57 protein-coding genes, 1 tRNA gene and 1 other RNA gene (1 of these 59 running past the window's edge) are annotated in these 55,850 nt (G+C 63.1%); 30 read left to right on the top strand and 29 right to left on the bottom strand.

From position 1 onward, the window contains the following. The 3 genes from AAC077_RS17560 to AAC077_RS17550 all read right to left on the bottom strand — a co-directional run. A protein-coding gene (locus tag AAC077_RS17560; protein ID WP_231033134.1) for a DMT family transporter crosses the window boundary here: on the bottom strand, window positions 1-493 show its 5' portion. Its footprint begins 413 nt before the window's first position; 493 of the gene's 906 nt are visible here — the first part of the coding sequence; it begins with the start codon at window positions 491-493; the stop codon falls past the left edge of the window. Between the two features lie 113 nt (window positions 494-606). Then, on the bottom strand, window positions 607-1,158 hold the full coding sequence (locus AAC077_RS17555; protein WP_339772309.1) for an adenylate kinase: 552 nt from the start codon (window positions 1,156-1,158) through the stop codon (window positions 607-609). 68 nt (window positions 1,159-1,226) lie between these two features. Beyond that, a complete protein-coding gene (locus AAC077_RS17550; protein ID WP_339772307.1) occupies window positions 1,227-1,823 on the bottom strand; it encodes a LysE/ArgO family amino acid transporter in 597 nt (198 codons plus the stop codon). Window positions 1,824-2,009: 186 nt separating this feature from the next. Here AAC077_RS17550 and AAC077_RS17545 point away from each other — a divergent pair, with 186 nt between their 5' ends. Next, window positions 2,010-2,297, top strand: a complete 288-nt coding sequence (locus AAC077_RS17545) for a hypothetical protein (protein WP_339772304.1) — start codon at window positions 2,010-2,012, stop codon at window positions 2,295-2,297. Here the strand turns inward: AAC077_RS17545 and AAC077_RS17540 are convergent. Beyond that, the gene (locus AAC077_RS17540) at window positions 2,294-3,043 is read right to left on the bottom strand and encodes a YebC/PmpR family DNA-binding transcriptional regulator (protein ID WP_339772302.1); all 750 of its coding nucleotides are present in this window, start codon (window positions 3,041-3,043) and stop codon (window positions 2,294-2,296) included. The genes AAC077_RS17545 and AAC077_RS17540 overlap by 4 nt on opposite strands. Before the next feature lie 239 nt (window positions 3,044-3,282). Between AAC077_RS17540 and AAC077_RS17535 the strand changes: the two genes are divergently transcribed. Then, window positions 3,283-5,055, top strand: coding sequence for an SLC13 family permease (locus AAC077_RS17535; protein ID WP_339772300.1), 1,773 nt, complete (start codon window positions 3,283-3,285; stop codon window positions 5,053-5,055). 67 nt (window positions 5,056-5,122) lie between these two features. Further along, complete coding sequence (locus tag AAC077_RS17530; protein WP_339772297.1) at window positions 5,123-6,778, top strand: FAD-binding dehydrogenase; 1,656 nt, start codon at window positions 5,123-5,125, stop codon at window positions 6,776-6,778. Window positions 6,779-6,973: 195 nt separating this feature from the next. Here AAC077_RS17530 and AAC077_RS17525 read toward each other — a convergent pair whose 3' ends face one another. Further along, window positions 6,974-7,846, bottom strand: a complete 873-nt coding sequence (locus tag AAC077_RS17525) for an AraC family transcriptional regulator (protein WP_339772294.1) — start codon at window positions 7,844-7,846, stop codon at window positions 6,974-6,976. A 159-nt stretch (window positions 7,847-8,005) separates the two neighbouring features. On the opposite strand from AAC077_RS17525, the gene AAC077_RS17520 reads away from it, so the two are divergent. Together AAC077_RS17520 and AAC077_RS17515 are read left to right on the top strand one after the other, a co-directional pair. After that, window positions 8,006-8,914 carry an aldo/keto reductase gene (locus tag AAC077_RS17520; RefSeq protein WP_339772291.1) on the top strand — a complete coding sequence of 303 codons (909 nt, stop codon included), beginning with the start codon at window positions 8,006-8,008 and terminating at the stop codon, window positions 8,912-8,914. A gap of 55 nt (window positions 8,915-8,969) precedes the next feature. Beyond that, entirely contained in the window at window positions 8,970-9,545 is a 576-nt protein-coding gene (locus AAC077_RS17515) for an SRPBCC family protein (protein ID WP_339772289.1), read from the top strand. Between the two features lie 209 nt (window positions 9,546-9,754). Here the strand turns inward: AAC077_RS17515 and AAC077_RS17510 are convergent, their stop codons facing one another. The 5 genes from AAC077_RS17510 to mgtE form a co-directional block, all read right to left on the bottom strand. Then, window positions 9,755-10,786, bottom strand: a complete 1,032-nt coding sequence (locus AAC077_RS17510; RefSeq protein WP_339772286.1) for an AI-2E family transporter — start codon at window positions 10,784-10,786, stop codon at window positions 9,755-9,757. A 53-nt stretch (window positions 10,787-10,839) separates the two neighbouring features. Next, window positions 10,840-12,618 (bottom strand): SLC13 family permease, encoded by a 1,779-nt coding sequence (locus AAC077_RS17505; RefSeq protein ID WP_339772361.1) that lies wholly within the window; start codon window positions 12,616-12,618, stop codon window positions 10,840-10,842. Between the two features lie 123 nt (window positions 12,619-12,741). Continuing rightward, window positions 12,742-13,566, bottom strand: coding sequence for a TIGR00282 family metallophosphoesterase (locus AAC077_RS17500; RefSeq protein ID WP_339772283.1), 825 nt, complete (start codon window positions 13,564-13,566; stop codon window positions 12,742-12,744). A gap of 114 nt (window positions 13,567-13,680) precedes the next feature. Next, window positions 13,681-14,235 carry a 5-formyltetrahydrofolate cyclo-ligase gene (locus AAC077_RS17495; protein WP_339772280.1) on the bottom strand — a complete coding sequence of 185 codons (555 nt, stop codon included), beginning with the start codon at window positions 14,233-14,235 and terminating at the stop codon, window positions 13,681-13,683. Further along, on the bottom strand, window positions 14,232-15,641 hold the full coding sequence (mgtE, locus tag AAC077_RS17490; protein WP_339772275.1) for a magnesium transporter: 1,410 nt from the start codon (window positions 15,639-15,641) through the stop codon (window positions 14,232-14,234). The genes AAC077_RS17495 and mgtE overlap by 4 nt, the downstream gene beginning before the upstream one ends. A 115-nt stretch (window positions 15,642-15,756) precedes the next feature. On the opposite strand from mgtE, the gene guaD reads away from it, so the two are divergent. Next, window positions 15,757-17,043, top strand: a complete 1,287-nt coding sequence (gene guaD / locus AAC077_RS17485) for a guanine deaminase (RefSeq protein ID WP_339772272.1) — start codon at window positions 15,757-15,759, stop codon at window positions 17,041-17,043. 17 nt (window positions 17,044-17,060) lie between these two features. Here guaD and AAC077_RS17480 read toward each other — a convergent pair whose 3' ends face one another. The 5 genes from AAC077_RS17480 to AAC077_RS17460 all read right to left on the bottom strand — a co-directional run bounded on the left by AAC077_RS17480 (window position 17,061) and on the right by AAC077_RS17460 (window position 21,360). Beyond that, window positions 17,061-17,477 carry a GFA family protein gene (locus AAC077_RS17480; RefSeq protein WP_339772269.1) on the bottom strand — a complete coding sequence of 139 codons (417 nt, stop codon included), beginning with the start codon at window positions 17,475-17,477 and terminating at the stop codon, window positions 17,061-17,063. 28 nt (window positions 17,478-17,505) lie between these two features. Next, complete coding sequence (locus tag AAC077_RS17475; RefSeq protein WP_339772266.1) at window positions 17,506-18,846, bottom strand: 8-oxoguanine deaminase; 1,341 nt, start codon at window positions 18,844-18,846, stop codon at window positions 17,506-17,508. Then, a complete protein-coding gene (hisN, locus tag AAC077_RS17470; protein ID WP_339772264.1) occupies window positions 18,843-19,637 on the bottom strand; it encodes a histidinol-phosphatase in 795 nt (264 codons plus the stop codon). Before hisN ends, AAC077_RS17475 begins: the two co-directional genes overlap by 4 nt. A 61-nt stretch (window positions 19,638-19,698) precedes the next feature. Further along, the gene (locus AAC077_RS17465; RefSeq protein WP_339772261.1) at window positions 19,699-20,070 is read right to left on the bottom strand and encodes a helix-turn-helix transcriptional regulator; all 372 of its coding nucleotides are present in this window, start codon (window positions 20,068-20,070) and stop codon (window positions 19,699-19,701) included. A 414-nt stretch (window positions 20,071-20,484) separates the two neighbouring features. Continuing rightward, complete coding sequence (locus tag AAC077_RS17460; RefSeq protein ID WP_339772258.1) at window positions 20,485-21,360, bottom strand: LysR family transcriptional regulator; 876 nt, start codon at window positions 21,358-21,360, stop codon at window positions 20,485-20,487. A gap of 127 nt (window positions 21,361-21,487) precedes the next feature. On the opposite strand from AAC077_RS17460, the gene AAC077_RS17455 reads away from it, so the two are divergent. The 4 genes from AAC077_RS17455 (at window position 21,488) to AAC077_RS17440 (ending at window position 23,479) form a co-directional block, all read left to right on the top strand. Next, window positions 21,488-21,703, top strand: a complete 216-nt coding sequence (locus AAC077_RS17455) for a DUF1127 domain-containing protein (protein ID WP_339772255.1) — start codon at window positions 21,488-21,490, stop codon at window positions 21,701-21,703. 159 nt (window positions 21,704-21,862) lie between these two features. Next, window positions 21,863-22,603, top strand: coding sequence for a Bax inhibitor-1/YccA family protein (locus tag AAC077_RS17450; protein WP_339772253.1), 741 nt, complete (start codon window positions 21,863-21,865; stop codon window positions 22,601-22,603). 85 nt (window positions 22,604-22,688) lie between these two features. Then, window positions 22,689-23,156, top strand: coding sequence for a GNAT family N-acetyltransferase (locus tag AAC077_RS17445; protein ID WP_339772250.1), 468 nt, complete (start codon window positions 22,689-22,691; stop codon window positions 23,154-23,156). Window positions 23,157-23,170: 14 nt separating this feature from the next. After that, window positions 23,171-23,479, top strand: a complete 309-nt coding sequence (locus AAC077_RS17440) for a DUF1272 domain-containing protein (protein ID WP_339772248.1) — start codon at window positions 23,171-23,173, stop codon at window positions 23,477-23,479. Here AAC077_RS17440 and AAC077_RS17435 read toward each other — a convergent pair. The 8 genes from AAC077_RS17435 to gatC form a co-directional block, all read right to left on the bottom strand. Continuing rightward, on the bottom strand, window positions 23,476-23,958 hold the full coding sequence (locus AAC077_RS17435; RefSeq protein ID WP_339772245.1) for a GNAT family N-acetyltransferase: 483 nt from the start codon (window positions 23,956-23,958) through the stop codon (window positions 23,476-23,478). The genes AAC077_RS17440 and AAC077_RS17435 overlap by 4 nt on opposite strands. A 133-nt stretch (window positions 23,959-24,091) precedes the next feature. Beyond that, window positions 24,092-24,259: a 50S ribosomal protein L33 gene (rpmG, locus tag AAC077_RS17430; protein ID WP_028958297.1), complete on the bottom strand. Its 168-nt coding sequence runs from the start codon at window positions 24,257-24,259 to the stop codon at window positions 24,092-24,094. A gap of 239 nt (window positions 24,260-24,498) precedes the next feature. Further along, window positions 24,499-25,761: a D-amino acid dehydrogenase gene (locus AAC077_RS17425; RefSeq protein WP_339772242.1), complete on the bottom strand. Its 1,263-nt coding sequence runs from the start codon at window positions 25,759-25,761 to the stop codon at window positions 24,499-24,501. A 167-nt stretch (window positions 25,762-25,928) separates the two neighbouring features. Continuing rightward, window positions 25,929-26,336, bottom strand: an RNA gene (gene rnpB, locus AAC077_RS17420) — RNase P RNA component class A. Window positions 26,337-26,418: 82 nt separating this feature from the next. Continuing rightward, on the bottom strand, window positions 26,419-27,075 hold the full coding sequence (locus tag AAC077_RS17415; protein ID WP_339772239.1) for an N-acetylmuramoyl-L-alanine amidase: 657 nt from the start codon (window positions 27,073-27,075) through the stop codon (window positions 26,419-26,421). Next, the gene (locus AAC077_RS17410) at window positions 27,075-27,794 is read right to left on the bottom strand and encodes a hypothetical protein (RefSeq protein ID WP_339772236.1); all 720 of its coding nucleotides are present in this window, start codon (window positions 27,792-27,794) and stop codon (window positions 27,075-27,077) included. Before AAC077_RS17410 ends, AAC077_RS17415 begins: the two co-directional genes overlap by 1 nt. Before the next feature lie 49 nt (window positions 27,795-27,843). Beyond that, window positions 27,844-29,331 (bottom strand): Asp-tRNA(Asn)/Glu-tRNA(Gln) amidotransferase subunit GatA, encoded by a 1,488-nt coding sequence (gene gatA, locus AAC077_RS17405; protein ID WP_339772233.1) that lies wholly within the window; start codon window positions 29,329-29,331, stop codon window positions 27,844-27,846. Then, window positions 29,331-29,618, bottom strand: a complete 288-nt coding sequence (gene gatC / locus AAC077_RS17400) for an Asp-tRNA(Asn)/Glu-tRNA(Gln) amidotransferase subunit GatC (protein ID WP_339772230.1) — start codon at window positions 29,616-29,618, stop codon at window positions 29,331-29,333. Before gatC ends, gatA begins: the two co-directional genes overlap by 1 nt. A 207-nt stretch (window positions 29,619-29,825) precedes the next feature. Between gatC and AAC077_RS17395 the strand changes: the two genes are divergently transcribed. Further along, complete coding sequence (locus AAC077_RS17395; protein WP_339772228.1) at window positions 29,826-30,518, top strand: metal-dependent hydrolase; 693 nt, start codon at window positions 29,826-29,828, stop codon at window positions 30,516-30,518. Here AAC077_RS17395 and AAC077_RS17390 read toward each other — a convergent pair. Beyond that, the gene (locus AAC077_RS17390; protein ID WP_339772226.1) at window positions 30,515-30,964 is read right to left on the bottom strand and encodes a nucleoside deaminase; all 450 of its coding nucleotides are present in this window, start codon (window positions 30,962-30,964) and stop codon (window positions 30,515-30,517) included. The two genes, AAC077_RS17395 and AAC077_RS17390, sit on opposite strands and share 4 nt — an antisense overlap. A 63-nt stretch (window positions 30,965-31,027) precedes the next feature. Here AAC077_RS17390 and AAC077_RS17385 point away from each other — a divergent pair, with 63 nt between their 5' ends. From AAC077_RS17385 to AAC077_RS17305, 17 genes are all read left to right on the top strand, one after another. Further along, window positions 31,028-32,146 (top strand): pseudouridine synthase, encoded by a 1,119-nt coding sequence (locus tag AAC077_RS17385; protein WP_339772223.1) that lies wholly within the window; start codon window positions 31,028-31,030, stop codon window positions 32,144-32,146. Window positions 32,147-32,317: 171 nt separating this feature from the next. Next, window positions 32,318-32,515: a hypothetical protein gene (locus tag AAC077_RS17380; protein ID WP_339772221.1), complete on the top strand. Its 198-nt coding sequence runs from the start codon at window positions 32,318-32,320 to the stop codon at window positions 32,513-32,515. Then, the gene (locus AAC077_RS17375; protein WP_339772219.1) at window positions 32,515-33,420 is read left to right on the top strand and encodes a 5-bromo-4-chloroindolyl phosphate hydrolysis family protein; all 906 of its coding nucleotides are present in this window, start codon (window positions 32,515-32,517) and stop codon (window positions 33,418-33,420) included. Before AAC077_RS17380 ends, AAC077_RS17375 begins: the two co-directional genes overlap by 1 nt. 15 nt (window positions 33,421-33,435) lie before the next feature. Further along, window positions 33,436-34,632, top strand: coding sequence for a toxic anion resistance protein (locus AAC077_RS17370; protein WP_339772216.1), 1,197 nt, complete (start codon window positions 33,436-33,438; stop codon window positions 34,630-34,632). Between the two features lie 10 nt (window positions 34,633-34,642). Further along, on the top strand, window positions 34,643-35,602 hold the full coding sequence (locus AAC077_RS17365) for a DUF2927 domain-containing protein (protein WP_339772214.1): 960 nt from the start codon (window positions 34,643-34,645) through the stop codon (window positions 35,600-35,602). A gap of 127 nt (window positions 35,603-35,729) precedes the next feature. After that, on the top strand, window positions 35,730-36,857 hold the full coding sequence (locus AAC077_RS17360) for an SPFH domain-containing protein (RefSeq protein ID WP_339772211.1): 1,128 nt from the start codon (window positions 35,730-35,732) through the stop codon (window positions 36,855-36,857). A 3-nt stretch (window positions 36,858-36,860) separates the two neighbouring features. Further along, window positions 36,861-37,175 (top strand): hypothetical protein, encoded by a 315-nt coding sequence (locus AAC077_RS17355; protein ID WP_339772208.1) that lies wholly within the window; start codon window positions 36,861-36,863, stop codon window positions 37,173-37,175. A gap of 33 nt (window positions 37,176-37,208) precedes the next feature. Continuing rightward, a complete protein-coding gene (locus tag AAC077_RS17350) occupies window positions 37,209-37,784 on the top strand; it encodes a cytochrome b/b6 domain-containing protein (protein ID WP_339772206.1) in 576 nt (191 codons plus the stop codon). A 64-nt stretch (window positions 37,785-37,848) separates the two neighbouring features. After that, window positions 37,849-38,961: a TFIIB-type zinc finger domain-containing protein gene (locus tag AAC077_RS17345; RefSeq protein WP_339772203.1), complete on the top strand. Its 1,113-nt coding sequence runs from the start codon at window positions 37,849-37,851 to the stop codon at window positions 38,959-38,961. An 8-nt stretch (window positions 38,962-38,969) separates the two neighbouring features. After that, window positions 38,970-39,641: a nitroreductase gene (locus tag AAC077_RS17340; protein WP_339772200.1), complete on the top strand. Its 672-nt coding sequence runs from the start codon at window positions 38,970-38,972 to the stop codon at window positions 39,639-39,641. Beyond that, the gene (dtd, locus tag AAC077_RS17335; RefSeq protein ID WP_339772197.1) at window positions 39,641-40,084 is read left to right on the top strand and encodes a D-aminoacyl-tRNA deacylase; all 444 of its coding nucleotides are present in this window, start codon (window positions 39,641-39,643) and stop codon (window positions 40,082-40,084) included. Before AAC077_RS17340 ends, dtd begins: the two co-directional genes overlap by 1 nt. A gap of 376 nt (window positions 40,085-40,460) precedes the next feature. Continuing rightward, complete coding sequence (locus AAC077_RS17330) at window positions 40,461-41,642, top strand: DUF4147 domain-containing protein (RefSeq protein WP_339772194.1); 1,182 nt, start codon at window positions 40,461-40,463, stop codon at window positions 41,640-41,642. A gap of 40 nt (window positions 41,643-41,682) precedes the next feature. Next, window positions 41,683-43,698 (top strand): CocE/NonD family hydrolase, encoded by a 2,016-nt coding sequence (locus AAC077_RS17325; protein WP_339772191.1) that lies wholly within the window; start codon window positions 41,683-41,685, stop codon window positions 43,696-43,698. A 148-nt stretch (window positions 43,699-43,846) separates the two neighbouring features. After that, window positions 43,847-45,451 carry an ABC transporter substrate-binding protein gene (locus AAC077_RS17320; RefSeq protein ID WP_339772358.1) on the top strand — a complete coding sequence of 535 codons (1,605 nt, stop codon included), beginning with the start codon at window positions 43,847-43,849 and terminating at the stop codon, window positions 45,449-45,451. A 13-nt stretch (window positions 45,452-45,464) separates the two neighbouring features. After that, the gene (locus tag AAC077_RS17315; RefSeq protein ID WP_339772188.1) at window positions 45,465-46,421 is read left to right on the top strand and encodes an ABC transporter permease; all 957 of its coding nucleotides are present in this window, start codon (window positions 45,465-45,467) and stop codon (window positions 46,419-46,421) included. Window positions 46,422-46,485: 64 nt separating this feature from the next. Next, on the top strand, window positions 46,486-47,301 hold the full coding sequence (locus AAC077_RS17310) for an ABC transporter permease (RefSeq protein WP_339772356.1): 816 nt from the start codon (window positions 46,486-46,488) through the stop codon (window positions 47,299-47,301). Beyond that, complete coding sequence (locus AAC077_RS17305; protein WP_339772185.1) at window positions 47,298-48,935, top strand: ABC transporter ATP-binding protein; 1,638 nt, start codon at window positions 47,298-47,300, stop codon at window positions 48,933-48,935. Before AAC077_RS17310 ends, AAC077_RS17305 begins: the two co-directional genes overlap by 4 nt. 40 nt (window positions 48,936-48,975) lie before the next feature. Here the strand turns inward: AAC077_RS17305 and AAC077_RS17300 are convergent, their stop codons facing one another. Next, complete coding sequence (locus tag AAC077_RS17300) at window positions 48,976-49,335, bottom strand: DUF1428 domain-containing protein (protein WP_339772183.1); 360 nt, start codon at window positions 49,333-49,335, stop codon at window positions 48,976-48,978. Between the two features lie 72 nt (window positions 49,336-49,407). Between AAC077_RS17300 and AAC077_RS17295 the strand changes: the two genes are divergently transcribed. Then, a complete protein-coding gene (locus AAC077_RS17295; RefSeq protein ID WP_339772180.1) occupies window positions 49,408-49,857 on the top strand; it encodes a MarR family transcriptional regulator in 450 nt (149 codons plus the stop codon). 70 nt (window positions 49,858-49,927) lie between these two features. Continuing rightward, a complete protein-coding gene (locus AAC077_RS17290; RefSeq protein ID WP_339772178.1) occupies window positions 49,928-50,764 on the top strand; it encodes an alkaline phosphatase family protein in 837 nt (278 codons plus the stop codon). A 7-nt stretch (window positions 50,765-50,771) separates the two neighbouring features. Here AAC077_RS17290 and AAC077_RS17285 read toward each other — a convergent pair whose 3' ends face one another. From AAC077_RS17285 to AAC077_RS17270, 4 genes are all read right to left on the bottom strand, one after another. After that, entirely contained in the window at window positions 50,772-51,686 is a 915-nt protein-coding gene (locus AAC077_RS17285) for an alpha/beta hydrolase (protein WP_339772354.1), read from the bottom strand. Between the two features lie 25 nt (window positions 51,687-51,711). Further along, window positions 51,712-53,610, bottom strand: coding sequence for an acyl-CoA synthetase (locus AAC077_RS17280; RefSeq protein ID WP_339772175.1), 1,899 nt, complete (start codon window positions 53,608-53,610; stop codon window positions 51,712-51,714). 204 nt (window positions 53,611-53,814) lie between these two features. Continuing rightward, a complete protein-coding gene (locus tag AAC077_RS17275) occupies window positions 53,815-55,641 on the bottom strand; it encodes an ABC transporter transmembrane domain-containing protein (RefSeq protein ID WP_339772173.1) in 1,827 nt (608 codons plus the stop codon). Window positions 55,642-55,751: 110 nt separating this feature from the next. Beyond that, window positions 55,752-55,825, bottom strand: a tRNA-Gly gene (locus tag AAC077_RS17270). Between the last annotated feature and the right edge of the window lie 25 nt (window positions 55,826-55,850).

The raw sequence follows: 55,850 nt of genomic DNA, 5'->3' as shown, positions 1-55,850 counted from the left end.
CCGAGAACACCGCCGCTGCGGCCAGCATGGCGATGTGCCCGTTGGCAACCTCGCGGAAACCGGGGCGCAGGATAATTGCCGTTCCCACCAGCGCCACGACCACCGCAAAAATACGCCGCGCCGCCAGCCGTTCGCCCAAAAAGATCGCCGCCCCGATCGAGACAAAGACCGGCGCCAGATAGTTGATCGCCGTCAGCTCGGCGATGGGAATGCGGGTCATGGCATAGAACCACAACGACACGCCCACCGAATGCAGCAGCCCGCGCAGGGTGAACAGCTTCCACTGGCGCGGTGTCAAGTTGGCCTGGCGCACGTCCTTCAGCATCGGGATCAGGAACACAATGCCCAGCACATAGCGCAGGAACGCGGCCTGCGAGGGCGGCATCCCCGGCCCCATCCACTTGACCAGCGCGGTGACGGCAACAAAACACAGCCCCGTCACAAGCATCCACAAAATGCCCGTCATCGGGCGCGGTTCTTGTCCATTTATCATGGGGCCATCAATGGGCAAGCGCGCGGAGAGGTGCAAGAGACCGCGTGCAAGGATTTGAAAGACAGCCGTGCATGGTGTTGACTGCGCTTATTATTTTCGCAACTGCGCGCAGCCTAGACCCGGGCCAGTTCGCCCCTAACCGAATCCAGCAGCGTCGCCGTGGATTGCGCCCCGTCCAGCCGCAGCACAGGCACGTCCAGCGTGCCAAGCCATTGATCATGTTGCGCCCGATTGCGCCCCGAAAACGCAGGATCGTCATAGCGTGACGCCCAGTCCCGAAAGGCCCGATGCGCCGCGTGCATGTCGCCGCCGGGCAGAATACGTGCGCCGTGGCGCTGCGCCTCGCGGGCGTCCAGCCGCTGCATCCGCAACGGCGTGGGCGTGTGCACAAATATGACCAGGTCAACGTCATCCACCAGCGCCTCGCCCCAGCCGATGAACGAGCCGGACAAGATCCAGCCATCGGTGCGCGCCTGTTCGGCCCGGATCATCTGCACACGGTCTTCGGGTGCGCGTTTGGTGGTATAGGGCGGGTCGGTCGGCAGCCAGTAAAAGCTGTCCACATCCAGTTGCGGCACCTCGAGGAGCGCCGACAACGCCCGCCCCAGCGTTGACACGCCAGCGCAGGACGCGCCAAGGATATAAAGCTTTGAGGGTCGGGTCATGTGGTCACCACGCGGTACGCCGACCGGTTACCACGGGGCGGGCAGCCTCGCAACGGCGCGGGTGAGCGTCACATCCAGATCAGCGTGACCGCAATCGCCCACATGGTCAGCGCAATCAGCACGTCCAGCACCTGCCAACTGCGCGGATTGGCGAACAGCGGGCGCAGCCGCCGCGCGCCGTAGCCCAAGCTGAAGAAAAACACGAAGCTGGCCGTCACGGCGCCCGCGCCAAAGGCCAGCTTGTCCGGGTATTGCGCCGACACCGCACCCAGCAGCATCAGCGTGTCCAGATAGACATGCGGGTTCAGCCACGTCAGCGCCAGCACCACCAGCAACGTGGCGCGCAACGATCCGCCCCGTGCATCCGCTGCATCCAGCGCCTGACCGCCCCGCCACGCGCTGACCGCGTTGCGCCAACCGTACCACAGCAGGAACGCCGCCCCGAACCAGCGCATCACGGTTTCCAGCCAGGGCACCGCCTCGGCCAGTGCGCCGAAGCCCGCCACGCCCGCGCTGATCAGCAGCGCGTCGGACAGCGCACAGGTCAGGCAGACCCAGAACACATGCGACCGCATCAAGCCCTGCCGCAACACAAAGGCATTCTGCGCGCCAATCGCCAGGATCAGCGAGAATCCCAGATAAAACCCTGGCAAAAACGATGTCATATGATGCCTGCCCCGCGCCTGATGTTCGGCTGCATAATGCAGCGCAGCCCCCTGCGCAAACTGCGAAGTGCAATCACCGATGCGTGAGAACTGTCATTTTTATGTCATAAAACGTCGAACAGGCCTTGGCGCGGCTCAATTCTTACACCATATGCCCAAGACTTGATCAACATAAGGAACGCCAAGATGTCCGCCCTGCCCCATAGCCTTGTTCTCTCAGCCTCTGAATTCGAGATGATCGAAAGTGCTTTGGAAACGCAGGAGAAAATCTTGTCCGTTCAGGTCCGCGCCGGTGGCGAAACCGCCGAAGTGCGGCTGACGGCGTTGCGGTCCGTCCTGCGCCGCCTGCGTCGGCAGCGTCCGCAGGCCGATGCGCCCCAAGGGTGGGGCAGCATCGCACGCGGCCTGTTCTGCAACAAGAACGCCGCCCCGGATGCAGGGCAGCGTTCCGAAGTGGTCAACGGCCAGGCTTAATCTTCGCCCAACTGTTCCATCACCTCGTCCGAGGCTTCAAAGTTGGCGGTGACGCGTTGCACGTCGTCATCGTCTTCCAGCGCATCAATCAGCTTCATCAGCTTTTGCATGCTTTCCAGATCCATTTCGGTGGTGACGGTGGGTTTCCAGACCAGACGCGTGGCGTCGCTTTCGCCCAGCTCGGCTTCCAGTGCGGTGGACACTTCGTTCAGATCCGTGTCGGCACACCAGATCACGTGCCCGTCCTCGGTGCTTTCCACGTCTTCGGCGCCTGCCTCGATGGCGGCCATCATGACCGTATCGGCGTCACCGATGGCGGCGGGATAGACAACCTCGCCCTTGCGGTCGAACATGAACCCGACGCTGCCCGTTTCGCCCAGGTTGCCGCCGTTCTTGGTGAACGTCGAGCGCACGACCGATGCAGTGCGGTTGCGGTTGTCGGTCATCGCCTCGACGATCACGGCCACACCGTTGGGGCCGTAGCCCTCATAGCGGATTTCTTCGTAATCCTCGCTGTCGCCGCCCTGGCTTTTCTTGATCGCGCGGTCGATCACGTCCTTGGGGACCGACACCGACTTGGCTTCCTTGATCGCCAGACGCAAACGCGGGTTCTTGTCGGGATCGGGGTCGCCCATCTTGGCGGCCACGGTGATTTCCTTGGACATCTTAGAAAACACCTTGGCGCGCAACTTGTCCTGACGCCCCTTGCGGTGCTGGATGTTCGCCCATTTTGAGTGGCCTGCCATAACGCCTCCGATATACTACTGACATGCGCCGCCACGCGGCTTTGCTGGCTGCTATAGTGCACCGGACAGGGGGGCCGCAAGCCCGTCCACATATGGCCCTTGTGTCCGGCTTCTCTGGTTCAGAAAATCCTGGGGGAGGCGCGCAAGCGCCGGGGGCAAAGCCCCCGACCCGCCGCCGCCCGCGCAAACCCACCAAATAGCACTGGCCGCGCGCGCACCTGCGTTCTAGGTTGCCGCGCATGACAACAGATCAAATCATCCTCTTCACCCTGTTCGGGGCCGTCTTCGGGCTGCTGCTGTGGGGCCGCTTCCGCTATGACCTTGTGGCATTCGCCGCCCTGATGACCGGCGTGGTGCTGGGCGTGGTGCCGGAAAAAGACGCTTTTTCCGGGTTCGGGCATCCTGCCACGCTGATCGTGGCGCTGGTGCTGGTGGTGTCGGCGGGGCTGGTGCGGTCGGGCGCAGTTATGTTGATCACCCGCACGCTGATTGATGCAAGCCGCAGCCTGGGCGCGCATATCACCATCATGGGTGCTGTGGGCGGCATTCTGTCGGCGTTCATGAACAACGTGGCGGCGCTGGCGTTGCTGATGCCGGTCGACATTCAGACCGCCCGCAAGGCGGGTCGCCAGCCGGGGCTGAGCCTGATGCCGCTGAGCTTTGCCACCATCCTGGGCGGCATGGCCACGCTGATCGGCACACCGCCCAACATCATCATCGCCTCGATCCGGCAGGAATCGCTGGGCGCGCCGTTCAGCATGTTCGACTTTGCCCCCGTCGGCGGCATTTCTGCCATTGCCGGTCTGGCCTTTGTCGCGCTGATCGGCTGGCGGCTGATCCCCAGCCGCGAAGATGCCACGCTGAACCGCGACGACATCTCGCAGTACATTGCCGAGCTGATCATTCCCGAAGACAGCAAGCTGATCGGCCAGCGCATCGCCGAGCTGCAAGAAGAAGCCGACAGCGCCGATGTGGCCGTTCTGGGCCTGATCCGCGACGGCAACCGCCGCTATGGCTCGGCGCGCAACATCGCATTGCAGGCCGGTGACGCGCTGGTGATCGAGGCGACGCCCGACGCGCTGGACGAATTCCGCTCGACCCTGAAGCTGAGCGTGGCGGATGCCGAACGTGAAGAGCGGCTGAATGCCGACGGCGAAGGCGTCGAGATCATCGAGGTCGTGATCCCCGAAGGCTCGCGTCTGGATGGCCGGTCGGCGCAGACCGTGGGGCTGGCGTGGCGCCAGCGCACCGTGCTGCTGGGCATTTCGCGTCAGGGGCGCAAGATCACCTCGCAACTGCGCAAGACGGAATTGCAGGCGGGCGACATCCTGTTGCTGCTGGTGCCGCGCGATACCGCAGGCCATGTCACCGACTGGCTGGGCGTGCTGCCGCTGGCGGACCGCGGGCTGGCGGTGACCGACAATTCCAAGGTCTGGCTGGCCATCGGCCTGTTTGGCGGTGCGGTGGCTGCGGCCAGCTTTGGCCTGATTTACCTGCCCGTTGCCCTGGGCCTTGTGGTGATCGCCTATGTTCTGGCGCGCATCGTGCCGCTGTCCGAGTTGTACACGCATATCGAATGGCCGGTTGTCGTTCTGCTGGGGTCGATGATCCCACTGGGCGCGGCCCTGGAAACGTCGGGCGGCACCGAGCTGATTTCGGGTGCGCTGGTCAGCCTGACCGACGGGATGCCGGCCTGGGTGGTGCTGAGCGTACTGATGGTGGTCACCATGACCCTGTCGGACGTGCTGAACAACACCGCCACCACCATCGTCGCGGCCCCCGTGGGCATCCAGATGGCGCAAAGCTTGAACGTATCCCCCGACCCGTTCCTGATGGCGGTCGCGGTGGCCGCGTCCTCGGCGTTCCTGACGCCCATCGGACACAAGAACAACACGCTGATCCTTGGCCCCGGCGGCTATCGCTTTGGCGATTACTGGCGCATGGGGCTGCCGCTGGAGATCATCGTGGTCTGCGTGTCGATCCCGGCGATCCTGTTTTTCTGGCCACTGTAAGGCATCCCAAAAAACCCTAGCCCCCTGCCCCCCTGCGCGTTTACGCTTCCGTTCAGGGGAGGACATCATGGAACAGGCAGACGCCATCATTGTGGGCGCAGGGCTGGCCGGACTGGCCGCTGCCGCCGAGCTGGGGGACCGTGGCAAGCGGGTGATCGTCGTCGATCAGGAACCGCGCAGCGGGTTGGGGGGTCAGGCGTTCTGGTCCCTTGGTGGGCTCTTCATGGTCGACACCCCCGAACAGCGGCGCATGGGCATCCGCGACAGCCGCGATCTGGCGCTGTCCGACTGGATGGGCAGCGCGCAGTTTGACCGCGCCGAGGACGCTTGGCCGCGCAAATGGGCCGAGGCGTATATCGACTTTGCCGCAGGCGAGATGAGACCGTGGTTGCATAGCATGGGCCTGCGCTGGTTTCCGGTGGTGGGCTGGGCCGAGCGCGGCGGCGGCTTTGCCGACGGACATGGCAATTCGGTGCCGCGCTTTCACATCACATGGGGCACCGGCCCCGGCACCATGCAACACTTTGCCCGCCGCTGTATCGAGCACGAAGGCGCCGGTTTGTTGTCCTTTCGCTTTCGCCACCAGGTTGACCGCATCGACATGACCAACGGGGCCGCCACCGGCGTGTCGGGCACGGTGCTGGCAGATGACGCGGCACCGCGCGGCGCATCGACCAACCGCGATGCGGTGGGCGAATTCACGCTGAACGCCGCGTCGGTCATCGTCACCTCGGGCGGGATCGGCGGCAATTTCGAACTGGTGCGCAAGGCGTGGCCGACCAAGCGGCTTGGCCCTGCGCCGAAACAGATGATCGCGGGGGTGCCCGCCCACGTCGACGGGCGCATGATCGCCATATCAGAACAGGCGGGCGGCCATGTGATCAACGGCGACCGCATGTGGCACTACACCGAAGGGGTGCAAAACTGGGACCCGATCTGGCCCGCCCACGGCATCCGCATCCTGCCGGGGCCATCGTCCATGTGGTTCGATGCCACTGGCAAACGCTTTGCCCCGCCTGCCCTGCCCGGTTTCGACAGCATGGGCACGCTGCGGGCGATCCTGTCCACGGGGTATGATTATAGCTGGTTCATCCTGACCCAGAAGATCATCAAAAAGGAATTTGCCCTGTCCGGGTCCGAGCAGAACCCCGATTTCACCTCGGCCAAATGGTCCGAGGTGATCCGCCAGCGCATCCTGTCAGGCAAACGCGCCACGGGTCCGGTCGAGGCGTTCAAGGACCACGGCGCAGATTTCGTGGTGGCGGATGATCTGGACACGCTGGTGGCGGGCATGAACCGGATCGGTGATGTGCCGCTAAACGCAGACGCCTTGCGCGCGCAGATCGAAGCGCGCGACAGGCAGGTGGACAACCCGTTCAGCAAGGATGCGCAGATGATGGCCATTCACGCCGCGCGCCACTATCGCGGCGACCGGCTGATCCGCACGGCCAAGCCGCATCGCTTTCTTGATCCGGCCAACGGCCCGCTGATCGCCGTCAAGCTGCACATCCTGACGCGCAAGACGCTGGGCGGGCTGCAAACCAATCTGGACAGCCAGATGATCGGCGCAGACGGCGCACCGGTGCCGGGGCTGTTCGCTGCCGGAGAGGTCGCGGGCTTTGGCGGCGGCGGATACCACGGCTACAACGCGCTGGAAGGAACGTTTCTGGGTGGCTGCATCTTTTCGGGGCGCAATGCGGGGCGGTCACAGGCGATTGGCTGAGCGGGGTGTTTTGCAAGCAAACCCGCTGGGTCACACGAAAACGCTTTGACCTGCCAGCTCGAATAGACCCAAAAGTTTCGCAAATATGCGCCGAACCGAACCTCTGCCGCAGGGTACAGAAAGATCCGCCCAGCGGACCTAGCTGCCGGTGACCTTTTTTGTCTACATGCCAGCGTTGCGCAACACAGACGTAAACTAGGATGCGCGCGCGAGGTGGTGTTTGGGAGAGCATCCAAATTTGCGAGAGTAGTCGCGACTGAAATGCGTGGAGCTTTCATAGCCGACTTCAAATCCTGCAACGGATACAGAAGGGGCACCGCGCTCTAACAGTGCGCGTGCCTCGATCATTCGAAGATCTTTCTGGTACTGCAACGGCGAGGTGCCAGTCACAGATTTGAAGTGCTCGTGAAATGACGACTGGCTCATCCCCGCCACTTCGGCCAGTTCGCCCACCGCCAACGGCTCTCGGAAGTTGATCCTGATCTGTTGGATGGATTTGGCGATACGGCTGGCATGGCTGTCGACCGACAACAGGTTCCGCAACATGCCGCCAATCGGCGACAGCAAAAGACGGTAATGGATTTCTCTCAAGATCATCGGGCCGAGGACCTTCACGTCCAGGGGCGCATCCATCAATTCCAAATAGCGCAGTATCGGATCGACCCATGCGGGATCAGCGACACTCGCCGAGAGAGATTTCGCGTCATGCGCGTCAGAAACCGTATCTCCGACCTGTTCATAAAGGCTGCGCAGAATACCAACATCCAAAGACAGAATTAGTGCGCGGTACGGAGCATCGGAACTGGCTTCGGTTATTTTGGACGTCACGGGCAAGTCGTGGCTGACCAAGAGTGCATCCCCCTCAGCCAGAGAAACCAAGCGATCGCCGAAGTGCATTTCCTTTCGCCCCTGTAGGATCAGACAGATTACAGGGTTATAAACGACAGCTTCGAACGCGGTAATTTCGTCGCGTTGAAATATATGCGCAGCGGGCAGAATTCTGACCGAACCTGCTATTTCGCGGGCTGAAAGCTCTGCTGACAGGTGTTGCAATCTCTCAAACATCATCGGCGTCTCCTCTGGCGATCCTTATCAGGAGTGTTCCGTGAGATCACGCAATTTCCCAACCATTCGGAGGAATTGGCAGAAATACCGGAGAAATTGGCAGGACGGATCGTCGCCACGCACATAGCTTCCAATCAACATGATGCATGAATGGAGCACTGCATGTCCGGACCACAAACCACCTATCCCCTCAACGCTGACACCTCGATCCCCGCAGTCGGGTTCGGTACATATCTTATCTCGAACGACGATGCCGAAACCGCAATCCGTTCGGCTATCGCCACAGGCTACAGGCACATCGACACCGCTTCGGGCTATCACAACGAGGAAACGGTTGGCGCCGGGATCAGGAAAGGGTTGCAGGCCGAAGGGTTATCGCGCGCTGATCTGTTCGTGACGGCCAAGCTTTGGCCCGGAAACCCCGCATGGGGCGACGCGCCCAAAACCGGCGCGCAAACCCTTGAGGAATGCGAAGCAAGCCTGTCACGTCTGGGATTGGATTATGTGGACCTCTATCTGATCCACGCGCCTTACGGCGGCGACATGCGGCTGGAGCAATGGCGCGCCTTGCTGGAGCTGAAAGCGATTGGCATGGCCCGTTCCATTGGCGTGAGCAACTTCAACGAAGCACATCTAGATGAGATCAGCGCCGCTGGCCTGCCGATGCCAGATGCCAACCAGATCGAATTGCATCCCTGGTCCCAGAAACCTGGCCTGCTTGCCCATATGGCCCGGCACGACATCGCACCGATTGCCTATAGCAGCCTTGTCCCGCTCTCCACCTGGCGCACAGAGCCCGGTCAGGACAGTGCCAAGACCGATGACATGAAGGGTGATGGTGCCGCCTTCAAAGATATGGCGCATAAGTACGGCGTGTCCGAAGCACAGCTTTTGCTGCGATGGGGCGTACAGAATGGCTATGCCGTTCTGCCCAAAAGCCTGAACCCCGAACGGATGGCGCAAAACCTGGATCTGTTTTCTTTCACCATCGACGACGCAGACATGGCGCAGATGGCGACGATGGATCGCGGTGATGGCGTGGCCTGGGCATCAGGCGATCCCAGCAAGTAGCCGCGCCTTTATCCAACCTTTCCGTAACCGAAACACAATCTCGATTGGAAACACCATGCACAGTTCATTTCCCTTCACATCAACCGCACTTGCCGCCCCATTGCTTGCAATCGCGTTCAGCGCACCTTTGGCGGCAGAGACGTCCTGCGATGCACGCTTGATGAGCGGCAGCATCGCGCAGCTCAGCCCGACCCATGCCACAGTCGATACATCGGTGCTTATCAACGCCGCCCCGAAGGATGTCTGGGCAACCCTGACCGACTTTGACAACATGGCGGGCTGGAGCAGCAGTACATTGCAGGGCATGACCGGAGACATCCAAGACGGCGGGAAGGTCACGATCAGCTTTATCTTCGGATCGGATGAGAAAGGTGAACCCAATTTAATGGAGATCCCTCACACGCTTATGTATGAAGATGGACAATCCTTCGGCTGGTCCGACCCGTTCTCTGACGACATTGGCGGCGGTCACGACAACCATCTCTATCGCGTCGAAGCCTGTGGTGATCAGACCCTGTTCATCCAGTCCGACGAGGTGGTCGACAACCCCTATGCGGCGAACTTTGTGGCTCAGTTGTTGCCGATGTATCAAACCTTCAACGCAGAGCTAAAAGCCTCTGTCGAGGACTAGCATCCGTATTCGTGGCGCGAAGCTGACTGATAAGTATTCGCGCCACTCCAGCCAAAGCCGACGTTCACTGCGATACAGAAGCGCGGTAAAGAGGCCCCAACCCCGACCTTTCGCCGCAGCTATCGCAAAGGGCGGCTTGCTCGCAATTCGGTCAGATCATCCCTCGTACGCCGGTTATCCCGCCCCCACCGCCGATGCGCGCTGCCCCTTCAGATCTTGCCGCTGGCCGACAGCAGCACCGCGATGGGACGCGCCGATTTGATCTCGGCCAGCACGATCACCAGGCTGGCCGTCAGCGGCACCGCCAGCAACGCACCGGGCAGTCCCCAAAGCGTGCTCCAGAACGCCAGCGCCAGCAGCACCACAAAGGGGCTAAGGTTGAACGCCCGCCCCATCATCCGCGGTTCAAGATAGGCACCCACCACCACCTGCGCCGTGGTCAGCGCCACCAGCACCGTGGCAGCCATACTAAGCGTGCCGAATTGCGCAAGGCTCAGCAGCACGGGAAACAGCACGCCGATCAGCGATCCGATATAGGGTATGTAGTTCAGGAACGCGATCAGCACCGCCCAGAACAGTGCAAACTCGATCCCCAGCACCAGCATGATGACATAACAGGCGACGCCAAGGATCACGTTCAGCGTCGTTTTCACGAACAGGTATTGCCCGATCCGCTCGTTGACCCGCGACAGCAGCGAAATCGCGCGGCCGCCGGCCTCTTCTCCGCCCATGGCGACCACCACCTTGCGGGTCATTGCGCCGCGTTCCGCAATGAAAAAGCTGGCATACAGCACGACCAGAAACAGCGTGGTGCCAAACCCGCGCAAGGACAGCAGGGCCGGCGCGATCCAAGACCGGAAATCGACCTGATCCAGCGTGACTGCACGCACGTTGGCCCATGTCGGCTCGTCTTCGATCCCCAGCAGGCTGGCGTTGCGGGTGATCAGGTTTTCCAGGTTCTGCTCGTAACTTGGCAGGGCGGCGGCCACTTGCGACAGGTTGTTCAACACCAGAATGAACAGCAGGATCACGAACAGGGTGAACACCAGCAGGATCAGCGCGCGCCGCGCCCAATCCGGCAGGCGGCCAACGACGGGCAGCTTTTGCATACTCTCGGCAGCGGTCAGCAGGATATAGACCGAGATCAGCGCCGCCAACACCGGCAACAGCACCGGCTGTCCGATCCAAAGCAGCCAGCCGATCATCAGGGTCAGTGCGATGCCGTAGGTTGCATTTCGCAAGGTTTTCCCGTCCTTCCCCATATCCACCGGTGCGGCTGCCTCGTCGCGCATGATTACAACGGCCACAGGAACGGGATCACCGCCGAGGCCAGCAATCCGATGCTCAGGTTCAGCGGAATGCCCACCTTCATAAAGTCGGTGAACTTGTAGCCGCCGGGGCCATAGACCAGCATGTTGGTCTGATACCCGATGGGCGTGGCAAACGATGCGCTGGCCGCGACCATCACCGCCACCACCAGCGCGCGTGGATCAATGCCCAGCGCGCTGCCCAAACCGATGGCAATCGGCGTCATCACCACGGCCACCGCGTTGTTGCTGACCAGTTCGGTCAGCACGCTGGTCAGCAGGTAAATCGCCCAGATGATGAAGAACGGCGGCAGGTCCGAGATTACAGGGGCGATGCCGTTGGCAATCAGGGCCACGGCGCCCGACGCCTCAAGTGCGGCGCCAATCGCCAGCATCGCAAAGATCAACGCCAGCAGGCTGCCGTCGATGAATTCAAACGCCTCGTCCGCGTCGATACAGCCGGTGATCAGAACAATCGCCACGGCCAGCACGCTCAGCAGCAGGATCGGCGCCACGCCAAAAGCAGCAAGCGCCACGATGCCGATCAGCGCGCCCACAGCAATCGGGGCATGTCCGCGCCGGAACGCACGGCTTGACGGGTGCGAAACATCGACCATGTCCATGTCGGACGCCAGCCGTGCGATGTCTTCCTGCGCGCCTTCCAGCAGCAGCGTGTCGCCCACGCGCACCACCAAATCGTCCAGTTGCTGGCCGATGTTCTGGTTTCGCCGGTGCACCGCCAGCGTATAGACCCCGTACCGCCGCCGCAGCCGCATCGACCCAAGCGACCGCCCGATCATCTTGCAGCCGGGGGTGATCAAAACCTCGACCGTCTGGGTTTCCACCGCAGACACCTGATCGACGCGCTTGAGTTCCTTGTTGCTTTGCAGGCTTAGCAGTTCCGTCATCTGCGTGCGCAGCACCACGCGGTCGCCCACTTGCAGGCTGACAGCGCCCAGATTGCGCCGCAGCGACTGGTCACCGCGCACCACGTCGATCAGCCGCACGCCTTCGCGTTTGAACAGTTGCACGCCCGACACCTCGCGCCCGATAAGGTTGCTGTCGGGGGGGATCACGGCTTCGGTGAAAAACTTCATCTTGCGTTTGTCACTCAGCAGGTTGGCCATGCTGTCGCGGTCTGGCAGCAGCCAGGGTGCGACAAACCGCAGATAGATCATGCCCCAGACCACCAGAATGGCACCCAATGGCGTGACCTCGAAAATCGAGAACGGTGCCATGCCATTGGCCCGCGCCGCGCCGTCGACCAACAGGTTGGTCGAGGTCCCGATCAGCGTCAGCGTGCCGCCCAGGATCGCGGCATAACTCAGCGGGATCAACAGCTTGGACGGGGCCAGCCCCATGGTTTTGGAGATTTGCATGAACACGGGGATCATCACCACAACCACCGGCGTGTTGCTGACGATGGCGCTGGCCAACACGACAAAGGCCATCAGCATGCCGATCGCCAGCGCCGGATTGGTGCGGGCATGGCGACTGGCCAGCGCAGTAAACGCATCCAGCGCACCGGTGCGCACCAGCGCGCCCATGATGATGAACATCGCCGCGATGGTCCAAGGGGCCGGGTTCGCCAGCACCAGCCGCGCCGCGTCATAGGGCAGAACGCCGGTGGCCAGCATCACGGCAGCACCGGTAATCGCAACAACCTCGGTCGGAAAGGTTTCGCGCAGGAACAGGATGAACATGATCCCGACAATGGTCAGCGTCAAAACCGCACTGCCGGTCTGCGAAAGCTGGAAAATGCCCATATGTGGCGGCTCTACCTTGTGAAAATGCCCGTTGGACACTTTTGCCGATCAGACAGGGCGCTGCAAGCACATGCGTGCATCCGCACACTTGTCAGATCAACAATGCGACCCGAACACCGCTTTTCAGGCAACCGGCGATGGCCCCGCAGACGGCAAGCGTCCGCCCTGGCGCACCATTTCGATCCGCGTCGCCTTGCCGGTCTTGTCGTCGGTCTCGATGTAGACGCCTGACAGGGTCACCTCGCCCAGTGCGGGCGTGAACCGTTCCTTGGGCATACCGGTGATGAACCGGCGCAGCGGCTCGTCACGTTGCATTCCGATGACGCTGTCGTAATCGCCGCACATGCCCGCATCGGTCAGATAAGCGGTGCCTTTCTTCAAGATCATCGCATCCGCCGTCGGCACGTGGGTGTGGGTGCCCACGACCAGGGACGCACGCCCGTCGCACCAATGGCCCATGGCCATCTTCTCGCTGGTCGCCTCGCAATGAAAATCGACAATCACCGCCGACGCCTGACCGCCCAAGGGATGCGTGCGGAACACCTGTTCGGTGGCCGAAAACGGATCGTCAAAGGGGCGTTTCATGAACACCTGACCCAGCGCCTGACAGACCAAAACCTTGCGCCCGCCCCGTGCCTCGAACAGACGCGCGCCCTTGCCGGGGGCCGATTTGGAGAAATTCAGCGGCCGGATGATGCGCGGCTCGGCCTCGCAGAACTGCAACATGTCCTTCTGGTCGAACGCATGGTCGCCCAGCGTCACACAATCCGCGCCCGCTTCAAGAATGCCGCGCGCATGTGCCGCCGACAGCCCCATCCCCGAGGTCGCGTTCTCGCCGTTGACCACGACAAAATCCAGCTTCCACGCTTCGCGCAGCTTGGGCAGCCCCTGGGACACCGCCTGTCGGCCCGCGCGGCCCATCACATCGCCTAAAAACAATATCTTCATGCGGCCCTCATAAGCGCCACCAAGCCCTGCAAACAAGCCCCCCAACTTCTTTTGGCCAAAAATATCCTGGGGGAGCGCCGCAAGGCGCGGGGGCAAAGCCCCCAAAGATCCCCATCAGAACTGGATCACACCCGTCTCGGTCACAATCATGTCCAGCGGCTGGTCGGTTTCTTCCAACGGCAACGCCTCGGCCTCTTGCGCGGCAAAGGCAAAGCCGACGGCCAGCACCGGCCCCCGCGCGCGCAGCCCTTGCAGCGTGCGGTCATAGAAGCCGCCGCCATAGCCCAACCGCCCGCCGCGCCGGTCAAAGGCGACCAGCGGCACGATCACGATCTGCGGCACCATCCACGCGTCGACCATCGGCACCCGCGCGCCAAAGGGGCCGTCGCGCAGGGGCATGTCCGGTTCCCATTGCGAAAACTGCAACGGCAGCCCTGCCCCCTGGATCACCGGCACGCCGACGGGGCCATAGGCCGACGCTTCGGCCATCGCCGCCAGCGGATCAATCTCGGTGCGAATGGGTACGTATCCCGCAAGCGGCACGCCCCGGTGCCCTGCCAGCAGTTCCGACAGCACACCGCAGGCGGCCGGTGCTGCGGTGTCAAACGCCACCTTGCGGCGGGCAAAGGCCACCTTGCGCGCCGCTGCCTTTTGCGCCTCAAGCGTCACAGCAGAACTGCCGCCGCCAGCCCGAGGAAGGCAAAGAAGCCGACCACATCCGTCACCGTCGTCACGAACGCGCCCGAGGCCAGCGCGGGGTCCACCCCAACACGGTCCAGAACCACCGGAATGACCGTTCCGGCAAAGCCTGCAACCACCATGTTCACCACCATCGCGGCGGCAATCACATAGCCCAGTTCGGGTGAACCGAACCACGCCAGTCCAACCAGCCCCATGACAACCGCAAACAACAGCCCGTTGAACAGCCCCACCAGCACCTCGCGCCGGATCACCCGCCAGACGTTGCTGCCGGTCAAATCCTTGGTTGCGATGGCGCGCACGGCCACGGTCAGCGACTGGGTGCCCGCGTTGCCACCCATAGACGCCACGATGGGCATCAGCACGGCCAGCGCCACGATCTGCGCAATCGCCACCTCGAATTGCGCAATCACCAGCGATGCCGCGATCGAGGTCAGCAGGTTCACCGCAAGCCACGGCATCCGCTGTTTGGTCGTCTCGATCACACGGTCCGACAACGACCCCTCGCCCACACCGGCCAGACGCATGATGTCTTCTTCGTGTTCTTCGTCCAGCACGGCCATCGCATCGTCGATGGTGATCAGACCGATCAGGCGGCCCTCGTCGTCGACCACGGGGGCCGAGATCAGGTGGTACTGGTTGAACGCATAGGCCACGTCGCTTTCGGGCTGCGTCGCGGGAATGACCCGAAACGTCGGCTCGACAATTTCCAGCAGCGGCACATCACGGCGCGAGCGCATCATCTTGCCCAGCGTGACATTGCCAACGGGGTGCAGACGGGGATCGACCACGACGATGTGATAGAACTGGTCGGGCAGATCCTCTTCGGACGAGCTGCGCAGGTGGTCGATGGCGTCGCCCACGGTCCAGTGTTCGGGGGCCATCACCACCTCGCGCTGCATCAGACGGCCGGCCGAGAATTCAGGGTACGACAGGGCCTGTTGCACGGCCAGACGGTCGGCATCCTCAAGGGCGTCAAGGATCGCACCCTGCTGGGTGTCGTCCATGTCCTCGACCAGATCGACCACGTCGTCGCTGTCCAGATCGCGCACCGCCTGCGTCAAAACCTGCGGCGTCAGGATCGCGATCACTTCGTCGCGAATGCTTTCATCCAGCTCCGACAGGATGTCGCCGTCGAACTCTCGGTCATAGAGCCGGATCAACCTTGTGCGGTCGAAAGCGTTGACCTGTTCCAGAAGGTCGGCGATGTCAGCCGGGTGCAGTGGCTCCATCAGTTCGATCAGCTTGGCCTGATCTTCGATATCGACCGCATAAAGGATCGCGCTGACCGCTTTGCGGTCAAGCTGATAGGCCTCGTCCGAGCGTTCCTCTTCGACCTTGGCCTCGTTTTCAATCGTCTCGATGTCGTCAGCCATGGCCCGGTCCCCGCGTTGCGTCCGCGACCATAAGGGCGGCGGTTTCGGTACACAATGGTGCGGCGGCGGCAAAGGTCAATTTACCTTTGCGCTTTGCGCGCTTAACGTGCGCTGCATGAGCAAACAGATCCTTCTGACCGGCCATGTGCTGGTGACCACGGGCGACCCGTTCGCCGCCCCCGATGCGGTGCAGATCCATGCCGGTCACGGCGTGCTGATCGAAGGCAGCCGCATTGTCGCTGTCGCACCCGCCGAAATCCTGCGCGCGCAGGCGCCGCAAGCCACGGTGCACAGCCACGCAGACCGGCTGATCCTGCCCGGTTTCGTCGATGCCCATGTGCATTACCCGCAGACCGCGATCATTGCGAGCTGGGGCAAGCGGCTGATCGACTGGTTGAACACCTATACCTTTCCCGAGGAATCCCGCTTTGGCGACGCGGACTATGCCGCACAGGTGTCGAACAGCTATCTGGATCTGGCGCTGGCCCATGGCACCACGTCGATGTGTTCCTTTGCCACCATCCACCCCACGTCTGTCGATGCGTTCTTTCGGGCGGCAGCGGACCGCGACATGCGGGTGGTGGCGGGCAAGACCTGTATGGACCGCAACGCCCCTGACACCCTGCGTGACACGGCGCAAAGCGCCTATGACGACAGCAAGGCATTGCTGACCCGCTGGCATGGGACGGGCCGCGCGCACTATGCAATCACGCCGCGCTTTTCGCCCACGTCAACGCCCGAACAGCTTGAGGCGCTTGGCGCGCTGTGGGCCGAACACCCCGATTGCCTGATGCAGACACATCTGTCGGAACAGGTGGACGAGATTGCCTGGGTCCGCGACCTGTATCCGCAGGCCCGTGACTATCTGGACACTTACGAGGCGCACGGGCTGCTGGGCGCGCGCGGGGTGTACGGCCACGCGATCCATATGGAGCCGCGCGAGGTCGACCGGCTGGCCGAGGTCGGCGCGGCGGTGGTGCATTGCCCCACATCGAACACCTTTATCGGGTCGGGCCTGATGGATCTGGCAGGGCTGGCAGCGCGCGGGATTGCCGTGGGACTGGCCACCGACACCGGTGGCGGGTCATCGTTTTCGATGTTGCGCACGATGGCCGCGGCCTATGAGATCGGCCAGTTGCGCGGCACACCGCTGCACGCGCGGCAATTGTTGTGGCTGGCCACCGCCGGATCGGCGCGCAGCCTGCATCTGCACGACCGCATCGGCACGCTGGCTGCGGGATACGAGGCGGACATTTGCGTGCTCGACCTCGCCTCGACGCCCGCGATTGCGCAGCGGGCGGCCAATGTGTCGGACATATGGGAGGCGGTCTTTGCCACGATCATGATGGGCGACGACCGCGCCGTGGCGCAGGTCTGGGTGAACGGGCGGGCGGTGGGTTAGCCCGCGCGTGCCCTCCCCTAGCGCGGCGGTAGCTTTTCGAAACAAGGCAATCCTTCGGCCACCGTGTGAAAAGGTTGCTGATCGCAGGTATAGATCGCCGCAGCAGGCCCGCCATAGGCCCCTGACGGATCATCCAGCGTGCCGACCTTTACAATCACATGCCCGCCCCGACGCGGGTTCAGGGTGACCAGATGCGTGCCGCAGTCTGCACAGAATTCGCGCGTGACGGGGTCGTCCAGATCGGCGCGTTTGAACTGCTTTGGCGCACCTTGGGTATAGGAAAACCCTTCGCCCGTCATCAGCATGAAAAAGTTCGGACCGCCGCCGGTCAGGTATTGGCATTCGCGGCAATGGCACTGCGCCTTGAACATCGCATCGCCCGAGGTTTCATAGCGCACAGCGCCGCAATAACATCCGCCTGTGTGGTGCGTCATGATGGCATCCTCCCTTGGATTGCCACCACTATAACGCCTCGCGCAGCCGACCGGCGAGTTTATTCTGCCGTGCAATCACGGCCCCCATGTCCAGCGTCGTGACCTGCCCGTCGCGCACGATCTGGCGGCCTTCGACGAACAGGTCGCGCACCGCAGTCGGTCCTGCCAGCAACAGTGCCGCCGGGTCCCAGCTGCCTGCGCTTTCGATGCCGCTGACGTCCCAGATGGCCAGATCGGCGCGTTTGCCCACCGCGATGCGGCCACAGTCGGGGCGGCCCAGCACGTCGGAGCCGCCACGGGTGGCAATCTCCAGCGCCTCGCGCGCGCTCATCGCGTCGGCCCCGTTCGCGACACGTTGCAACAGCATCGCCTGCCGCGCTTCGGCGACCAGATTGCCCGCGTCGTTGCTGGCCGATCCGTCAACGCCAAGACCCACGGGCACGCCTGCGTCGCGCATTTTGCGCACAGGGGCGATGCCGCTGCCCAGACGGCAGTTCGAGCATGGACAATGGGCCACGCCCGTGCGGGTGCTGGCAAACAGCGCGATCTCGGAGGCATCCAGTTTCACGCAATGCGCGTGCCAGACATCCGGCCCGACCCAGCCCAGATCCTGCGCATATTCGCCCGGTCGCTTGCCATAGGCGGCAAGGCTATAGGCGATATCCTCGTCGTTTTCAGCCAGATGGGTGTGCATCATCACGCCCTTGTCCCGCGCCAGCAGCGCCGCGTCGCGCATCAGCTCGGTGCTGACCGAGAACGGCGAACAGGGGGCCACGCCCACGCGGCACATCGACCCTTCGGACGGATCGTGAAAGGCGTCGATGACCCGGATGCAATCGTTCAGGATCGCGGCCTCGTCCTCGACCAGCGTGTCGGGGGGCAGGCCGCCCGCGCTTTCGCCAATGCTCATCGCGCCGCGCGTGGGATGAAATCTCAAACCCAGCTCTGCGGCTGCGTGAATCGTATCCTCAAGCCGCGCACCGTTGGGATAAAGGTACAGGTGATCCGACGACAGCGTGCAGCCCGACAGCGCCAGTTCGGCCAGCCCGACCTGCGCCGAGGTGTGCATGTGATCGGGCGTGAACCGCGCCCAGATCGGATAAAGCGTTTTCAGCCAGCCGAACAACAACGCGTCCTGCCCGCCCGGCACGGCGCGGGTCAGCGTCTGGTACAGGTGGTGGTGGGTGTTCACGAGGCCCGGGGTCACGACGCACCCCTTGGCCAGAACCGTCTCGCCGGTGGTCCGCAGCCCCTGCCCCACGGCGGCGATCTGCCCGTCCCGCACCAAGATGTCGGCACCGGTCAGTTCCCGGCGGTCATCATCCATGGTCAGGATGTGGTCGGCACCCTGGATCAGAACCTCGGTCATGCGTGTTTTGCCAGAATGGCCAGCGCCTGTGCGTGGATGTCGGCATTGGCGGCGGCCAGCGCGCGCCCGCCGTTGTGGGCGGGGCCGCCCTGCCAGTCGGTGACGATGCCGCCGGCCGCTTGGATCAGCGCGATGGGGGCCTGAATGTCATAGGCGTTCAGCCCCGCCTCGATCACCAGATCAACCTGCCCTGCGGCGACCAGCGCATAAGCATAGCAATCCATGCCATAGCGCGTCAGCCGCGCGCGCCCTGCCACGTCGGCGAAAGCTGCGGCGTCGGCGGGGGTTCCGACCTCGGGGAAGGTGGTGAACACGGTGGCCTGCGACAGCGGACGCGCGGCGCGTGTTTGCAACGGCGCGTGCCCTTGTGGCCCATGCACCCACGCGGCCTGTGGCGTGCCAATGAAACGCTCGCCGATATAGGGCTGGTCGATGATGCCAATCTCGGGGCCATCCGCCCCGCCCACGGCAATTAGGACGCCCCATGTCGGGGTGCCCGAAACAAAGCCGCGCGTGCCGTCGATCGGGTCCAGCACCCAAGTCAGCCCACTGGTGCCTGCAACGCTGCCGAACTCTTCGCCCAGAATGGCATCGTCGGGGCGCAGGTCGGCCAGCACCGCGCGCATCGCCTGTTCGGCGGCGCGGTCTGCGATGGTCACAGGATCATAGCCGCCGTCCAGCTTGTTTTCAGCCGTCAGCGCGCTGTTGCGAAAATGGGGAAGGATCGCGGCGCGGGCCGCATCGGCCAACTGTTGCGCCACGTCCAGCAGGGCATCATGTATCTGTGTCATGCTGCCGAGGTGCCAGTTTGACGGATGCAAAGCAAGTGCATCCCCCACCTGTCAGCAAGGTTTATGCAACGTCGCTGAGAACGCGGGCCAGTTCGAACAGGCGGCGGCGCTGGTTCTTGGGGATCGCGTAATACGACCGCACCAGATCCATCGCTTCCTTGTCTTCCAGCAGGTCGCCGGACACGAACCGGTTGGAGGTCGGTGCGCTGTGCGCGCCATCAAGTCCCTCGAAGAAGAAGGCAACATTGACACCCATCGCCTCGCCGATGTCCCAAAGACGCGACGCGCTGACACGGTTGGCACCGGTTTCATACTTCTGGATTTGCTGGAACTTGATACCGACCATCTCGGCCAGTTTTTGTTGGGTCATACCAATCAGCCAGCGACGCTGGCGAATTCGTTTCCCGACATGCTCGTCAACCTTGTGAGCCAATTTATACCTCCTACAGAAACGCCATGCTGAAGAAGATACATTCAAATTCAGGCTTGGACACACTAACACACTTATGTCTTAAAATATACGCAATTGGCGGGTAAAATCAACTGTTCTGGCGTTCAACTTAGAGTGTTTTCCGCAGATTGCGCGCGTGAACCGGCCAAATCCGCCAGCCACTCGCGGCCCGCAGACAAGGTGACCCTAGGTAAAGAAAGCGTTTCGCACGCCGGAAGCCGCCAAAGATGATTCGCGCCAGCATACTATGGCTATTAGCGACGAAATCGCGGTCCAGATGCCTTTGGCCAATGCGCAGGTGATGATTGCCGAACATCCCGCAGCAGGCCGGCGAGGGGTTCAGACCACCCAACTCAAGGTAGAACAGACCCCGCCAATGCCCGCCCGAAAGCCACGTTAAACGGCGCGCAGTTTGGTTTGCTCTTCGGCCCCAAAAGACCGCCGCAACAGGTCGGCCAAGGCGTCGTGCACTACATTTTTTGACGTGGTCGCGCCATACAGGTTAATCATCTGTGCGGGCAGGTCCGGCAGATGGCCGCCGTGGTCGATCCGCTCCAGATGCGGCGGCTCGGTGCCTTCGATCATGGTGTTGATGGCCAGATCGGCGCTGACCGTGGCCTCGATGGTGCGGTCGCTGTCGGTTTCCACGATCACGTCCCAGTCGATGCCTGCCTTGTCCAGCCGTTCGATGACACGGGGCCGGAATGTGCAGTGGCGACCAAAGGCCAGCTTCAGGGGGCGTTGCCGCCACGCCGACCCGTTGGGCGCACCCAGCCAGCACAGCGGCTTGACGCACAGGGTTTCGCCCCCCGCATCCACGAAGGTTTCGGTGGTCAGGATCAGGTCGCATTCGCCCTTGCCGAAATCCTCTTTCAGCGCCTTGGTGTAGCAAGAGATCAGATGCACCTGCACCCGCGGGAAAGCGGCGTTGAACTGTTTCAGCACGCGCGGGATCGCCGGGTAGACAATGTCGTGGGGCACCCCCAGCCGGATCTGCCCGACAAAGGCCTGATCGGTCAGGCGCACGATCACCTCGTCGTTCAGCGCGACCATACGTTTGGCATAGACCAGCAACTGTTCCCCCGCCGAGGTCAGCGCGATGGTGCGCCCCGACCGGTCCAGCAGCTCCAGCCCCAATGTTTCCTCAAGCCGTTTAAGCTGCATCGACACCGCCGATTGGGTCAGATGCAGAAATCCGGCCGCACGGGTCACGCCCCCGGTTTCGGCAACAGCGGCAAACGACCGCAGCGTGGTGATGTCCAGATTTCTCATACATCAAGCTCCTTGATACATCGCAGCACAAACATTCGTTTTAAAAATGTTACATGAATTGGCATATACATCAACAGAATTGATGGAAACCCGACGTTTCATGCGCCGCCCCGAAGGATAGACAAAGATGACCATGATAGATGCAATCGCCCGCTCGACCTTGTTTACAGCGACAAAACGCACCGGACCGACCCGCGCCAGCCTGCTGGGCCTGTGGCGGTCGCGCCGCGCGCTGGCACAACTGGATGCTGCCGCACTGGACGATATTGGCGTGTCCGCGCAACAGGCGCAGGCCGAAGCCACGCGCCCGGTTTGGGACGTGCCGGCCAACTGGAAAAAATAATCCCGTCCCGGTGAGAAAAATATTCGGCGGTCGCCTGCAAAAAGCAGGCGATAACGCACCGAAAACACTTGAAACCCCGGCCTCGCATCCCGATATTTGAAGCACTAACGCCGCAGGCTGAAATCTGCGGATCATCAGTGTTAATAACGGAGGCTTTCAATGGCTGACATCAACACGATCCGGACAGCAGCAGCTGGCACACGCTCTGCCGAGATCGACGCCGGGCTTCGCGCCCACATGAACAAAGTCTACGGCACCATGTCCGTAGGCATGTTGCTGACGTTCCTCGTGGCATGGGCCGTGGGGTCGAACCCCGACCTGTTGGGGATTTTCCGTGATCCCGCAACGCTGCAACCCAACATCCTGGGCTGGATCGTGATGTTTGCACCATTGGGCATGATCTTTGCCTTTGGTGCCGCGATCAACCGTCTGTCTGCGGCGGGCGCACAACTGTTCTTTTACGCTTTCGCGGCCATCATGGGCCTGTCGCTGAGCTGGATCTTTGTTGCCTTTACCGGCATGTCCATCGCGCAGGTGTTCCTGATCACCTCGATCGCCTTCGCGGGTCTGTCGCTGTGGGGCTACACCACCAAGAAAGACATCTCGGGTTGGGGTTCGTTCCTGATCATGGGTGTGATCGGTATCCTGGTGGCTTCGATCGTCAACATCTTCCTGCAATCGCCGGCGATCATGTTCGCTGTGTCGATCCTGGGCGTGCTGATCTTTGCCGGTCTGACCGCCTATGACACGCAGAAGATCAAAAACGACTATATCCAGCACGCGGCCCAAATGGACAGCGAATGGCTGGGCAAGGCAGCGATCATGGGTGCGTTGAACCTGTATCTGGACTTTATCAACATGTTCATGTTCCTGCTGCAACTTTTCGGCAGCCGCGAATAACGCGCGTTCCAACAGAACCTCTTTTGAAAGGGCTGGTCGCAGGACCGGCCCTTTTTCTTTGTCCGCCCGCTTGAGGGATCACATCATGATCACCACCCTGCCCCCCGACCGCGCCGCCGTGTTAGAGCCGTTGCTGCGGCAAGTGCATGATCTGCATGTCGCGCACCAGCCGCAGCACTATCTGCCCACGCCCGAGGCGCGGGTGCTGCGCGGGTTTCTGACCGACTGGCTGGCGCAACCGCAGGTGACGGCGCTGGTGGCGGGGGATGTGGACGCGCCCATGGGCTATCTGGTGTTCGAAGAAGAACGCCGCGCGGCCTCGGTGCTGAAACCCGCGGTGCATCAGGCGGTGCTGCATCACGTCTGTGTGGATGCAGCCCACCGCCGTCTGGGCATCGCCGCAGCCCTGATCGCGCACATGCGGTTGCTGTGCCGTGAGGCCGGGATCAGCCGCATTCGGGTGACCTATGCCGCGTTCAACACAGCCTCGGCCCGGACGATGGCGCGGGCGGGGCTTGACCCGACCACGATCATTGCCGACGGTGCGCTGTAGATAGGAGAGCGATAATGCTGGAACTGCGCCCCAACTGCGAAATGTGCGATGTGGACCTGCCGCCCGAGGCGGAAAATGCCCGCATCTGTAGCTATGAATGCACCTTTTGTGCCGATTGCGTTGACCAGCATCTGCACAACGTCTGCCCGAACTGCGGCGGCGGCTTTGTTCCGCGCCCGATCCGGCCCAAGGGCGCGCATCGTGCAGGCACGGGACTGGGCAACCATCCGGCAGGCACCAAGCGGCGGACGATGAACCATCCGCCCGAAACCGTCGCATCCCTGTCGGCCCAGCTGCGCGACGTGCTGCCGACCGAACGCTAGGCTTCCAGCGTCCGTTCCATGCGGATCGCGGGAAAGCTGACCTGATCGCCCATGCGCACATCCAGCGGCCCCAACGTGCGGAAGCCCACAGCCTGATTAAACCGCTCGGCCGTGCGGGTCGACCAGCATTCCATGCGCCGCACCCCCGCAGCACGGGCGGCGTCAAAGCTGCGGTGCATCAGCCAACTGGCCACGCCTGCGCGCAACTGGCGGGGGTCGGTGACCAGATGGCGGATATGGCCCAGCGTCGGGTCATCGGCATCGGGTGTCCACCCCCCTGCCCCGATCACGGCATCGCAATCCTTGATCACGTAATATGTGCCACAGGCCAGCAATTCGGGCCGCGCGCGGGTCATCAGCGGCAAGGCCGCCGCCAGCTCGTGCGGCGCGTAGTCACGGGCCAGCAGCACGGGATAGCTGCGCATCAACAACGCATCGACGGCGGCCCTGTCTGTGGCGGTGGCGGGGCGGATGAACATGGTCGGTCTCCTGTCGGGCGGCTGGAGCGCGCCTGCGGGGGGATTGGGACCGTGCCTGTGGTGCAAGGGGGTAGATACGCAAAAGGCCGCGTCCTTGCGGCGCGGCCCAGCGTATCGAAAATTGAAAGCGATCTTACTTGATCTTGCCTTCTTTGTATTCAACGTGCTTGCGCGCAACGGGGTCGTATTTACGGACCGACATTTTTTCGGTCATCGTGCGTGCGTTTTTCTTTGTCACGTAGAAGTGGCCTGTGCCCGCGGACGAGTTCAGACGGATCTTGATCGTGGTTGGCTTCGCCATGTCTCTTCTCCTGCTGCGCCGGTGGCCTCGGTAGGCGGGCGCGTAAATCCTGAACCCCGCCTTCTAAGCAGATCGCGGGGTGAGTCAACCGCAAAAGAGGCACGCAGGCCGGAATTGCAGCAAGTTCTGCGCGCGTTGCCTGCGTGGTGCATTCACGGGGCCGCGTGCGCTTGGGTCGTCTATCCTGTCACATCGGGCGACACAACGGGAATACGGTGCTGAGACCCCAAGATTGCAGCCTAGTTTCCGGCAAATCTGGCGGCTGTCAGCCCGTCAAAGGAAATCTCGGGTGTCTTGCCCATGACCACGTCGGCCACCGCCCGGCCCGACCCGCAGGCCATGGTCCAGCCCAGCGTGCCGTGGCCGGTGTTCACAAACAGGTTTTCGTATTTGGTCGGCCCCAGCACGGGCGTGCCATCCGGCGTCATCGGGCGCAGGCCGGTCCAGCCCTCGGCGCGGGAAATATCGCCGCCCTTGGGAAACAGATCGCTGATGACATGTTTCACCGTGTCGGTGGCATGTGGCCCCAAGCGGTTGGAATAGCCTGCAATTTCAGCAGTCCCTGCCACGCGGATGCGGTCGCCCAGACGGGTGATGGCCACCTTGTGCGTTTCGTCCATGATCGTCGACTGCGGCGCGAAGGCATCGTCGGTGACCGGCACGGTGACGGAATACCCCTTGACCGGATAGACCGGCAACCTGACCCCGATGGGGTTCAGCACGTTCACCGCATAGCTGCCCATGGCGCAGACGTAAGCGTCGGCGGTGATGCGCCCCGCAATCTCTGTGTCGACGCCCGCGATCTTGCCGTCCTCGACCGCGATGGATTTGATCGCCTGACCGTATTGGAATTCAACACCCATTTCCGCGCATTTTTCCGCCAGCGCGATGGTGAACATCCGGCAATCACCCGTGCGGTCCGCGGTCAGGCGCAGCCCGCCGACGAATTTGTTGCGCACCTCGGCCAGGGCCGGTTCGACAGCGATACAGGCGTCGCGGCCCAGAACCTCGTAGGGGGAATCATATTCGGCCAGAATCTCCTGATCGGCCTTCGATCCCTTCATCTGCTTGGCGGTGCGGAACAACTGCAAGGTGCCCTGCTCGCGGCCATCATAGTCAATCCCCGTTTCGGCAATCAGCTCGGGCATCACGTCGCGCGAATAGTTCGACACCCGCACCATGCGCCCCTTGTTGATGCGATAGCTTTCGTCGTTGCAGTTGCGCACCATGTCGATGCACCATTTCCACATGGTCGGGCTGATCAGCGGCCAGATGAACAGCGGGCGGCGTTTCATGAACAACCATTTGACCGCCTTCATCGGAATGCCCGGTGCCGCCCAGGGCGATGTCATGCCATAGCTCAGCTCGCCCGCGTTGGCATAGCTGGTTTCCAGCCCCGGCCCGATCTGGCGGTCGATCACCACGACCTCGGCCCCCTGCTTGGCCAGATAATACGCGGTGGTGACGCCAATGACGCCAGCGCCCATTACGACAACTTTCATCTGCGTGGCCTTTCGATTCCATAGAAAAAACAGCGTGGTTCGGCGCGATGTTAACACGGCTTTCGGCGCATGGGCGTTTATTCGCCCTGTGGCGACGCTCATCGGATTGGTCCGTGGTCGGTGGCCGTGGCGCTGCTGGAAAAAGATGCAGATGTAATAAAGGCCAATTGCGCGGAAGGCCTGTAAGCCGGATTTTGTCCAGGGGGTTGCCCCCCTTGGATGGCCATTCATCTTGGCACAGAGTTACCCCTGCGCCTCTAGCTGCCAACCCGGACCTGCTCGGGCCAAAGCAGCCCTGCGGCTTGCGCCACACGCGGTCCCTATTTGGCATTGCTCCCGGTGGGGCTTGCCGTGCCGGTCCGGTTGCCCGTCCCGCGGTGGTCTCTTACTCCACCGTTTCACCCTTACCCCTATGTGATGTCGGTTGCCCGATCCGCATAAAGGCGGTCTGTTCTCTGTGGCGCTTTCCCTGGGGTTGCCCCCGCCGGGCGTTACCCGGCACCGTGTCTTTGTGGAGTCCGGACTTTCCTCGGACGCGAAGTTGCCCCCGCCCCCGCGGCCATCCAGCCTTCCGCGCACCGGCGGCTTAGACGCTTGCAGGTGCGCGCGTCAATGGGGCGTCGGGTGTTTGTGGCGAAACGGCCCTCCGGGGGGAGTTTATCTGGCAAGATGAAGGGGGGCGTAGTCTTCTGCCGTGAGCGGGCCGGTCGCCTTGGGACGATAGCGCAGGCGCACCGCGTGCAGCAGCGCGTCGTCGGTGACATCGGCAGTGTAGCCTGCGGCGCGGGCGGCGGCGCGGAAGGTTTCGGGGGTTGGATCGGTCGGACCAGCCCCAGTGCCGCGCGGGGCTGCAAGGCCAGCAGCCTCAAGCCGGGGCCAGTCGAAATGCGGGCCGGGGTCGAACTTGCGGTCGGGGGCCATGTCGGAATGACCGATGACACCCTGCGCAGGGATCGACCAGCGGTCAAGGATACCGCGCAGCAAAGTCATAAGGCTGCGCATCTGTGTCTCGGGAAAGGGACGCTGGCCGTCGTTGTCCAGTTCGATCCCGATCGAGCGCGAATTGACATCGTCGCGCCCTGCCCAGTGGCCTGCACCCGCGTGCCAGGCGCGCAGGTGTTCGGGCACCAGTTGCGTCACGGTGCCGTCTTCGGCAATCAGGTAATGGGCAGAGACCTCGTATTGGGGGTCACACAGGCGTTCCAGTGCCGCATCGGCGCTGTGCATCGCGGTGTAGTGGATCACCACCAGCTCGGGCACCAGCCCGTCCCTGCGGGGGCCGCAGTTGGGGGACGGGTGGCTGTGGATCTGCATCAGTTCTGCGCGGCGCGCCGGAACGGGCTGGGGTCCCAGTTGCAGGCAAATCCGTCGCCGTCGGGGTCAAGCCCCATACGGTCGCGCGACGGGCCGCCGCTGGACAGGAAATCAATCTGCGCGTCGTCGTCGTTGGGATATTTCGCACAGTTGCGCGCCATCTTCGACTGACCGCCAAAGCCAAGGCGCGTGTACACCTTGGTGCCGCGTTCATGTTTGGTTTGCAGGGCGTATTGGACCACGTTGGGGCCGGCCGATCCATCGCGGGCGGGCAATTCGGTGGGTTGGACCACCTCGTATTGCGCGGCGTTCTGGGCGATGCGGGCCTTGTCGCTGGCGATGGTCTGGCGCGAGGCCACGGCGTCAAAGTCGTTTTCGTCCGAGATGCCGGGGTTGCTGAACGTTGCGGGTGCTGGATTGGACGGGCTGGCGTTCACCACCTCACGACCCGAGTTTGCAGCGGCTGCGCGTTCATCCTCGGCCAGCGAGGCGGCGACCAGATCGGGGTCAAAGCCACCCGTTGCGGCGGGCGCTGGCGCAGGTTCGGCGGCACCATCCAGCGTTTGACTGGATACGGCAGGCGCAGCAGGCACAGATTGCGCATAGCTGTCAAACCCCACGCCGCGTCCGGGGCTGCCCACGCCGGCGGCGCTGTCAGGAACGGCCGGTTGGCACGCGGCCAATGCACCCAGTGCTGCGGCGATCAGGTAAAATCTCATGCGCTTCTCTGCCCATTTGCGTGGGTCTGTGCCCACTGTTTATGGCTGCTTACCACCATTTTCCCGGTTTTGCCACAAATCCGGCCGCTTGTTCGAGCGCATAAGCGGAAGACAGCAAATCGGCCTCTTCCCAGGGCCGTCCGATCAATTGCAGACCCAGCGGCAAACCCTGCTTGTCCAGACCCGTGGGCACAGCCACGCCCGGCAGCCCCGCCATGTTGACCGTAACGGTGAACACGTCGTTCAAATACATCTGCACCGGATCGGCATGGGACATCTCGCCCAGTCCAAAGGCCGCCGAAGGGGTGGCCGGTGTCAGGATCGCATCGACACCTTGGGCGAACACGTCTTCAAAGTCTTTCTTGATCAACGTGCGCACGCGGCGGGCACGGTTGTAATAGGCGTCGTAGAACCCTGCGGACAGCACATAGGTGCCCACCATCACGCGGCGCTGCACCTCGGCGCCGAACCCTTCGGCGCGGGTTTTCTCGTACATTGCGGTGATGTCGTCGCCGGGGTCTGCCTTGGCACGATGGCCAAAGCGCACGCCGTCATAGCGCGCCAGGTTCGACGAGGCCTCGGCGGGGGCGATCACGTAATAGGCAGGCAGCGCGTATTTGGTATGCGGCAGCGAGATGTCGACGATCTCGGCGCCTGCGTCACGCAGCATGGCCGCGCCATCATCCCACAGCTTTTCAATATCCTCGGGCATGCCGTCCATGCGATATTCGCGCGGGATGCCGATTTTCTTGCCGCGGATGTCGCCGGTCAGCGCCGCCTCGAAATCGGGCACGGGCAGGTTGGCGCTGGTGCTGTCCTTGGGATCGTATCCGCACATCGCGCCCAGCATGATCGCACTGTCGCGCACGGTCTTGGTCATCGGTCCCGCCTGATCCAGCGAAGAGGCAAAGGCCACGACGCCCCAGCGCGAGCAGCGCCCGTAGGTCGGCTTGATCCCCACGATGCCGGTAAAGGCCGCAGGCTGGCGGATCGACCCGCCGGTGTCGGTGCCGGTCGCGGCAAGGCACAGATCGGCCGCCACGGCAGCCGCCGAGCCGCCGGACGAGCCACCCGGCGTCAGCTGCGCGTCGTCATTGCCACGCCGCCACGGGTTCACCGCGTTGCCGTAAGCGGATGTTTCGTTGGACGAGCCCATGGCGAATTCGTCCATGTTCAGCTTGCCCAGCATCACCGCACCGGCGGATTTCAACTGCGCGGTGATGGTGGATTCGTATTGCGGCAGGAACCCTTCCAGAATGCGGCTGGCCGCCTGCGAAGGCACGCCTTCGGTGCAGAACAGATCCTTGATGCCGATGGGCAACCCGCACATGTCGGGGGCGTCGCCCGCCGCGATACGCTTGTCCGCTTCGGCGGCACGCTCCAGCGCGATCTCGGGTGTGTGGTGGACAAAAGCGTTCAGCGCCCCCGCCCCGTCGATGGCCTTCAGGCAGGCTTCGGTCAGTTCCTTGGACGTGGTGTCGCCGCGGCGCAGGGCATCGCGGGCATCGGCCAGCGTCAATGTGTTCAGATCGGTCATTATTCCACCACCTTCGGCACGGCAAAAAATCCTTCACGGGCGTCGGGCGCGTTGGCCAGAACCTTGGCCTGTTGGTCGCCGTCGGTCACCACGTCCTCGCGGCGCGTCAGCCGCTGCGGGGTCACGGATGTCATCGGCTCGACACCATCCACATCCACCTCGTTCAACTGTTCGATGAAGCCGAGGATGGTGTTGAATTCAGCCGCCAGCGCGGGCAACGCATCTTCTTCCACCTTGATCCGGGCCAGCTTGGCCACGCGGGCCGCCGTGCTTGTATCAATCGACATCGGAACTCTCCTTCATCTGCTTGGCAAGGGCTTTACCGCCCTGCCCGCCACGCTGCAAGGGCCACGCCGCTACGCGATGCCCCCAACGCGCATGGTGGCTGCAAAAACACGCGGGTCCTCCCTTCTCTGGTTCAAAAAAATCCCTGGCCAAGGCTCCCCAAAGCCGCCAGATGCACTACCATCGGCGGTGAACAAAGGAGACATCGCATGAACATCATCTGGCTGGGCCACGGATCATTCCGCATCGAAATCGAGGATCAGGTTCTGCTGATCGACCCTTGGCTGACCGGCAACCCGATGCTGGACACGGACAAGGCCCGCGCCGCCTGCGACGGGGCCACGCAAATCCTGGTCACCCACGGGCATTTCGACCACACACAGGACGTCGCGGATTACAGCAAGGACAGCGGCGTGCCGATTTCCGGCATTGTCGAATTGATCGGCTATCTGGTGTCCAAAGGTGCTGTCGAAGGCAGTGCCTTCAACCGGGGCGGCACGATCCAGTTGGGCAAAGTGTCGGTCACGCTGGTGCCGGCCTCGCATTCCTCGTCGATCATGGACGGCGATGTGCCGCTGTACATGGGGCAGGAATGCGGGTTCATGATCCGCGGCGAAGGCAAGTGCATCTATGTTTCGGGCGACACCGACATCATGGCCGACATGGAGTGGATGGGCGATTATTATAAACCCGATGTAGGCATTCTGTCAGCAGGCGGGCACTTTACCATGGACATGAAGGCGGCGGCCTATGCGGCCAAGCGGTATTTCAACTTTTCAACCGTGATTCCCGCGCATTACCGCACGTTCCCGCTGCTGGCGCAGGATGCGAAACCACTGGTGGACGGGCTACCAAACGTCGATGTGATCGAACCTCAGGTGCTTGAGCCGATCAAGATCTAACGCCGCGCGGCAAAGAACGCTTTCAGCATCGCCTCGGCTTCGGCTGCGGCGATGCCGTCGTAGATTTCGGGGCTGTGGTGGCTTTGCGGATGGCTGAACACCCGCGCCCCCTGGGCCACGCCGCCCGATTTGGGATCAGACGCCCCGTAATACAGCCGCCCGATGCGCGCGGCGGCGATGGCGGCGGCGCACATGGCGCAAGGCTCTAACGTCACATACAGGTCATGGCCCACAAGACGTTCCGACCCCGCCGCAGCGCAGGCTTCGCGGATGGCCAGAATTTCGGCGTGCCCCGTCGGGTCGCACATCTCGCGGGTGCGGTTGCCGGCCACGGCCACCACCTGCCCCGCCGGGTCCACGATCACAGCGCCCACCGGCACCTCGCCCCGCGCGGCGGCGGCGGTGGCGGCGTCCAGCGCGCGGTCCATGTAGCTGCGAAAACTCATGCCGTCACATGGCCCGATAAGGGACGCTTTCGCAAGGCCGCGAATTGCTCTATGCCGCGTGACATGAGCACAGACACACCCCAGGGCGATCGCATCGCCAAAGTCCTCAGCCGCGCAGGCGTCGCCAGCCGCCGCGAAGCCGAACGCATGATCGAAGCCGGACGGGTCACCGTCAACGGCGTCAAGATCGACAGCCCCGCGCTGAACGTCACCCCCGGCGACATGATCGTCGTCGATGGCAAACCCGTGGCCGAACCCGAACACGAACGGCTGTGGCTGTATCACAAGCCGGTCGGTCTGGTGGCGACGGATTCGGATGAAAAGGGCCGCAAGACCATTTTCGAAGACCTGCCCGAGGATATGCCCCGCGTGATGAGCGTCGGACGGCTGGACATCAACTCGGAAGGGTTGCTGCTGCTGACCAACGACGGCGGGATCAAGCGCAAGCTGGAACTGCCCGCGACCGGCTGGCTGCGGCGCTACCGCGTGCGGGTCAACGGGCGGCCCACCGAGGATACATTTGCCCCGCTGCGCGACGGCATCACCGCCGATGGTGAACGGTTCCAGCCGATGCAGGTGACACTGGACCGCCAGCAAGGCGCAAACGCATGGCTGACCGTGGGCCTGCGCGAGGGCAAGAACCGCGAGATCAGGCGCGCCATGGAAGAAATCGGGCTGAGCGTGAACCGTCTGATCCGCGTCAGCTATGGTCCCTTCCAGTTGGGTGATCTGAAACCGGGCACCGTGGAAGAAGTGCGCCGCAAGATCCTGCGCGACCAGTTGGGGCTTGAGGCGCTGGAGGTGGCACCCACCGGCACCGCCACACGCAAGCCCACCGTCAAACGCCCCCATGGTCCGAAAACATCCGGTCAGCGCCCCGGCGCTTCCGGTGCTCGGGCGGGCGGGAACTTTGCCGGTGGCAAGCCTGCGGGGCGCACGTTCAGTTCGGGTGGCAAATCCGGTGCGGACAGGTCCGAGCGGCCGGACGGCGCGCGCACAGGCGGGGCAAAACCTTCGGGGGCGGGCCGGACGTTCAGCAGCAAGCCCTCGGGCGGTGGCAAGACATTCAGCAGCGGCAAACCGGCGGGCAGTAAACCGGCGGGCAGCAAACCCGGCGGCGCGCGTCCGGCACGCGGCGGCCCCGCGCGCCCCTCGAAACCGGGCAAACCGCCACGGCGCTAGGCAGACACGCGCCGTGCAGCGCCCGCGCGCAGTTTCCCCCTTGCGCCCTGATCTGATTGTCACAATCCTGCTGTAGCCGAACACCAAGACGACACGCCCCGCACGCAGACCACTGGTAAAATCCGGCAGTGTGCGTATGTATTATAGCACTGTTGAACAAAGGCCCTGCGGATGTCCCGACTGATCCTGTTTGCGATACTGATCCTTGCCATCGTGGTGGCCGCCGGTGCCGTGGCCTCGGTGTTTCGTCAGTCGTCCAAGCCTGCAAAACCCCATGGCGCGCCCACGGGGGCGATCCCCAAAGTGGCCTTTGGCCTGCTGATGGTTGTGATGCTGGGCGTTGGCTTGGGCATGATGGGGGCGGACTGATGGCGCAGCGGTATGGCGGCAAGTTCAGCACGCAGGGCGACACGTCCAAGGACACCGGCAAGACACGCGGTTTCGTGCAGGCCCCCGCGCAGGTTGATCCGGCGGGGCTGCGGTCGAACCTGATGTTCCTGCCGCCGCTGGCGCTGGCGCTGACCGCTTTTGGCGACGGCCCTGTGCTGCTGGCCACCGGCCTGGTCGGCGCAGCCATCTGGGCGCTGGCCGCAGTGCTGACCCGCGAAGGCCTGCGCGCCGAGGCGGCCTATCACGACCGCAAGGTCGCCCGCCGCCCTGCCCTGCCGCGCAAGATGCTGGGCAGTGTCGCCGTGGCCGCAGGCGCGGTTCTGGCCGGCGTGACGCATCAGTCGGACATCATATCGTCGGTCATTTACGGCGTGATCGCCGGTGGCCTGCATATCGCCGCATTTGGCATCGACCCGCTGCGGTCCAAGGGCATGGAAGGCGTCGACACCTTTCAACAAGACCGTGTGGCCCGTGTGGTCGACGAGGCCGAGAATTACCTGCGCGAAATGTCCGACGCCCTGCTGCGCGCCAACGATCGCAAGATGGAAACCCGTCTGGCCCAGTTCCAGGCCAAGGCCCGCACCCTGATCCGCACGGTCGAGGAAGACCCCCGCGACCTGACAGCGGCACGCCGATACCTGGGCGTCTACCTGATGGGGGCCCGCGACGCGACGATCAAGTTTGCCGACATCTATGCGCGCACCCGCGACGCACAGGCGCGGGCCGATTACGCCGCCCTGCTGGACGATCTGGAACAGAATTTTGACGCGCGGACCCGATCGCTGCTGCTGGACGACCGCAGCGACCTGAACATTGAAATCGACGTATTGCGCGAGCGGTTGCAACGCGAAGGCGTGCACATCGGCTCTCAGAAAAACGAGTAAGGTAAGGAAAAAGTCATGTCTGATAACGTGCGCCAACAGGCGGAAAAATCACTGGCCGAGGTCGAGCAGATCAACGCGGTTGTCCTGCCCGAGCCCAAAGAGGCCACCGCCGTCGTTGCCCTGAAAGACGCCGACGCGCCCGTCAGTGCCGAAATTCGCAAGCGCATGGACGAGATTGACATGACCGACACCCAGTCGATCGTGTCGTTCGGATCGGCGGCACAGGCTGAGTTGCAAACCATCTCGCAGGCGATGCTGAGCGATGTGCGCAACAAGGACGTGGGCCCCGCCGGCGACAGCCTGCGCAGCATCGTATCAACCATTCGCGGTTTCAGCGTATCCGAACTGGACGTGCGCCGCGAACGGTCGTGGTGGGAAAAGCTGCTGGGCCGCGCCGCGCCCTTTGCCAAGTTCACCGCCCAGTTCGAAACCGTGCAGGCGCAGATCGACAAGATCACCGACAATCTGCTGACCCATGAGCATACGCTGCTCAAAGACATCAAATCGCTGGATGTCCTCTATGAGAAGACCCTGAATTTCTACGACGAACTGGCGCTGTACATCGCCGCCGGCGAGGCCAAGATCGAAGAGATGGACGCGGATGTGATCCCCGCCAAAGAGGCCGAGGTGAACGCCGCCCCCGAGGACGAACAGGTGATGAAGGCGCAGGAACTGCGCGACCTGCGCGCCGCGCGCGACGATCTGGAACGCCGGGTGCACGACCTGAAGCTGACGCGTCAGGTCACCATGCAATCGCTGCCCTCGATCCGTCTGGTGCAGGAAAACGACAAGTCGCTGGTGACCAAGATCAACTCGACCCTCGTGAACACCGTGCCGCTGTGGGAAACCCAGTTGGCACAGGCCGTGACCATGCAGCGCAGCGCCGAAGCCGCCACCGCCGTGCGCGATGCCAACGACCTGACCAACGAACTGCTGACCGCGAACGCCAAGAACCTGCGCGAAAGCAACACGATGATCCGCACCGAAATGGAGCGTGGCGTGTTCGACATCGAGGCGGTGAAACAGGCCAACGCGGACCTGATCGGCACCATTCAGGAAAGCCTGGCCATCGCGGACGAAGGCAAGGCCAAGCGTGCCGCCGCCGAGGCGGACCTGAAAAAGATGGAAGCAGACCTGCGCGATACGCTGGCTTCGGCCAAGGCGCGCAAGGACGGCACCGGTGATGTCGCCGGCACGTCCGTTCCGAACTAAGGCGGGGCACATGACCGGGGTGAACGCAACGCGGTGGACACGCGGGCTTGGGGCGATGGCCTTGGGCCTGATCGTCGCGGCTTGCGATCTGGTCGCCCCGGTTGAACCCGTGCTGACCCCGCGCGCACGCCCCGAGCGTCCGGCGGCCCCCATCCAGGTGGCCAAACCCACGTCCGAGCGCAGCGCGGCCAAGCGCAGCTATCTGGCACAGGTGCAATCGGCGCAACTGTCCCAGGGGCTGCTGCGCCAGGACGGCGGCGGGCCGGACACGCCGTTCAGCGCCGACATGCTGGCGCGCAACTTTAACCAGATCGTGTTTTACAACGAATATGGCGCGGGCAACCTGGCCTCGGGCGTGTCGGGCAGCCTGCGCCGCTGGGCGGGGCCGGTGCGCATGGGCGTCGAATTCGGCGGATCGGTGCCCGCGTCGCAACAACGGCAGGACCGCAGCGATGTGACCCGCTACGCCGCAAGGCTGGCGCGCGCCACCGGCCACACCGTCACGATGAGCAACGCGCCCAATTTCATGGTTCTGTTCGTCTCGGAAGACGACCGCGCCGAGGTGCTGACCCGTCAGGCCACGCGCATCCCCGGCATCACCAAGGCGTCGCTGGCCCCGCTGCTGAACCTTGGCGATGATATCTATTGCGCGGTTGCCGCCTATGCGACCGGCCCGGACCCGCACACCTATACGGCGGCCATCGCCGTGATCCGCGCCGAAAACCCCGACCTGATGCGCCTGTCGTGCATTCACGAAGAGCTGGCGCAGGGACTGGGCGCCGCCAACGACAGCCCGCGGGCGCGTCCGTCGATCTTTAACGACGACGACGAATTCGCGCTGCTGACCGATCACGACGAAATGCTGCTGGGGATGCTGTACGACCCGCGCCTGAAGATCGGCATGACGCTGTCCGAGGCCGAACCCATCGTGCGGATCATCGCCCGCGAAAAGACCGGTGGGCCGATCTAGGCGCACCGCCTGCACCGAACGCCAGCCCCGGGGGCGACTTATCCGGGCAAATTCCCCGCAGTTTTGGTGGCGAGCGCCGCCAAGCTGTGACAGGCTGCCAAGGCAGCACATCTAACGCGAGGGCCACATGGGCATTTTCGATTTCCTCTCCGGCGAATTCATCGACGTTATCCACTGGACCGACGACACCCGCGACACGATGGTCTGGCGGTTTGAACGGCAGGGTCACGAGATCAAATACGGCGCCAAGCTGACGGTGCGCGAAGGTCAGGCGGCGGTGTTCGTGCACGAGGGGCAGTTGGCGGATGTGTTCACGCCTGGCCTCTACATGCTTGAAACCAACAACATGCCGATCATGACGACCCTGCAACATTGGGATCACGGGTTCAAATCGCCCTTCAAATCCGAGGTTTATTTCGTCAACACCACCCGTTTCAACGATCAGAAATGGGGCACCAAGAACCCGATCATGGCCCGCGACCCCGAGTTTGGCCCCGTGCGTCTGCGCGCCTTCGGCACCTATTCGGTCAAAGTGTCCGATCCGGCGAAGTTCCTGCTAGAGATCGTCGGCACCGACGGCGAATTCACCATGGACGAGATCAGCTTTCAGATCCGCAACATCATCGTGCAGGAGTTTTCGCGCACGCTTGCAGGCTCGGGCATTCCGGTGCTGGACATGGCCGCCAACACCCGCGAGCTGGGCACTCTGGTGTCCAAGCAAATCGCGCCGGTGATTGCCGAATACGGGCTGTCGCTGCCCGAACTTTATATCGAAAACATCTCGCTTCCCCCTGCGGTCGAGGCGGTGATGGACAAACGGTCGTCGATGGGCGTGATCGGCAATCTGGCGGAATACATGCAGTTCCAGACCGCCGAGGCCATGGGCCGCGAAGGTGCAGGTGCCGCGGCGATGCAGACCGGTCTGGGCGCCGGGCTGGGCATGCAGATCGGTCAACAGGTTGCCGGCGGTGCAGGCCCGTGGGGCGCACGTCCGCAAGCCGCAGCACCGGCCCCCGCCAGCGTGGCCCCGCCGCCGCCACCCGTGGAACACGTCTGGCACATCGCCGAAGGCGGCAAGACCACCGGCCCGTTCTCGAAGGCATCGCTGGGCCGCATGGCCGCCGACGGCACGCTGACCCGCGACAGCTTTGTCTGGACCGCAGGTCAGGACGGCTGGATGCGGGCCGAGGATGTGGCCGAGCTGGCGCAGCTTTTCACCATCCTGCCACCGCCGCCCCCGCCACCGGCAGGCTGAGGCATGTCCAGGATCGAGGCGCTGTTTGCCCCGCCACCCGGACGCTGGGGCCTGCGCGGTGACCCGCTGTTGTGGGACGCGCTGCGCAGGCTGTTTGACGGCATGGCAATGCCGGACGATCTGGACACATTGAACCGTGCGCTGGACATCGGATTTGCCGAACTGACCGGCACGGCGCTGGCCGATGCACCCGACACCATGCCCGTGTCGTGGACCAAGGGCACCAAGGGCGGAATGTCGAACGGCATCGTCTCGCCCCCGTTCTGGCGCGACGTGGGCTTTCCCATGATCCGAGACCGCTGGCAGGGGCTGCGGTGAAACTTTTGCCGCCCGCCTCGCGTGTCAGATGACATGACAGCCGCCACCCCCCCACGCTTTGCCCGCCTGCGCACCCGCCTGCCATCGCGGCGCGTGGCGTTGAAGTGGCTGCACTGGATCATGGTGCCGCTGTTCATCTGGTTCCTGCTGGTCCAGCCCAAGGATGTCGTTCCCTTTGGCCCCCGTGCCTTTCAGGCGCATTCGATGCTGGCGCTGGTCTTTGTGTCGCTGTCGCTGGCGTGGACCGCCGACCTGATGCGGCGCGGGCTGGCCAGCCGTCCGGGGCCGAAACTGCGCGGCTGGCTGCGGCCTGCGCATCGCTGGCTGCATCTGACGCTGATCTGGGGACTGTTCTTTGTCGCCTTTACCGGGTTCCTCTTGGGCCTGACCTCGACCGTGCTGCTGAAAGCGGGCGGCTTCCTGCCCATCGCCCCGCCGCTGGGACTGCGCACCGCCAACCAGATCATCGGAACCGTGCATATCGTGCAGTTTTACGCCCTGGGCGTGGTTGCAGGCGGCCATGCGCTGTTCCACATCTGGCGGCATTACCGGTTGCACGACAACGCCTTGCGGATCATGGTGCCCCAGCGGTTTCACCGCTATTTGTAACGGCCCCAGTGACGGACACAGACACCAGATGACACCCCTGACGATCAATGGCATGGTCTGACCCATGAGCTTTGAAGACGACCGAACCGCGCCCGCCGACGAACACCGCTTTCCCTGTGATGCCTGTGGCGCCGACATGCGGTTTTCGCCCGGTCAGGGGCAGTTGAAATGCGACCATTGCGGCCATGTGCAGGCACTGGACAGCGCCAGCCCAAAGCGTCAGGCAATCCGCGAGCTGGACTTTCGCGCCGCCCTAGATGCCCGCCTGCCCGAGGCCGAGATCGAAGAAACCCGCATCTCGAAATGCCCCAACTGCGCCGCCGAAGTCGCATTCGACCCCAAGGTGCATGCCACCGAATGCCCGTTCTGCGCCACGCCCGTGGTCGCGGACACGGGGCTAAGCCGACATATCAAACCGCGCGGCGTCCTGCCCTTTGGCCTGACCGAAACGGCCGCGCGCGACGCGATGACAGACTGGCTGGGCCGCTTGTGGTTCGCGCCCAACGGCTTGCAGGAATATGCGCGCAAGGGGCGGACGATGCAGGGCATCTATGTGCCCTACTGGACCTTTGATGCGGATACCAAAACGTCATACACCGGCGAGCGTGGCACCGTCTATTACGTCACCCGCACTGTCATGCGCGACGGCAAACCGACGATGGTCCAAGAGGCCAAGGTGCGCTGGAACCGTGCCGCAGGCCGCGTGGCGCGGTTTTTTGACGACGTGCTGGTGCTGGCATCGACCAGCCTGCCGAAACGCTACACCGACGCGCTGGAACCCTGGGATCTGGCCGCATTGGAACCTTACGCACCCGAATATCTGGCAGGCTTTCGCGCCGAGGCCTATTCGGTCGAGCTGAAGGACGGCTACGCCGAGGCCCGCGCCCATATGGACCGGGTGATCGAACGCGACGTGCGGTTCGACATCGGCGGCGACCGCCAGCGCATTCACAACATGGACACGACGCTGGGCGAGGTGACGTTCAAACACATCCTGTTGCCGGTCTGGCTGGCTGCGTACAAATATCGCGGAAATACGTACAGATTTGTCGTGAACGGGCGCACGGGCCGGGTGCAGGGCGAACGCCCCTATTCCGCCATCAAGATCACCATCGCCGTGATCCTTGGCCTGATCGCGGCCGCCGCCATCGGCTATGTCGTGGCGCAAAACCAATAGAGGCTGACATGACCCAGATCGACACGCTGAACGACATCTGCGACGCGCGCTATTCCTGCCGTGCCTTCCGCCCCGATCCGGTGGACCGCGCCGTCATCGAACGCATCGTGGCCACAGCGCAAAAAATCCCAAGCTGGTGCAACGCGCAGCCGTGGCAGTTGACCATCGCCAGCGGGGCGGCAACGGATGCTTTCCGCGAAGCGCTCTATGCCCATGCGATGACCACCGCCGCTGTGCCCGATCTGGACTGGCCCGAGAAATATCAGGGCGTCTACCTGGACCGCCGCCGCGCCTGCGGGTTCCAACTTTACAATGCTGTCGGCATCGAAAAGGGCGACCGCCCCGCCGGCGCCAAACAGATGATGGAGAACTTTCGCCTGTTCGGCGCGCCGCATGTGGCGCTGGTGACCGCGCCCAAGGAGCTGGGGCCTTACGGTGCCATGGACTCGGGTGGCTTTGTCGCCGCCTTTACCCTGGCCGCGGCGGCGCAGGGCGTGGCAACCATTGCGCAGGCCGCCATAGCGGGCCACGCGCCGATGGTCCGCGACCATTTCGGGCTGCCCGAGAACCGCAACCTGCTGTGCGCCATTTCGTTCGGTCATGCCGATCCCAACCACCCCGCCAACAGCTTTCGCACCGAACGGGCCACGCCCGCCGATGTCATCGACTGGAAAGACTGATGCGCGCGCTGTTGCAACGGGTCACCGAGGCTTCGGTGAAGGTAGACGGGGCGCAAGTCGGTGCCACCGGCCCCGGCCTGTTGATCCTGATCTGTGCCATGCCGCAGGACGATTTCGACACCGCCCGCGCGCTGGCGCTGAAAATCTCGAAGCTGCGGCTGTTCAAGGACGAGGCAGACAAGATGAACCTGTCGATCCTGCAAACCGGCGGCTCGGCCCTTGTGGTCAGCCAGTTCACGCTGGCCGCCGACACCAGCCGCGGCAACCGCCCGGGCTTTTCGGGCGCGGCCAAACCCGATCAGGCCGAAACGCTGTATCTGCAATTCGCCCACGCCCTGCGCGATCTGGGCATCGCAACGCAAACCGGCCAGTTCGGCGCGGATATGGCGGTGAGCCTGACCAACGACGGCCCCGTGACCCTGTGGCTCGACACTGCGGATTGACCGCGCCGGTCCTGCTTCTCTGGTTCAAAAAATCCCCGCCGGAGGCCTCTGCACCAGCCACCTGCACACCCGTCGAAAGGGACCAAAACACGACGACAAAACACAACGAGGGGGCGGTTGGGCCACCTGCCCTCCACCCCTCACGTGCCTGCCAATCTGATCTGCCGAACGCCCCCGAAGGGCGCCACCGTCTGTGCCTGTATCGGATTGAATAATATGATGTTTTACAGCCTGCCCACATCGCTGCGGGCCGCACGAAAACGCCAGTTTACACCATCCGGGGCCAGTACCGCCGCCCGTCTGATGCGGGCTGTGGCGTGATTTGCCTGACTTAAGGTGATTCTAACCGAATCATGATTCGGCGGATAGAGTCTTTTTGACTTTTTTCATCTTTCTTTGGTGGTTCGGCACGCCCCTGCGCGCTACCATCGCCGCAACCCGCCAGATCAGCATCACCAAGGACGCCATGACCCCGCTTTCAGACCTTTGGCATATCGGCGTGGATGCCGTCGGTGGCGACACCAGCGTGCGCCAGTCGCTGCGCACGCAGCCCATCACACCGCCCGACCGCATCATCGCCGTGGGCAAGGCCGCCACCGCAATGGCCCGCGCGGCGGCATCGTTGTTTCCCGACACCCCTGTGCTGATCGTCACCAAGGACGGCCACGCAGATGGGGCACCGTCCCACGCGCAGGTGATCGAGGCCGCGCATCCCGTGCCCAACGCCGCCAGCCTGATCGCCGGTGAGGCGCTGCGGGACACGGTGCAGGGCTGTGAAACGGATGCGCATCTGTTGATGCTGGTGTCGGGCGGTGCATCGGCGCTGGCCGAGGTGTTGGAAGGTGACCTGACGCTGGAGGATCTGGCACAGCGGACCCAAGCCAAGCTGGCCTCGGGCGCGGACATTCACCAGATCAACGCCATGCGGCGCGGGCTGTCGCGGATCAAGGGCGGCAAGTTGCTGTCGGCCTTTCGCGGGGCCAAGGTCACCACGCTGGCGATTTCGGATGTCGAGGGTGACAGCCTGGGCGTCATAGGCTCGGGCATCGGGGATGCGCCCAAAAATGCGGCATTTGTCCATGACGCGCGCATTGTCGCATCGAATGCCATCGCGCGGACGGCGATCGCCCAGGCCGCCGGGGCGGACCTGCGCAGCAATGCCGAGACGTTGTATGACGATGTATCCACCCTTGCCCCGCGCATCGCGGCGCATCTGAAAACGGCAGCATCCGGTCTGCACATTCTGGGCGGAGAACCCACCGTGATCCTGCCCGAAAACCCCGGACGGGGCGGCCGCAACATGATGCTGGCCTTGCGTCTGGCGCGGGAAATCGCGGGGCGCGATGACCTGCGCATATTGGTCGCAGGCACCGACGGATCGGACGGCCCGACCGATGCGGCAGGGGCCGTGGTGGACGGAAAAACATGGGACGCCAGCGGTCAGGATGCCATAGAAGCAGCCGCGCCCTACGACTGGCTTGCGGCGCGCGATGCGCTGCTAAAGCCAGGCCCCACCGGCACAAATGTGATGGACTTATTGATCGCACACAAACGGTGATCGGGTTGACATCTGCTCCCAGACAGGAAAATCAAAGCCCATGAGCGACGCATCCAACGCCCCCCGCGACATCACCGAAGACCCTGACCACGCCATCGTCATGTCTGATGGCACCCGTCTGTCTGCCCGTCTGTGGCGCCCCGCAGACGACAGCGAACAGGTCCCGGCCATTCTGGAATTCCTGCCCTACCGCAAACGCGACGGTACCTGCGCGCGCGATGCGCTGACGCATCCCTACTTTGCCCGCCACGGCTATGCCTGTGCCCGGGTCGACATGCGCGGCAATGGCGACAGCGAAGGGATCATGGAGGATGAATACAGCCAGCAAGAGCTGGACGACGCCGTCGAGGTGATCCGCCATCTGGCGTCGCAGCCCTGGTGCAACGGCAATGTGGGCATGATGGGAATCAGTTGGGGCGGGTTCAATTCGCTGCAAGTGGCGGCCATGACCCCGCCCGAGCTGAAAGCGATCATCACCTTATGTTCGACCGTCGACCGCTTTGCCGACGACATTCATTACAAGGGCGGCAACCTGCTGAACGAAAACCTGGGCTGGGGGGCGACGATGTGGTCGTATTCCAGCCGCGCGCCTGATCCTGCGTTGCGCGAGAACTGGCGCGAGATGTGGCTGAAGCGGCTGGAAGCCGAGCCTTTCCTGCCCTCGCTGTGGCTGCGCCACCAGCGGCGCGACAGCTATTGGGAACATGGCAGCGTCTGCGAAAGCTATGACACGATCAAGGCCAAGGTGCTGGCCGTGGGCGGCTGGGGCGACAGCTACAAGAACACCGTGCCGCAGATTGTGCGCAACGTTCCGGGGTCCAAGGGCATCATTGGCCCGTGGGTTCACAAGTACCCGCATTTCGCCGTGCCCGAACCGCGCATCGGGTTCCTGCAAGAGGCGCTGCGCTGGTGGGACCGCTGGCTGAAGGACATCGACACCGGCGTCGAGGATGACCCCGATTACCGCGCCTATCTGATGGACGGGGCGCGCCCCGCCACGTGGTACACCGACCGACCGGGCCGCTGGGTCACGCAGGACGCTGCCATTGCAGGCCGCGAGACGATGCACGAGGAACCGGTTATGAACCGCGACTTCTGGCTGGGCGACGGGGTTTTGTCCTCGGAGCCGGACGTCGCTGACACCACCGTTCAATCGCCTGCGCACACCGGTGCGGATGCGGGCGAATATTGCGCGATCTGGCTGGGCCCCGAAATGCCGGGCGACCAGCGCCGCGATGACGGCCTGTCGGCCACATGGACGTCGGCACCGCTGGACAAGGACATGGACATTCTGGGCGCGCCCGCGATCGAGATGATGCTGCGCAGCGATGCCCCGCAGGCGCAACTGGCCGTGCGGCTGTGCCATGTGCATCCCGATGGGGCCTCGACGCGGATCACCTATGGCGTGCTGAACCTAAGCCACCGCGACAGCGCGTCGGACCCTGCGGCGATGCCCGTGGGCGAGGATCAGTTCGTGACGCTGGCGCTGGATCATGTCGGGTATCAGGTGCCCAAGGGTCACCGCCTGCGCGTGTCGATCTCGACTGCCTATTGGCCGCTGATCTGGCCCACCCCCACCGCCGCCGCCGTGCACATTCACCGCGCGCAAGTGGGCGTGCCCCTGCATCAGGCGCGCGCGCAGGACAAGACGGTCGCCTTCCCGCCCCCCGCTGCCGCCGAACCGTGGCAGGTCGAGGAACTGCGCCCCGAGAGCCACATCCGCCGACAGGACACCGACATGGTGACCGGCACGACGACGCTGACCATAGTGGACGACTTTGGCAAGGTGCGGGACAGCGATCACGGGATGATCAACGGATCGGTGGCGCGCGAAACCTGGTCGATCCACCCCGACGACCCGCTGAGCGCGCGCGGCACCTGCCACTGGACCGACGAGATCGAGCGCGACGACATCCGCCTGCGCACCGAAACCTACAGCGAGATGTGGTCAGACGCGACGACCTTCTACCTGAGGGCGAAAGTCGAAGCATATGAGAATGACACATTGATATTCGACAAAAGCCTGGAGGACAGCATACCGCGTGATCACCTCTGATCACACACCGGCAAAGCGCGGGAATAATCCTTGCGACAACGCCACAAATGCGCAACGTTGACTCCATAGTCAATAATAACGCGCGCGACAGTCGGGCGACTGGCTTGATTGCGCTGATGCGCGAAAACAATCAACGGGAGACCTAATGATGAACGAACAACTGCAACATATGACCCGCGAAGTGGCCAAGGGCCGCATGACACGCCGCGAATTCGTCGGCCGCGCTGCGGCCTTGGGTGTGACGGCTGTTGCCGCCAACGCCATGCTGGCGGGCCACGCACAGGCCGCCGCACACGAGGCGCCCAAACGGGGCGGCACGATCAAGATCGGCTCGTCCGGTGGCGAATCCACCAACACGCAGGACCCCGCGCTGACCGCGTCCGAAGTTCCGTTGAACAACCTTTATGCCTGGGGTGAAACCCTGCTGGATGTCGACCCGGATGGCCAAATTGATTTCCGCATGGCCGAAAGTGTCGAAGCTTCGGCAGATGCGAAACAATGGGTGTTCAAGATCCGCAAGGGTATCCCCTTTTCGAACGGCAAGGACATGACACCCGAGGACGTGCTGAAAACCATGCAGCGCCATTCGAACGAGGAAAGCAAATCGGGTGCCCTTGGCATCATGAAGGGCATTGCCGACATGAAAGTGGACGGCGACAATTTCATCGTCGATCTGGAATCGGCCAACGCCGACCTGCCCTATCTGATGGCCGACTATCACCTGATCATTCAGCCCAACGGCGGCATGGACGACCCCACGGCGGCGATCGGCACAGGTGCTTACACGCTGGAAATTGACGAACCTGGCGTCCGTCACGCGTTCAAGCGCCGCGACGATTTCTGGGATGCGGAAAACCGCGGCTTTGCGGACGAAGTCGAAATTCTGGTGCTGAACGATGCCACAGCCCGGACCGCCGCATTGCAGTCCGGTCAAGTGCACGCGATCAACCGCGTTGACCCCAAGGTGGCCAGCCTGCTGGACCGTGCGCCCAACCTGTCGGTGCAATCGTCGTCGGGTCGCGGTCACTATGTGTTCATCGCGCACATCGACACCGCCCCCTTTGACAACAACGAACTGCGTCTGGCGCTGAAATACGCGATCAACCGCGAAGAGCTGGTCGACAAGATCCTGCGCGGCTATGGCTCGGTCGGGAACGACTTTCCGATCAACGCATCCTATCCGCTGTTCGACGCTTCGATCCCGCAGCGCGAGCATTCCATCGAAAAGGCCAAGGAACACTATGCGGCCTCGGGTCACGATGGCAGCCCGATCATCCTGCGCGTGTCCGACGGTGCGTTCCCCGGTGCGGTCGATGCCGCATCGCTGTTCCAGCAGTCGGCCCAAGCGGCAGGCATCCCGCTGGAAATCAAGCGCGAGCCGAACGATGGTTACTGGTCCGAGGTGTGGAACGTGCAACCGTTCTGCGCATCCTATTGGGGTGGCCGTCCGGTACAGGACCAGATGTATTCGACAGCCTATCTGTCGACCGCAGACTGGAACGACACACGCTGGAAACGCCCCGAGTTCGACGCCATGCTGAACCAAGCCAAGGCCGAGCTGGACGACGCCAAGCGCAAGGAAATCTATTCCCAGATGGGTCAGATGCTGCGCAACGAAGGCGGTCTGATCCTGCCGATGTTCAACGACTTTGTGAACGGGGTCAGCAATGATCTGGGCGGCTGGATCAACGATCCAAACGGCGAAATGATGTCCAACCAAGCCGCGATCAAATGCTGGCTGAAGACGGCATAAGGGCGCAAAGCAGATGCACCCTGTCCTGAAACTGATCACCCAGCGCGTTGCGCTGGGTGTGGTTTTGCTATTTGCGGCCTCTATCCTGATCTTTGTTGGCACCACGATCCTGCCGGGCGACGTCGCACAATCCATATTGGGGCAATCTGCCACCCCCCAATCCCTGGCCAACCTTCGTGCTGAACTGGGGCTGAACGATCCTCCTGTTGCCCGCTATTTCGCCTGGCTGGGCGGCGTGTTGCAGGGTGATCTGGGCACCGCGCTGACCAATGGCCGCGACATCGCGGAAAGTCTGGGCGGCCGGTTCAAGAACACCATGTTCCTGGCCTTTTGGGCTGCACTGATTTCGGTGCCGCTGGCGATCCTGCTGGGGCTGATCGCGGTGCGCTACCGCGACCGTTGGCCGGACAAGCTGATTTCCGGCATCACGCTGACGTCGATTTCGATCCCCGAGTTCCTGATCGGCTACGTGCTGATGTTCTTTGTCGCGGTCAAACTGGGCTGGGCGCCCTCTGTTGCGATGATCAACGATTCTATGAGCTTGGGGCAAAAGCTGAACGCGATTGCCCTGCCCGTCGCCGTGCTGACGCTGGTGGTTCTGGCGCATATGATGCGTATGACCCGTGCCGCGATCCTGAACGTGATGCAATCGGCCTATATCGAAACCGCCGAGTTGAAAGGCTTGAGCACCTTCGAGGTGATCCGCAAGCACGCCTTTCCGAACGCCATCGCGCCCATCGTCAACGTGGTGATGCTGAACCTGGCCTATCTGGTGGTCGGCGTCGTGGTGATCGAGGTGGTCTTTACCTATCCCGGGATGGGTCAGTATCTGGTCGACCACGTGTCGAAACGCGACGTGCCGGTGGTGCAGGCCTGCGGGCTGATCTTTGCCGCTGTCTATATCAGTCTGAACATGATCGCGGACATCGTGTCGATCCTGGCCAACCCAAGACTGAGGCATCCGAAATGACCTATGCTGTAGTGATAACCGCAAACGTCGTCCGGCCCTTCGGCTTGGGCACAGGGGGGCTGATCTGATGCGCATTCCCCTGTCTGCCCTGATCGGGCTGTTTTTCACGATAACCTATTTCCTGATGGCGATCCTTGCGCCGTGGATCGCCCCCTATGGCATGGCCGAAGTTGTGGGCGATGTCTGGGAGCCGTCATCGGCCGAGCATTTGCTGGGCACTGACACCATCGGGCGCGACCTGCTGAGCCGGATGATTTACGGCGGGCGTACCACGATCTTTATCGCCACGATGGCAACCGCGCTGTCGTTCATCACCGGATCGGTGCTGGGCTTTGCCGCTGCGGTGCTGGGCGGTTGGCCCGACCAGTTGCTGTCGCGGTTCGTCGATCTGATCATGTCGATCCCGTCGCTGATCTTTGCGCTGGTGGTGCTGTCGGTCATGCCGGTCACCGTGCCGGTGCTGATCGTCGTCATGGGCCTGCTGGACAGCACGCGCGTGTACCGTCTGGCGCGGGCTGTGGCGGTGGACATCACCGTGATGGACTACGTCGAAGCGGCGCGTCTGCGCGGCGAAAAGCTGATCTGGATCATCTTCCGCGAGGTTCTGCCCAACGCCCTGTCGCCGCTGGTGGCGGAAATGGGGCTGCGGTTCATCTTTGCGGTGCTGTTTGTGTCCACCCTGTCGTTCCTGGGTCTGGGCGTGCAACCGCCGCAAGCGGATTGGGGTGGCATTGTGAAAGAGAACAAAGAGGGCATCGTTTACGGCATCGGCGCCGCGTTGTATCCGGCGGTGGCGATCGCCACGCTGGCGATCAGCGTCAACCTTGTGGCCGACTGGGTCCTGAACCGCACCACTTCACTGAAAGGGGGCCGGGGATGAGCGATCCTTTGGTAAAAGTCCGTGGGCTGAAAATTGGCGCAACGGTGTATCCGCCCGGTGAAAAGCCGCATGACATCGAGATCGTCCATGGGGTCGATTTCGACCTGAAGGCGGGCGAGGTTCTGGGCCTGATCGGGGAATCCGGCGCGGGCAAGTCCACCATCGGACTGGCCACGCTGGCCTATGGCCGGGGCGGAGTCGAGCTGACCGGCGGCGAGGTCTGGGTGAACGGACGCGACCTGTTGCAGGCCAAGCACCGCGACATCCGTCGTCTGCGCGGGGCCGAGGTGACCTATGTGTCGCAGTCGGCGGCGGCGTCGTTCAATCCGGCCAAGAAGATCATGGAACAGGTGACCGAAGCGGCAATCAGCCAGGGCAAGTTCGGCAAGAAAGACGCCGAAGCCCGCGCGGTCGAGCTGTTCAAGGCGCTGGGTCTGCCCGATCCTGAAACCATCGGCAGCCGCTATCCGCACCAGGTGTCGGGCGGGCAGTTGCAACGCTGCATGACGGCGCTGGCGCTGTGCCCCGAACCTGATCTGGTGATCTTTGACGAACCCACCACCGCGTTGGACGTGACCACCCAGATCGACGTGCTGAAGGCGATCAAGGACGCGATTGCGGCCACCGGTGTTGCCGCACTTTATATCACGCACGATCTGGCCGTGGTGGCGCAGGTGTCCGACTATATCATGGTGCTGCGGCAGGGTGACATGGTTGAATATGGCACCACCGACCAGATCATCAACAGCCCGCAAGAAGAGTACACACAGGCGCTGGTATCGGTCCGGTCGATCAAACATATCGAAAAAGAGCCAACCGACGAAGCCGTGCTGCGGGTCCAGAACATCACCGCGCGCTACAGGGGCACCAATTTTGACGTGCTCAAGAATATCAACGTGGAACTGCACCCCGGACAGACGCTGGCCGTGGTGGGGGAAAGCGGGTCGGGCAAGTCGACGCTGGCACGGGTAATCACCGGTTTGCTGCCGCCCACAAAGGGCAGGATCCACTTTGCCGGGCGCGATCTGTCGCCTGCCCTGCCGCAACGCGCGCGTGACGACCTGCGCGAGTTGCAGATGATCTATCAGATGGCCGACACCGCGATGAACCCGCGCCAGACCGTCGGCACGATCATCGGGCGCCCGCTTGAGTTTTACTTTGGCCTTAGGGGCAAAGAAAAACAGGCCCGCATACAGGAACTGCTGGACGAGATCGAATTGGGCGAAGGCTTTCAGGACCGCTATCCTGCGGAGCTGTCGGGCGGACAGAAACAACGTGTGTGCATCGCCCGCGCGCTGGCGGCCAAGCCCAAGCTGATCATCTGCGACGAGGTCACCTCGGCGCTGGACCCGCTGGTGGCGGACGGTATCCTGAAACTGTTGCTCAAGCTGCAAAAGGTCGAGGATGTGGCCTATCTGTTCATCACCCACGATCTGGCGACGGTGCGTGCCATCGCGGACAGTATCGCGGTGATGTATCAGGGCGAAGTCGTGCGCTATGGCCCGAAATCGCAGGTGCTGTCACCGCCCTTTGATGCCTATACCGACCTGCTGCTCAGCTCGGTTCCCGAGATGAAAATCGGCTGGCTGGAAGAGGTGATCGAACACCGCCGCATGGAAAGTGCCGGCAACTGAAACACAGGCGGGGCGCATCTGCGCCCTGCCCTTTGATCGATCAGTCTGCGGTCAAGGTGACCAGCGGCTCGAACCCGCCCCACATCATGCGTTTGCCATCAAAGGGCATCGGCGGCATGTCCTTCATACGCGGGTCATTCATCATCGCATCAAAGCCCTTGTCGGCGGTCGCCTTGTCGGGCCATGTCAGCCACGACAGCACCACCACCTCGCCCTCTTCGCGTTTGACCGCCATGGGAAAGGATGTCAGCTTGCCATCCGGTGTATCGACACCCCAGTTCTCCTGCATCGAAAGACAGCCGAATTCCTTGAATATCTCCCACCCCATTTCGGCCATCGTCTTGTAGGCCTCTTTGTTCTTCTCGGGCACGGCCTGCAAAAAGCCTGTCACATATGTCATCGCATCACCTCCATGTTGCAGAGTCGCCAATCAGATTGACATTTATATACGTTGATATCAACTTATATAAATATGATGGACCCCTCCCTGCCCCTTACAGTCACCCTTGAGGTGCGCGACCGCTGCCTGTGTCTGCATGTCCAACGGGCCGCGCGGGTGCTGGCGCGGCGCTTTGACGATGCGCTGCGCCCTTTTGGTGTGACCAACGGTCAGTTTTCCTTGCTGATGTCCCTGAACCGCCCCGACGGGCCACGGATCAGCGATCTGGTGGACCTGCTGGGCATGGACCGCACCACGCTGACGGCAGCCCTGAAACCGCTGGAACGCAAGGGGCTGGTCACGGCTCAAGCCGACAAGGCCGACCGCCGCGCACGCCGGTTGCACCTGACCGATGCGGGCCGTTCGGTGCTGGCCCAAGCCTTGCCCACGTGGCGCGCAACCCATGATGCCGTTGACGCTGCACTGGCCCCTGCCACCCCCCAAGACCTGCGCGACGGCCTGACGGCACTTGCCGGGGCGTAATCCGGCATTTGCCATTGCCCCCGTGCGGCACCTGCGGTCAAATGCGGCGCAAACACCACAGGGGGCGCATATGGACAAGAAACTGTTGCTGATCATTCTGGACGGGGTGCCGTGGCGCAACTGGCGGCGGCTGTTCGGCAATCTGGAAGGCTGGGTTGATTCAGGGGATGCCCGCGTGTGGAAACTGCGTGCGGTGCTGCCGTCGATCTCGGCGTCGTGCTATGCGTCGATCCACACCGGCGTGGCCCCCGCCGAACATGGCTGCACAGGCAATGGCAACGTGTTTCGCATGACTCACCCGGATGTGTTTTCGGCCACCCGTGCGGCGGGCGGTGTCACGGGGGCGGTCGCGCACAGCTTCTGGTCCGAGTTTTTCAACCGTCACCCTTTCGACTACGTGCGCGACATCGAATACGACGAGGCAGACAGCGACACCATCAACCATGGCCGGTTCCACACCATGACCGGCTATGGTCAAAGCAACCAGATGACGCCATCCGACGTGGACCTGTTCGGGACGCTGACCAACCTGTGCCTGCGCTTCGGGCTGAATTACGGGATGTTGCACACCTGCACGCTGGACAGCATGGGCCACCGATTTTTCCATGAAAGTCAGGAAATGGACCACGCTTGTTTCGTCATGGACGAGATGCTGGCCCCCTTCATCCCGCGCTGGCGGCAGATGGGATACGAAGTGATTGTAACCGCCGATCACGGACAGGACGACCGCGGCCACCACGGCGGGCGCGGTGCCTTGCAGCAAGAGGCAGCACTGTATTATTTCGGGGATGCCGAGGGACCGCACGAAGATACGGTCATTGACCAACTGCAACTGGCCCCCACCATCCTGTCGCGGCTGGGTGCGCCGATCCCCGACACGATGAAGGCGAAACCGTTCCTGACCTGAACGTAGGTTAATCCAGATCGGTGATCTGCCCCTGACGCAGCAGGGTCAGCGCCTGTATCATCCGCGCAAAGCTGGTGGCGGCACGTTTTGACATGTGCCGCGCCCGCAGGTGGGCATGAACCAGCCCCGCCTCTTCGATCCAGACGGCACGGCCGTTGGCGGCCTGAATGGCATCGCGGTAGGCCTCGCCATCGCTGGACAGCGGATCGAACTCGGCCGTCAGGATCACCGTCGGCGGCAGGCCGGAAAAATCGGTGTCCTGCAACGGGGCAAAGCGCGGATCGCCACTGCGGTCCTGCCCGCCGGAGCGCAGTGTGTTATAAAACGCCATGTCCCGCACGCTTAGCCCCGGTGCGTCGGCGTGGGTGACATAGCTGCCACGGGTGCGGTCGCCGCCCAAGCCGGGATAGATCAGCAGACTGCCGGTAATGCGTCCGTCAATCCGGCCCCGCGCGTAGTGTGCGATTGCCGCCACCAGATTGCCGCCTGCGCTGTCGCCCGCCAGCACGATTGCGCCATCGGTTTCGGCACAGACCGCTTCGAACGCGGCCCAGGCGTCTTCGAAATCGCCGGGAAAGGGGCGTTCGGGTGACAGGCCATAGTCGACCGCAATCACCTGCATCCCCGTGCCTGCGCAGAACTCGGCGCAGATGCTGTCGTGGCTGTCCAGCCCGCCGACGACAAAGCCGCCGCCGTGGCAATAGAACACAGTGCCCAAGACAGGTGACGAGCGGCTGTAGACCCGGCACGATACCCCGCCAAAGGCGCGGTCCTGCGCCGTTACATCGTCGGGATAGCCCACATCGAAATCCGCACACATTGCGTTGTAGACCCGCCGCTGGTCGTCCACGGTCAGGTCAACGGCATCGGGCGGATAATGCAGTTCGGTCCGCGCCATGAAGGCACGGACCTCGTCGTCCATCAGCTTGTCGTAGTCGGGCACAGGCCTATTCCGCCGCGACGGCTTGGCTTTCCAGCTCCCAGCCCTGAATGAAGGGCCCCAGAACCTTGCCGATGGCCTCCGGGCTGTCACCGTTGGCCGCAACCTGTGCTGTCAGCCCGCGTTTCTTGTCGTCAATCACCGATGTCACCCGCGCCTTCAACCCTGCGTCTGACAGCGCGCCGTTGTAGACCCGCGTGATGGCATCCTTGCGCAGGTCGGGCTTGAACACCTTGCCCACTGCCGTCTTGGGCAATTCGTCCATGATGGTCATATGCTTGGGGTGTGCTGCGCGTTCGTGGACGTGTTTCTTGCAATACTCCATCAACTCGGCTTCGGTCACTGTGGCCCCTTCGACCAGTTCGACATAGGCGCAGGGCACCTCGCCCGAATGGGCGTCGGGCTGGCCGATGGCACCCGCAAAGGAGACGGATTTGTGGCCTTGCAGCGCGTCCTCGATTTCGGCGGGGTCAATGTTGTGGCCACCGCGAATGATCAGATCCTTGGCGCGGCCGGTGATCCAAAGATAGCCGTCGCTGTCCATGCGGCCCAGATCGCCGGTGCGCAGGTGCGTGTCGTTGTAATAGAGGTCCTTGTTCTTGGCCTCTTCGGTATAGGTGTGACCGGTGTAGACACCGGGGTTGGCGATGCAGATCTCGCCGATCTCGTCCACGGCACATTCCAACGGACCGTCGTTGGTCTGTTTCACGATCTTGACATCCGTATAAGGGAACGGGATGCCAATGCTGCCGATCTTCTTCACCCCATCCACGGGGTTGCCCGACACAAGACAGGTGGCTTCGGTCATGCCGTAACCCTCGACGATGGTGACGCCGGTGGCTTCTTCAAAACGTTTGAACAGCTCCTTGGGCAGCGGGGCCGAGCCGGAGAAGGCGGTTTTGACCGTGCTGACATCGGCATCAATCGGGCGCTGCATCATTGCGGCAAGGGCCGTGGGCACCGAGACGATAAAGGTGATCTTCCACCGCTCCGTCAGCTTCCAGATGTTGTCGAACACGCCTTCGCCGCGATAGCCCTGCGGCGTCGGGAACACCACATGCGCACCGCTGAACACGGCGCCCATCAGGATCACATGCACCGCCATCACGTGGAACAGCGGCAGCGGGCACAAAAGCACGTCGTTCTCGTTCAACAGCAGTTCGCCGCCGACCCAGCCGTTGTAGACCAGCCCCGAATAGCGGTGCTGCGCCACCTTGGGCATGCCCGTGGTGCCGCCGGTGTGGAAATAGCAGGCCACGCGGTCCTGTTGCACGTCCTCGAAATCCAGCGTCGTGTTGTGCTTTTTCAGCTCGGCGTTGAAGTTCAGGTAATCCGCATGGCGCGCCCGCGCTGCCTTGGGACGGATCATGGGGATGATCCACGATTTTGGCGGCGTCACATAGCGCAGCAGGTCGACCTCGAGCACGGTTTTGACATTGGGGGCGTGCTGGACCGCCTGGGCCACTTTCTCGGCCACATCCGTCTTGGGAAAGGGGCGCAGGGTGACGACAACCTTGGCCCCCGTCTCGCGCAGGATCGACGCGATCTGTTCGGGGTCCAGAAGCGGATTGATCGGGTTCACAATGCCCGCAGTCGCCCCGCCCAACATGGTCAGGATCGCCTCGTTACAGTTGGGCAGCACATAGGCCACCACATCCGTCGGGCCAATGCCCATGCTGCGCAGCATGTTGGCGGTCTGGGCTGTCTTGGCTTTCAGCTCGCGCCAGGTGAATGTCTCGGCCTTGTCTTTCGGTCCCGAAAAAATCTGGTAGCTGACCGCCTTGTGGTCCGGAAACTTCTCGGTCGTATTGCTGAGCATTCCAAACAACGTCACCGGCACATCGCGCGACGCCCAGGGGCCCTCGGCCTCAACGCGCTTGCGGTCTTCGATCCCTGCATAGGTCATAGTCTATCCTCCCTGTCGCCACCGCTCCCTGATGGCCTTTCCCTTAACCTGACAAGATGCGGTGGTTTAAGCAATTGCGCAAGCATATCAGGCGCAAAGCCGCCTTTGGTGGACGCAGCGTAAGCCACGCCCCCCTTCATCTTGCCAGACAAACTCCGGGGGGAGACGCGCCAGCGTCGGGGGGCTGGCCCCCTGCCCGCCTTGCTATTGCGCCGCCAGATCCGCGGTGAACTGCAACTTGGCCAGACGTGCGTACAGCCCGTCCTGGACCACCAGTTCGTCATGGGTGCCCACGGCCACGATACGGCCCTGTTCCATCACCACAATCCGGTCGGCTTTCTTCACCGTGGCCAGACGGTGCGCCACGATCAATGTGGTCCGGCCCTGGCTTAGCGTCTCGAACGCCTCTTGCACCGCGCGTTCGCTTTCGGCATCCAGCGCGCTGGTCGCTTCGTCCAGCAACAGCACCGGTGCGTCACGCAGGATGGCGCGGGCGATGGCGATGCGCTGCTTTTGCCCGCCGGACAGCATCACGCCGCGTTCCCCCAGATAAGCGTCGTAGCCATCGGGCAAGGCCATGATGAAATCATGGGCGGCCGCGGCGCGCGCTGCGGCTTCGATCTCGGCCTCGGTCGCACCGGGGCGGCCAAAGCCGATGTTGTCGCGGGCCGAGGCGGCAAAGATCACCGGATCTTGCGGCACCAGCGCGATATGGCGGCGGAAGGCGTCGCGGGCCAAAGTGCTGAGGTCCACGCCGTCGATCATCACCCGGCCCCTCTGCGGCTCGTAGAACCGCAGCAGCATCTGAATGATGGTCGTCTTGCCCGCACCCGACGGGCCGACAAAGGCCACGGTTTCGCCGGGCGCAATCTCAAGGGTCACATGGTCCAGCGCCGACACATCGGGGCGCGACGGGTAGCTGAACGACACATCGTCAAAGCGGATGGCACCCTGCACCGGCACCGGCAGCGCCGCGGGGGGTGTGGCGTCCTGTACGCTGTCTTCGACCGTCAGCAGCTCGACCAGCCGTTCGGTGGCACCAGCGGCGCGTTGCAATTCGCCCCAGATTTCAGACAGCGCCGCGACACCGCCTGCGACCATCACCGCGTAGATCACGAACTGGATCAGCGCGCCCGAGGACATCACGCCTGCGCGCACGTCGTTGGCGCCGATCCACAGCACGCCGACGACGCCCGCAAAGACCAGAAAGATCACGATCATCGTCATCAGCGCCCGCGTGCGAATGCGCCGTCCGGCGGCGTCATAGCTGCGTTCGGTCACATCGCTGAACTGGGCGCGGGTGGTTGTCTCCTGGGTAAACGCCTGCACGGTCTGCACCGCCCCCAAGGCTTCGGAGGCGCTGCCCGACGAGGCCGCGATCCAGTCCTGGTTCTCGCGGCTGATCACCCGCAAGCGCCGTCCCAGCACCAGAATGGGAATAACCACGGCAGGCACAATCAACAGCACCAGCCCCGTCAGCTTGGCCGAGGTCAGCAGCATCAGCACCAGACCGCCCGCGAAAATCAGCATGTTGCGCAGGGCAATGGACGCACTTGACCCGATCACCGACAGGATCAGCGTGGTGTCTGTGGTGATCCGGCTGAGCACTTCGCCGGTCATGATCTTTTCGTAGAACGCGGGGCTCATCCCGATCACGCGGTCGAACACCGCCTTGCGGATGTCGGCCACAACCCGTTCCCCCAGCCGCGTCACCAGCGCATAGCGCAGCGCGGTGCCCACGGCCAGCAGTCCGGCGATGCCGATGGCCGCCATGAAATACTGGTTCAGCAGCTCGCCGTCCTGCGTGCGAAAGTTGTCGACCACACGGCGCACCGCCAGCGGCAGGGTCAGCGACACCACAGCCGTCAACACCAGCGCCGTGATGGCCGCCACCATCAGCCGTTTGTACGGCGTCACGAACGGCCAGAGCGCTGCCAGATTGCCGATGCGTTTCGACGCGGCACGCTGGTCATCGCCCTTGCCGGGCGCATGGGGGGTGTTCGGGACGGTTTGCGGGGTTTGCTCGGCCATGACGGCTCCTGAATTCACTTCGCGCCGACTTGTGGCGGCTGCGCGCCACGGGGTCAATGCGACAAAGGCCCCATTTTCGGGGATCAGAGCAGTCTGGCAAGGGGAAAGCTTGGAGCGGGCGGCGGGAATCGAACCCGCGTCATTAGCTTGGAAGGCTAAGGTCTTACCACTACACAACGCCCGCGTAGCACCGGTTAGTTATGGCATGG

Origin of the sequence: uncultured Pseudosulfitobacter sp., assembly GCF_963976325.1 — a bacterium.
GTDB lineage: Bacteria > Pseudomonadota > Alphaproteobacteria > Rhodobacterales > Rhodobacteraceae > Pseudosulfitobacter.
The sequence above is the reverse complement of the archived record's forward strand: the minus strand, read 5'-3'. Positions and strand labels throughout refer to the sequence as shown.

What these genes read in the sequence shown, in the direction of transcription:
- AAC077_RS17460 (WP_339772258.1), bottom strand. Translation starts at nt 21,360, where the DNA reads ATGAGAAATCTGGACATCACCACGCTGCGGTCGTTTGCCGCTGTTGCC.
- AAC077_RS17415 (WP_339772239.1), bottom strand. Translation starts at nt 27,075, where the DNA reads ATGCAGATCCACAGCCACCCGTCCCCCAACTGCGGCCCCCGCAGGGAC.
- AAC077_RS17555 (WP_339772309.1), bottom strand. Translation starts at nt 1,158, where the DNA reads ATGACCCGACCCTCAAAGCTTTATATCCTTGGCGCGTCCTGCGCTGGC.
- AAC077_RS17455 (WP_339772255.1), top strand. Translation starts at nt 21,488, where the DNA reads ATGACCATGATAGATGCAATCGCCCGCTCGACCTTGTTTACAGCGACA.
- gatC (WP_339772230.1), bottom strand. Translation starts at nt 29,618, where the DNA reads ATGTCGATTGATACAAGCACGGCGGCCCGCGTGGCCAAGCTGGCCCGG.
- gatA (WP_339772233.1), bottom strand. Translation starts at nt 29,331, where the DNA reads ATGACCGATCTGAACACATTGACGCTGGCCGATGCCCGCGATGCCCTG.
- AAC077_RS17320 (WP_339772358.1), top strand. Translation starts at nt 43,847, where the DNA reads ATGAACGAACAACTGCAACATATGACCCGCGAAGTGGCCAAGGGCCGC.
- AAC077_RS17300 (WP_339772183.1), bottom strand. Translation starts at nt 49,335, where the DNA reads ATGACATATGTGACAGGCTTTTTGCAGGCCGTGCCCGAGAAGAACAAA.
- AAC077_RS17395 (WP_339772228.1), top strand. Translation starts at nt 29,826, where the DNA reads ATGAACATCATCTGGCTGGGCCACGGATCATTCCGCATCGAAATCGAG.
- AAC077_RS17445 (WP_339772250.1), top strand. Translation starts at nt 22,689, where the DNA reads ATGATCACCACCCTGCCCCCCGACCGCGCCGCCGTGTTAGAGCCGTTG.
- AAC077_RS17545 (WP_339772304.1), top strand. Translation starts at nt 2,010, where the DNA reads ATGTCCGCCCTGCCCCATAGCCTTGTTCTCTCAGCCTCTGAATTCGAG.
- rpmG (WP_028958297.1), bottom strand. Translation starts at nt 24,259, where the DNA reads ATGGCGAAGCCAACCACGATCAAGATCCGTCTGAACTCGTCCGCGGGC.
- AAC077_RS17535 (WP_339772300.1), top strand. Translation starts at nt 3,283, where the DNA reads ATGACAACAGATCAAATCATCCTCTTCACCCTGTTCGGGGCCGTCTTC.
- AAC077_RS17550 (WP_339772307.1), bottom strand. Translation starts at nt 1,823, where the DNA reads ATGACATCGTTTTTGCCAGGGTTTTATCTGGGATTCTCGCTGATCCTG.
- AAC077_RS17435 (WP_339772245.1), bottom strand. Translation starts at nt 23,958, where the DNA reads ATGTTCATCCGCCCCGCCACCGCCACAGACAGGGCCGCCGTCGATGCG.
- mgtE (WP_339772275.1), bottom strand. Translation starts at nt 15,641, where the DNA reads ATGGCTGACGACATCGAGACGATTGAAAACGAGGCCAAGGTCGAAGAG.
- AAC077_RS17520 (WP_339772291.1), top strand. Translation starts at nt 8,006, where the DNA reads ATGTCCGGACCACAAACCACCTATCCCCTCAACGCTGACACCTCGATC.
- AAC077_RS17515 (WP_339772289.1), top strand. Translation starts at nt 8,970, where the DNA reads ATGCACAGTTCATTTCCCTTCACATCAACCGCACTTGCCGCCCCATTG.
- AAC077_RS17475 (WP_339772266.1), bottom strand. Translation starts at nt 18,846, where the DNA reads ATGACCGAGGTTCTGATCCAGGGTGCCGACCACATCCTGACCATGGAT.
- AAC077_RS17440 (WP_339772248.1), top strand. Translation starts at nt 23,171, where the DNA reads ATGCTGGAACTGCGCCCCAACTGCGAAATGTGCGATGTGGACCTGCCG.
- AAC077_RS17280 (WP_339772175.1), bottom strand. Translation starts at nt 53,610, where the DNA reads ATGACCTATGCAGGGATCGAAGACCGCAAGCGCGTTGAGGCCGAGGGC.
- AAC077_RS17375 (WP_339772219.1), top strand. Translation starts at nt 32,515, where the DNA reads ATGGCGCAGCGGTATGGCGGCAAGTTCAGCACGCAGGGCGACACGTCC.
- AAC077_RS17295 (WP_339772180.1), top strand. Translation starts at nt 49,408, where the DNA reads ATGATGGACCCCTCCCTGCCCCTTACAGTCACCCTTGAGGTGCGCGAC.
- AAC077_RS17530 (WP_339772297.1), top strand. Translation starts at nt 5,123, where the DNA reads ATGGAACAGGCAGACGCCATCATTGTGGGCGCAGGGCTGGCCGGACTG.
- AAC077_RS17450 (WP_339772253.1), top strand. Translation starts at nt 21,863, where the DNA reads ATGGCTGACATCAACACGATCCGGACAGCAGCAGCTGGCACACGCTCT.
- AAC077_RS17325 (WP_339772191.1), top strand. Translation starts at nt 41,683, where the DNA reads ATGAGCGACGCATCCAACGCCCCCCGCGACATCACCGAAGACCCTGAC.
- AAC077_RS17305 (WP_339772185.1), top strand. Translation starts at nt 47,298, where the DNA reads ATGAGCGATCCTTTGGTAAAAGTCCGTGGGCTGAAAATTGGCGCAACG.
- AAC077_RS17365 (WP_339772214.1), top strand. Translation starts at nt 34,643, where the DNA reads ATGACCGGGGTGAACGCAACGCGGTGGACACGCGGGCTTGGGGCGATG.
- dtd (WP_339772197.1), top strand. Translation starts at nt 39,641, where the DNA reads ATGCGCGCGCTGTTGCAACGGGTCACCGAGGCTTCGGTGAAGGTAGAC.
- AAC077_RS17360 (WP_339772211.1), top strand. Translation starts at nt 35,730, where the DNA reads ATGGGCATTTTCGATTTCCTCTCCGGCGAATTCATCGACGTTATCCAC.
- AAC077_RS17410 (WP_339772236.1), bottom strand. Translation starts at nt 27,794, where the DNA reads ATGAGATTTTACCTGATCGCCGCAGCACTGGGTGCATTGGCCGCGTGC.
- AAC077_RS17355 (WP_339772208.1), top strand. Translation starts at nt 36,861, where the DNA reads ATGTCCAGGATCGAGGCGCTGTTTGCCCCGCCACCCGGACGCTGGGGC.
- AAC077_RS17340 (WP_339772200.1), top strand. Translation starts at nt 38,970, where the DNA reads ATGACCCAGATCGACACGCTGAACGACATCTGCGACGCGCGCTATTCC.
- AAC077_RS17275 (WP_339772173.1), bottom strand. Translation starts at nt 55,641, where the DNA reads ATGGCCGAGCAAACCCCGCAAACCGTCCCGAACACCCCCCATGCGCCC.
- hisN (WP_339772264.1), bottom strand. Translation starts at nt 19,637, where the DNA reads ATGACACAGATACATGATGCCCTGCTGGACGTGGCGCAACAGTTGGCC.
- AAC077_RS17290 (WP_339772178.1), top strand. Translation starts at nt 49,928, where the DNA reads ATGGACAAGAAACTGTTGCTGATCATTCTGGACGGGGTGCCGTGGCGC.
- AAC077_RS17345 (WP_339772203.1), top strand. Translation starts at nt 37,849, where the DNA reads ATGAGCTTTGAAGACGACCGAACCGCGCCCGCCGACGAACACCGCTTT.
- AAC077_RS17370 (WP_339772216.1), top strand. Translation starts at nt 33,436, where the DNA reads ATGTCTGATAACGTGCGCCAACAGGCGGAAAAATCACTGGCCGAGGTC.
- AAC077_RS17425 (WP_339772242.1), bottom strand. Translation starts at nt 25,761, where the DNA reads ATGAAAGTTGTCGTAATGGGCGCTGGCGTCATTGGCGTCACCACCGCG.
- AAC077_RS17480 (WP_339772269.1), bottom strand. Translation starts at nt 17,477, where the DNA reads ATGACGCACCACACAGGCGGATGTTATTGCGGCGCTGTGCGCTATGAA.
- guaD (WP_339772272.1), top strand. Translation starts at nt 15,757, where the DNA reads ATGAGCAAACAGATCCTTCTGACCGGCCATGTGCTGGTGACCACGGGC.
- AAC077_RS17505 (WP_339772361.1), bottom strand. Translation starts at nt 12,618, where the DNA reads ATGGGCATTTTCCAGCTTTCGCAGACCGGCAGTGCGGTTTTGACGCTG.
- AAC077_RS17380 (WP_339772221.1), top strand. Translation starts at nt 32,318, where the DNA reads ATGTCCCGACTGATCCTGTTTGCGATACTGATCCTTGCCATCGTGGTG.
- AAC077_RS17350 (WP_339772206.1), top strand. Translation starts at nt 37,209, where the DNA reads ATGACAGCCGCCACCCCCCCACGCTTTGCCCGCCTGCGCACCCGCCTG.
- AAC077_RS17525 (WP_339772294.1), bottom strand. Translation starts at nt 7,846, where the DNA reads ATGATGTTTGAGAGATTGCAACACCTGTCAGCAGAGCTTTCAGCCCGC.
- AAC077_RS17385 (WP_339772223.1), top strand. Translation starts at nt 31,028, where the DNA reads ATGAGCACAGACACACCCCAGGGCGATCGCATCGCCAAAGTCCTCAGC.
- AAC077_RS17540 (WP_339772302.1), bottom strand. Translation starts at nt 3,043, where the DNA reads ATGGCAGGCCACTCAAAATGGGCGAACATCCAGCACCGCAAGGGGCGT.
- AAC077_RS17315 (WP_339772188.1), top strand. Translation starts at nt 45,465, where the DNA reads ATGCACCCTGTCCTGAAACTGATCACCCAGCGCGTTGCGCTGGGTGTG.
- AAC077_RS17285 (WP_339772354.1), bottom strand. Translation starts at nt 51,686, where the DNA reads ATGGACGACGAGGTCCGTGCCTTCATGGCGCGGACCGAACTGCATTAT.
- AAC077_RS17500 (WP_339772283.1), bottom strand. Translation starts at nt 13,566, where the DNA reads ATGAAGATATTGTTTTTAGGCGATGTGATGGGCCGCGCGGGCCGACAG.
- AAC077_RS17390 (WP_339772226.1), bottom strand. Translation starts at nt 30,964, where the DNA reads ATGAGTTTTCGCAGCTACATGGACCGCGCGCTGGACGCCGCCACCGCC.